The 56422-nt window shown below is 70.1% G+C and carries 49 protein-coding genes and 1 pseudogene (2 of these 50 only partly in view); 26 read left to right on the top strand and 24 right to left on the bottom strand.

From position 1 onward, the window contains the following. Positions 1–691 carry the 5' portion of a DUF3348 domain-containing protein gene (locus EX20_RS23380; RefSeq protein ID WP_011881421.1) on the bottom strand. It extends 74 nt beyond the left edge of the window, so the window shows 691 of its 765 coding nt (coding positions 1–691); the start codon lies at positions 689–691; its stop codon lies off the left edge, out of view. Positions 692–1024: 333 nt separating this feature from the next. Next, the gene (locus EX20_RS23375; RefSeq protein ID WP_014724505.1) at positions 1025–1663 is read right to left on the bottom strand and encodes a LysE family translocator; all 639 of its coding nucleotides are present in this window, start codon (positions 1661–1663) and stop codon (positions 1025–1027) included. A 226-nt stretch (positions 1664–1889) separates the two neighbouring features. Here EX20_RS23375 and EX20_RS23370 point away from each other — a divergent pair, with 226 nt between their 5' ends. Next, a complete protein-coding gene (locus tag EX20_RS23370) occupies positions 1890–3266 on the top strand; it encodes an FAD-containing oxidoreductase (RefSeq protein WP_011881419.1) in 1377 nt (458 codons plus the stop codon). Positions 3267–3518: 252 nt separating this feature from the next. Here the strand turns inward: EX20_RS23370 and EX20_RS23365 are convergent, their stop codons facing one another. Beyond that, positions 3519–4412, bottom strand: coding sequence for an SDR family oxidoreductase (locus tag EX20_RS23365; protein WP_034194915.1), 894 nt, complete (start codon positions 4410–4412; stop codon positions 3519–3521). Between the two features lie 95 nt (positions 4413–4507). Here EX20_RS23365 and EX20_RS23360 point away from each other — a divergent pair, with 95 nt between their 5' ends. After that, positions 4508–5365 (top strand): helix-turn-helix transcriptional regulator, encoded by an 858-nt coding sequence (locus EX20_RS23360; protein WP_011881417.1) that lies wholly within the window; start codon positions 4508–4510, stop codon positions 5363–5365. 159 nt (positions 5366–5524) lie between these two features. Next, positions 5525–6781 (top strand): cyanate transporter, encoded by a 1257-nt coding sequence (locus tag EX20_RS23355; protein ID WP_034194914.1) that lies wholly within the window; start codon positions 5525–5527, stop codon positions 6779–6781. A gap of 99 nt (positions 6782–6880) precedes the next feature. On the opposite strand, the gene EX20_RS23350 is transcribed toward EX20_RS23355, so the two are convergent. Both EX20_RS23350 and EX20_RS23345 read right to left on the bottom strand, forming a co-directional pair. Next, on the bottom strand, positions 6881–7168 hold the full coding sequence (locus EX20_RS23350) for a PAAR domain-containing protein (RefSeq protein ID WP_014724501.1): 288 nt from the start codon (positions 7166–7168) through the stop codon (positions 6881–6883). A 48-nt stretch (positions 7169–7216) separates the two neighbouring features. Then, positions 7217–8035, bottom strand: a pseudogene (locus tag EX20_RS23345) (DUF6396 domain-containing protein); the annotation flags it as partial. A 508-nt stretch (positions 8036–8543) separates the two neighbouring features. Here EX20_RS23345 and EX20_RS23340 point away from each other — a divergent pair. Then, positions 8544–10106 (top strand): methyl-accepting chemotaxis protein, encoded by a 1563-nt coding sequence (locus EX20_RS23340; protein WP_034194913.1) that lies wholly within the window; start codon positions 8544–8546, stop codon positions 10104–10106. 105 nt (positions 10107–10211) lie between these two features. On the opposite strand, the gene EX20_RS23335 is transcribed toward EX20_RS23340, so the two are convergent. Beyond that, entirely contained in the window at positions 10212–11087 is an 876-nt protein-coding gene (locus tag EX20_RS23335; protein ID WP_011881412.1) for an IclR family transcriptional regulator, read from the bottom strand. 294 nt (positions 11088–11381) lie between these two features. Between EX20_RS23335 and EX20_RS23330 the strand changes: the two genes are divergently transcribed. Genes EX20_RS23330 through EX20_RS23300 form a run of 7 tightly spaced genes read left to right on the top strand, consistent with a single transcriptional unit; the run spans position 11382 to position 18200 of the window. Continuing rightward, positions 11382–12464 carry an ABC transporter ATP-binding protein gene (locus EX20_RS23330; protein WP_034194912.1) on the top strand — a complete coding sequence of 361 codons (1083 nt, stop codon included), beginning with the start codon at positions 11382–11384 and terminating at the stop codon, positions 12462–12464. Continuing rightward, the gene (locus EX20_RS23325) at positions 12465–13448 is read left to right on the top strand and encodes an ABC transporter permease (protein WP_034194911.1); all 984 of its coding nucleotides are present in this window, start codon (positions 12465–12467) and stop codon (positions 13446–13448) included. It begins immediately after the preceding gene. After that, the gene (locus EX20_RS23320) at positions 13445–14239 is read left to right on the top strand and encodes an ABC transporter permease (protein ID WP_011881409.1); all 795 of its coding nucleotides are present in this window, start codon (positions 13445–13447) and stop codon (positions 14237–14239) included. Before EX20_RS23325 ends, EX20_RS23320 begins: the two co-directional genes overlap by 4 nt. Further along, entirely contained in the window at positions 14239–14589 is a 351-nt protein-coding gene (locus EX20_RS23315) for a (2Fe-2S)-binding protein (protein ID WP_034194910.1), read from the top strand. The genes EX20_RS23320 and EX20_RS23315 overlap by 1 nt, the downstream gene beginning before the upstream one ends. Beyond that, positions 14586–16013 carry an FAD-dependent oxidoreductase gene (locus tag EX20_RS23310; protein ID WP_034194909.1) on the top strand — a complete coding sequence of 476 codons (1428 nt, stop codon included), beginning with the start codon at positions 14586–14588 and terminating at the stop codon, positions 16011–16013. Before EX20_RS23315 ends, EX20_RS23310 begins: the two co-directional genes overlap by 4 nt. Next, complete coding sequence (locus EX20_RS23305) at positions 16006–17157, top strand: NAD(P)/FAD-dependent oxidoreductase (protein WP_011881406.1); 1152 nt, start codon at positions 16006–16008, stop codon at positions 17155–17157. The genes EX20_RS23310 and EX20_RS23305 overlap by 8 nt, the downstream gene beginning before the upstream one ends. Beyond that, entirely contained in the window at positions 17154–18200 is a 1047-nt protein-coding gene (locus EX20_RS23300; protein ID WP_011881405.1) for an ABC transporter substrate-binding protein, read from the top strand. Before EX20_RS23305 ends, EX20_RS23300 begins: the two co-directional genes overlap by 4 nt. Positions 18201–18282: 82 nt before the next feature. On the opposite strand, the gene EX20_RS23295 is transcribed toward EX20_RS23300, so the two are convergent. Next, the gene (locus EX20_RS23295) at positions 18283–19530 is read right to left on the bottom strand and encodes a YbfB/YjiJ family MFS transporter (RefSeq protein ID WP_034194908.1); all 1248 of its coding nucleotides are present in this window, start codon (positions 19528–19530) and stop codon (positions 18283–18285) included. 513 nt (positions 19531–20043) lie between these two features. On the opposite strand from EX20_RS23295, the gene EX20_RS33200 reads away from it, so the two are divergent. Both EX20_RS33200 and EX20_RS23285 read left to right on the top strand, forming a co-directional pair. Next, positions 20044–20166 (top strand): hypothetical protein, encoded by a 123-nt coding sequence (locus tag EX20_RS33200; protein ID WP_006479692.1) that lies wholly within the window; start codon positions 20044–20046, stop codon positions 20164–20166. Positions 20167–20224: 58 nt separating this feature from the next. Next, on the top strand, positions 20225–21178 hold the full coding sequence (locus EX20_RS23285; protein WP_034194907.1) for a hypothetical protein: 954 nt from the start codon (positions 20225–20227) through the stop codon (positions 21176–21178). Positions 21179–21185: 7 nt separating this feature from the next. Here the strand turns inward: EX20_RS23285 and EX20_RS23280 are convergent, their stop codons facing one another. The 3 genes from EX20_RS23280 to EX20_RS23270 all read right to left on the bottom strand — a co-directional run bounded on the left by EX20_RS23280 (position 21186) and on the right by EX20_RS23270 (position 24307). Further along, a complete protein-coding gene (locus EX20_RS23280) occupies positions 21186–21695 on the bottom strand; it encodes a GNAT family N-acetyltransferase (RefSeq protein WP_034194906.1) in 510 nt (169 codons plus the stop codon). Positions 21696–21739: 44 nt separating this feature from the next. After that, positions 21740–23758: an LssY C-terminal domain-containing protein gene (locus tag EX20_RS23275; RefSeq protein WP_011881400.1), complete on the bottom strand. Its 2019-nt coding sequence runs from the start codon at positions 23756–23758 to the stop codon at positions 21740–21742. 96 nt (positions 23759–23854) lie between these two features. Beyond that, entirely contained in the window at positions 23855–24307 is a 453-nt protein-coding gene (locus tag EX20_RS23270) for a hypothetical protein (protein ID WP_034194905.1), read from the bottom strand. Between the two features lie 290 nt (positions 24308–24597). Between EX20_RS23270 and EX20_RS23265 the strand changes: the two genes are divergently transcribed. Further along, the gene (locus tag EX20_RS23265; RefSeq protein WP_011881398.1) at positions 24598–25245 is read left to right on the top strand and encodes a response regulator; all 648 of its coding nucleotides are present in this window, start codon (positions 24598–24600) and stop codon (positions 25243–25245) included. Continuing rightward, positions 25242–27038 (top strand): sensor histidine kinase, encoded by a 1797-nt coding sequence (locus EX20_RS23260; RefSeq protein WP_034194904.1) that lies wholly within the window; start codon positions 25242–25244, stop codon positions 27036–27038. Before EX20_RS23265 ends, EX20_RS23260 begins: the two co-directional genes overlap by 4 nt. Positions 27039–27075: 37 nt before the next feature. Here the strand turns inward: EX20_RS23260 and EX20_RS23255 are convergent, their stop codons facing one another. Then, positions 27076–28386: an MFS transporter gene (locus tag EX20_RS23255; RefSeq protein ID WP_014724483.1), complete on the bottom strand. Its 1311-nt coding sequence runs from the start codon at positions 28384–28386 to the stop codon at positions 27076–27078. A 107-nt stretch (positions 28387–28493) separates the two neighbouring features. Next, positions 28494–29522 (bottom strand): ABC transporter substrate-binding protein, encoded by a 1029-nt coding sequence (locus EX20_RS23250; protein ID WP_034195044.1) that lies wholly within the window; start codon positions 29520–29522, stop codon positions 28494–28496. 234 nt (positions 29523–29756) lie between these two features. On the opposite strand from EX20_RS23250, the gene EX20_RS23245 reads away from it, so the two are divergent. Both EX20_RS23245 and EX20_RS23240 read left to right on the top strand, forming a co-directional pair. Then, positions 29757–30422 (top strand): response regulator transcription factor, encoded by a 666-nt coding sequence (locus EX20_RS23245; RefSeq protein WP_011881394.1) that lies wholly within the window; start codon positions 29757–29759, stop codon positions 30420–30422. Beyond that, positions 30409–31827 (top strand): sensor histidine kinase, encoded by a 1419-nt coding sequence (locus EX20_RS23240; protein ID WP_011881393.1) that lies wholly within the window; start codon positions 30409–30411, stop codon positions 31825–31827. Before EX20_RS23245 ends, EX20_RS23240 begins: the two co-directional genes overlap by 14 nt. Positions 31828–31848: 21 nt before the next feature. Here the strand turns inward: EX20_RS23240 and EX20_RS23235 are convergent, their stop codons facing one another. From EX20_RS23235 to EX20_RS23220, 4 genes are read right to left on the bottom strand one after another with little or no spacing between them, the layout of a single operon-like run. Beyond that, positions 31849–32580 (bottom strand): ABC transporter ATP-binding protein, encoded by a 732-nt coding sequence (locus tag EX20_RS23235; protein ID WP_011881392.1) that lies wholly within the window; start codon positions 32578–32580, stop codon positions 31849–31851. 29 nt (positions 32581–32609) lie between these two features. Beyond that, positions 32610–33449, bottom strand: a complete 840-nt coding sequence (locus EX20_RS23230) for an ABC transporter ATP-binding protein (RefSeq protein ID WP_014724480.1) — start codon at positions 33447–33449, stop codon at positions 32610–32612. Between the two features lie 11 nt (positions 33450–33460). Next, a complete protein-coding gene (locus tag EX20_RS23225) occupies positions 33461–35272 on the bottom strand; it encodes an ABC transporter permease (RefSeq protein WP_034194902.1) in 1812 nt (603 codons plus the stop codon). Positions 35273–35317: 45 nt separating this feature from the next. Beyond that, positions 35318–36511, bottom strand: a complete 1194-nt coding sequence (locus EX20_RS23220) for an ABC transporter substrate-binding protein (protein ID WP_011881389.1) — start codon at positions 36509–36511, stop codon at positions 35318–35320. Between the two features lie 356 nt (positions 36512–36867). Between EX20_RS23220 and EX20_RS23215 the strand changes: the two genes are divergently transcribed. The 4 genes from EX20_RS23215 to EX20_RS23200 are packed head-to-tail and all read left to right on the top strand — an operon-like array spanning position 36868 to position 40505. After that, positions 36868–37908, top strand: coding sequence for a LysR family transcriptional regulator (locus EX20_RS23215; protein ID WP_034194901.1), 1041 nt, complete (start codon positions 36868–36870; stop codon positions 37906–37908). Continuing rightward, positions 37905–39389, top strand: a complete 1485-nt coding sequence (locus EX20_RS23210; RefSeq protein ID WP_034195043.1) for an NAD(P)-binding domain-containing protein — start codon at positions 37905–37907, stop codon at positions 39387–39389. The genes EX20_RS23215 and EX20_RS23210 overlap by 4 nt, the downstream gene beginning before the upstream one ends. Then, a complete protein-coding gene (locus EX20_RS23205; protein WP_011881386.1) occupies positions 39382–39912 on the top strand; it encodes a CMD domain-containing protein in 531 nt (176 codons plus the stop codon). Before EX20_RS23210 ends, EX20_RS23205 begins: the two co-directional genes overlap by 8 nt. Then, entirely contained in the window at positions 39909–40505 is a 597-nt protein-coding gene (locus tag EX20_RS23200) for a peroxidase-related enzyme (RefSeq protein WP_034194900.1), read from the top strand. The genes EX20_RS23205 and EX20_RS23200 overlap by 4 nt, the downstream gene beginning before the upstream one ends. Positions 40506–40559: 54 nt before the next feature. Here the strand turns inward: EX20_RS23200 and EX20_RS23195 are convergent, their stop codons facing one another. From EX20_RS23195 to EX20_RS23180, 4 genes are all read right to left on the bottom strand, one after another. After that, complete coding sequence (locus EX20_RS23195; RefSeq protein WP_034194899.1) at positions 40560–43298, bottom strand: Hsp70 family protein; 2739 nt, start codon at positions 43296–43298, stop codon at positions 40560–40562. 5 nt (positions 43299–43303) lie between these two features. Continuing rightward, positions 43304–45145, bottom strand: coding sequence for an Hsp70 family protein (locus EX20_RS23190; protein ID WP_034194898.1), 1842 nt, complete (start codon positions 45143–45145; stop codon positions 43304–43306). Then, a complete protein-coding gene (locus tag EX20_RS23185) occupies positions 45142–45744 on the bottom strand; it encodes a DUF2760 domain-containing protein (protein WP_034194897.1) in 603 nt (200 codons plus the stop codon). The genes EX20_RS23190 and EX20_RS23185 overlap by 4 nt, the downstream gene beginning before the upstream one ends. A 789-nt stretch (positions 45745–46533) precedes the next feature. Continuing rightward, complete coding sequence (locus tag EX20_RS23180; protein ID WP_011881381.1) at positions 46534–46881, bottom strand: DUF4148 domain-containing protein; 348 nt, start codon at positions 46879–46881, stop codon at positions 46534–46536. 226 nt (positions 46882–47107) lie between these two features. Here EX20_RS23180 and EX20_RS23175 point away from each other — a divergent pair, with 226 nt between their 5' ends. The 3 genes from EX20_RS23175 to EX20_RS23165 all read left to right on the top strand — a co-directional run bounded on the left by EX20_RS23175 (position 47108) and on the right by EX20_RS23165 (position 50359). Beyond that, on the top strand, positions 47108–48052 hold the full coding sequence (locus tag EX20_RS23175; protein WP_014724475.1) for a LysR family transcriptional regulator: 945 nt from the start codon (positions 47108–47110) through the stop codon (positions 48050–48052). Positions 48053–48145: 93 nt separating this feature from the next. Continuing rightward, positions 48146–49276, top strand: coding sequence for a DSD1 family PLP-dependent enzyme (locus EX20_RS23170; protein ID WP_011881379.1), 1131 nt, complete (start codon positions 48146–48148; stop codon positions 49274–49276). 111 nt (positions 49277–49387) lie between these two features. Then, on the top strand, positions 49388–50359 hold the full coding sequence (locus EX20_RS23165; RefSeq protein ID WP_034194896.1) for an ornithine cyclodeaminase family protein: 972 nt from the start codon (positions 49388–49390) through the stop codon (positions 50357–50359). Between the two features lie 307 nt (positions 50360–50666). Here EX20_RS23165 and EX20_RS23160 read toward each other — a convergent pair whose 3' ends face one another. Both EX20_RS23160 and EX20_RS23155 read right to left on the bottom strand, forming a co-directional pair. Continuing rightward, positions 50667–51284 (bottom strand): glutathione S-transferase family protein, encoded by a 618-nt coding sequence (locus EX20_RS23160; RefSeq protein ID WP_034194895.1) that lies wholly within the window; start codon positions 51282–51284, stop codon positions 50667–50669. 94 nt (positions 51285–51378) lie between these two features. Continuing rightward, the gene (locus EX20_RS23155; protein ID WP_014724471.1) at positions 51379–51747 is read right to left on the bottom strand and encodes a YciI family protein; all 369 of its coding nucleotides are present in this window, start codon (positions 51745–51747) and stop codon (positions 51379–51381) included. A gap of 82 nt (positions 51748–51829) precedes the next feature. On the opposite strand from EX20_RS23155, the gene EX20_RS23150 reads away from it, so the two are divergent. After that, entirely contained in the window at positions 51830–52297 is a 468-nt protein-coding gene (locus EX20_RS23150) for a MarR family winged helix-turn-helix transcriptional regulator (protein ID WP_011881375.1), read from the top strand. 82 nt (positions 52298–52379) lie between these two features. Here the strand turns inward: EX20_RS23150 and EX20_RS23145 are convergent, their stop codons facing one another. After that, the gene (locus EX20_RS23145) at positions 52380–53591 is read right to left on the bottom strand and encodes an MFS transporter (protein ID WP_034194894.1); all 1212 of its coding nucleotides are present in this window, start codon (positions 53589–53591) and stop codon (positions 52380–52382) included. A 70-nt stretch (positions 53592–53661) separates the two neighbouring features. On the opposite strand from EX20_RS23145, the gene EX20_RS23140 reads away from it, so the two are divergent. Further along, entirely contained in the window at positions 53662–54696 is a 1035-nt protein-coding gene (locus tag EX20_RS23140) for an AraC family transcriptional regulator (RefSeq protein WP_014724468.1), read from the top strand. 89 nt (positions 54697–54785) lie between these two features. Here EX20_RS23140 and EX20_RS23135 read toward each other — a convergent pair whose 3' ends face one another. Continuing rightward, a protein-coding gene (locus EX20_RS23135; protein ID WP_034195041.1) for a DUF3857 domain-containing transglutaminase family protein crosses the window boundary here: on the bottom strand, positions 54786–56422 show its 3' portion. It continues 277 nt past the right edge of the window; the window shows 1637 of its 1914 coding nt (coding positions 278–1914); its start codon lies beyond the right edge, outside the window — the gene reads right to left on this strand; its stop codon occupies positions 54786–54788.

The raw sequence follows: 56422 nt of genomic DNA, 5'->3' as shown, positions 1-56422 counted from the left end.
TTTGCATCTCGTCGCGGAACGTGTCGAGCCACGTACCCGGCACGACCGGCGTGACCGGCGCGGGGCTCGGCGCGTCGGGCGCGGCATCGGCATCGGCATCGGCCGCTGCTTGCGCGTCGGCGAGCGCCTGCCGCTCCGCGTCGCGCAGCCGCTCGAAGCGCGTGCCGAGCAACGCGGGCACGGCGCCCAGCAGGCTGCGCTCACGCGCGCCGAGCACGCGCTCCATGATCGCGTCGAGCGTCGCGAGCCGCGCCAGCGCGGACGAACGCGCGGCGAGCGCGACGCGCAGGCGCGCGCGCAACTGGCCGATCGCCGTCTCCATCTCCTGCTGCAGGGACAGACACTGCTGGCGGAAGTCCGCGAAATCGGCCGTGTCGGCGGGCGGCGGCGGCATCTCGCCGGCGCGCCGCCGCGTGCGCGGCCGAAGGGCGCCCGTGATCGCCTGCGCGAGGTCGTGGCGCACGCGCGCGCTGTCGCGCTCGGCGTCGTAGCCGCGCACGCCGGCCGCGACAGCGGGCGGGTTCGCATTCAGCGCGGACGACAGCGTGATCGCGTCGGTCCAGCCGAGCCATTGGCTCAGGCGGTCCGACAGCGTCTGCCGGGATTCCGCGACGTCGGCATCGGTCAGGCGCGCGAGCAGCCGGACGAGCGTCGGGCCGCTCAGCGCCGGGCGCGGAGGTGCTTGCACCATGCTGCAAACCGTCAAAAAAGGCAGCAGTTTACACGTCGTCGCGCGGTCGCCCGCCAGAATCGGGAAAGCGATGCGGCACCGCACCGCGTGCGGCCGGCGGGAACGCCCGCCGCACAAGGCTCGCGAGCCGATCGCGGGCGCGCCGGCCGGGACGGCGCCGCACCGCGCGGCGGCTGCGGGCCGCCGGCGAGCAAGCCGGCCGGGCTCGCAACGACGGTCGAACGGGTTCCATGAGCCTTACTCGTGCCGAACGCGATCGCTCGCAGCCGGACCATCGGCCGGCCGTGGTGACGGGGAGTCAGTGCATCGCAGACGCGCCAAGCGCGCGTCGCATCAGATCCCGGCCTTCGGCGCGTTCAGGATCAGCCGCAGCCCGAGCAGCGCGATCGCACCGGCCGCGATGCGGTCGACCCACTTCCTCGCCCGGAGATACAGCTCGCGCGGCCGGCGGGTGGAGAAGCACAGCGCGACGATCGTGTACCAGCCGAACTCGACCGCGAACACGAGCGGCGGCAGCGCCAGGTAGCACCACAGCGGCGGATGTTGCGGCAGCAGCGCCGCGAAGATGCTGCCGTACCAGATCGCAGTCTTCGGGTTGCTCAGCTGGGTCGTGAGGCCGGTCAGGAACGACTTGCGCGCGCTGCCCGCCGCGCCGCCCCGCGGATCGTCCATCGCGATCGGCCGGTCCGCGCCGCGCCAGATCTTCGACGCCATGTAGATCAGATACGCGCCGCCCGCCAGCTTGAGCGCGACATACAGCCACTCGACCGCCTGCAGCAGCGTATAGAGCCCGGCGAGCGCGACGCCGCCGAACGCGATGCCGCCCACGCCCATGCCGAGCGCGGTCGCGAGCCCGTCGCGGCGCGACAGCCCGATCGAATTGCGGGCGACCAGCACGAAGCTGGGGCCCGGAATCATCGCGCCGAGCCAGAGCGCAGCCAGAATGGCGAGTACGGCAGCCGATGCAGTCATCGAAGTCTCCTTTGCCTTGCGACGCCGCGACGCCGGCGCCTGCGCGTCCGTCCCGGACCGGGAAGCCACCGATTCTGGCACGCTTCGCGGGCCGCCGAAAGCGCGGCCGCACGTGCGGGGCGGCGCCAACCGGTCTACCATGGGCGCTCGCCGCCGTTCGCGCGCGCCGGCCCGGCATGCGGCTTGCGCGCTCCGTTCCCACGTTGAACCAGCGCAGGAGGACGTCATGACGCAACACTTCGACGCGATCGTCATCGGCACCGGGCAAGCCGGGCCGCCACTCGCCGCGCGCCTCGCGGGCGCCGGCATGAAAGTCGCGATCGTCGAGCGCGGCCGGTTCGGCGGCACCTGCGTGAACACCGGCTGCATTCCGACCAAGACGCTGATCGCCAGCGCCTACGCGGCGCACCTCGCGCGGCGCGCGCACGAATACGGCGTGTCGGCCGGCCCGGTCAGCGTCGACATGAAGGCCGTGAAGGCGCGCAAGGACGCGATCGCCGGCCGCTCGAACCACGGCGTCGAGCAATGGGTGCGCGGGCTCGACCATACGACCGTGTTGCAGGGTCATGCCCGCTTCGAGCAGGCCGACACGGTGCGCGTCGGCGACGCGTTGCTCCAGGCCGAGCGGATCTTCATCAACGTCGGCGGCCGCGCGCAGATTCCGCCGATACCGGGCCTCGACACGGTGCCGTACCTGACCAACTCGACGATGATGGACGTCGATTTCGTGCCCGAGCATCTGGTGATCGTCGGCGGCAGCTACATCGGGCTCGAGTTCGGTCAGATGTACCGCCGCTTCGGCGCGCGGGTCACCATCGTCGAGAAAGGGCCGCGCCTGATCCAGCGCGAGGACGACGACGTCTCGCAGGCCGTGCAGGAGATCCTCGCCGGCGAAGGCATCGACGTGCAGCTCGGCGCGAACTGCCTGCGCGCGCGGCGCGACGGCGAGCGCGTCGTGGTCGGCCTCGATTGCGACGGCGGCGGCCGCGAAGTGGCCGGCTCGCATCTGCTGCTGGCGGTGGGCCGCGTGCCGAACACCGACGATCTCGGCCTCGAACGGGCCGGCGTCGCGACGGACTCGCGCGGCTACATCGCCGTCGACGAGCAATTGCGCACCAACGTCCCGGGCATCTGGGCGCTCGGCGACTGCAACGGACGCGGCGCGTTCACGCACACCGCGTACAACGACTACGAGATCGTCGCGGCGAACCTGCTCGACGACGATCCGCGCAAAGTGTCCGACCGCATTCCAGCCTATGCGCTGTACATCGATCCGCCGCTCGGCCGCGTCGGGATGACGCTCGCGCAGGCGAGGCAGACCGGCCGCCGGCTGCTGGTCGGCACGCGGCCGATGACGCGCGTCGGCCGCGCGGTCGAAAAAGGTGAGAGCCTCGGCTTCATGAAGGTGATCGTCGATGCGGACGACCACGCGCTGCTGGGCGCGTCGATCCTCGGCGTGACCGGCGACGAAGTCGTGCACGGGCTGCTCGACGTGATGGCCGCGCGCGCGCCTTATACGACCATCAGCCGCGCGATGCATATCCATCCGACCGTGTCCGAACTCGTGCCGACGCTGCTGCAGGATCTGCATCCGGTGGAATGAGAGGCGCCGACGTCGGTGTCGCTTGAACGCGCGTTTTCGGCTCGACGGCTCGACGGCTTGGCCGCAGCCGGTCGGTGCAGGGAGTGCCTTACGGCGGGTGGTGGGTTCGGCGGTTCGGCACGGGCGTCTGACAGTCCGAACATCCGGGTGCCCGACTACCCGTGCGCCCGAATGTCCGGGGATCGAAGCGTCATCGCAGCGATGCAGCGATGCGCCGCGACACGCGCGCCGCATGCGCTGCTCGCGCGTGCGTCAGCTCGCGAAGTACTGCGGCCGGTCGATGTCGGCCAACAGCCCCGGCTGCGTCGGCGCCCAGCCGAGCGCCGCGCGCGTGCGCTCGCTGGTTGCGGGCGCATCCATTCCGACGAACATAGCGAACCAGCCGAAGTGCTCGCGCGCCTGCTCGGCCGAGATCGACGCAACGGGCAGATCGAGCCGCTGGCCGATCACGGTCGCGATCTCGCGAAACGGCACGCCCGTGTCGTCGACCGCGTGGTAGCGTGCGCCGCGCGCACCGCGCTCGACCGCGAGCCGGTACACGCGCGCCGCGTCCAGCCGATGCACGGCCGGCCAGCGGTTCTCGCCCTCGCCGACGTACGCGGACACCTGTCGCTCGCGTGCGAACGCGATCAGGCGCGGCACGAACGCGTGGTCGCCGTCGCCGTGCACCGACGGCGGCAAGCGCACGACCGACGCGTGCACGCCGCGCGCTTCGAGCGCGTGCGCCGTCGCTTCCGACGCACGCGGATAGGCCGCCGACACCGGCACGTGCGGATCGTCCTCCGTCGCCGCGCGGCCCGGTGCGACCAGCGCGAGCCCCGACGTGACGACGAGCGGCCGCGCCGACCCTTCCAGCACCGCGCCGATCGTCTCGATCGCGCGGCGGTCGAGTTCGCAGTTTTCAGCGAAGCGCGAGAAGTCGTGATTGAATCCCGTATGGATGACCGCGTCGGCGGACTCGGCGCCGCGCGTCAGGCTGTCGGCATCCTCGAGCGACCCGCGATGCACCTGCGCGCCGGCGGCCGCGATCGCTGCTGCGGCGGCGTCGGAACGCGCGAGGCCGAGCACCGCATGCCCGGCGGCCACGAGTTCGGCAACGACCGCGGAGCCGACGAAGCCCGACGCTCCTGTAACGAAGACACGCATGTTCAACACCTCCGGATGAAATGGAGGCTTACTATCTGCCGGCCGCCGCGCGCGGTGAAGACGTGACGGTTTACCGGTAAACGAACTAACAGGCTATGGCTGACGCCCCCGACAACCTGCTCGGCGCGTACCTTCGGGACCGCCGCGAGAAACTCGACCCCGCCGCGCTCGGGCTGCCGTCGACGCGGCGCCGCACGCCGGGCCTGCGGCGCGAGGAAGTCGCGCAGCGCGCGCATGTGAGCACCGCGTGGTACACGTGGCTCGAACAGGGGCGCGGCGGCGCGCCGTCGGCCGACGTGCTCGATCGGCTCGCCCGTGCCTTGCTGCTCGACGACGCCGAACGCGAGCATCTGTTCCTGCTCGGCGTCGGCCATCCGCCCGAAGTGCGTTATCACGCGAGCGGCGGCGTGACGCCGCGCCTGCAGCACGTGCTCGATGCGCTCGACGCGAGCCCCGCGATCGTGCGCACGGCGACCTGGGACGTGGTCGCATGGAACGCCGCGGCCGCCGCGACGCTGACCGACTATGCGACGCTGCCGCCGGCCGCGCGCAACATCCTGCGGCTGATCTTCGTCGATCCGCGCGTGCGCGACGCGCAACCGAACTGGGACCGCGTCGCGCGGTTCGCGGTGGGCGCGTTCCGCGCCGACATCGCGCGCGGCGGCGCGACCCAGGCCGTCCAGGCCTTCATCGACGAAATGCGCGCGACGAGCGCCGAATTCGACGCGCTGTGGCGCGACCACGATATCCGCTCGCACGACGAAGGAACGAAGGAGATCCGCCATCCGCACGCGGGGCGGATCACGCTCGAATACTCGGCGTTCGCCGTGATCGGCCGTGCGGACTTGAGCCTCGTGATCTTCACGCCGACGACGGCGGCCGATCGCGCAAGCATCCGTTCGCTCGTCGCTGCGCGCGAGCAGGCTCGTGCAGCGCAGGCGCCGGCCATGTAGCGGTGCGGCGTCGCCCATGCGCGCTGTCGTGCGGCGTGGACGCGCCATCGGATTCCCCACTGACAGGCAGTCGAATATTTAATTTTCAAGCGGCGCAGCGCAGCTTTACCCTTTCGGCATCGCATCGTGGGGCCGCAGGCCCCGTCCTGGAGCAATTCGATGACCGACCGCTGCACCGCGCAAGCCGCCTGCCGTCCGCACGCCGCTTCAATGTCGTATGGCGCGCTCGCGCTGCTGGTGCTGGCCGGCATCAACCTGCGTCCGTTCCTCACTGCATTCGGCCCCGTCCTCGACCTCGTGCGCAGCGACACCGGCCTCGGCTTTCGCGCGGCTGCGCTGCTGACTACCCTGCCGTTCGTGCTGATGGGCATCGTCGCCGGGGTCGGCGTGGGACTCGCGCGGCGCGTCGGCGAACGACGCGCGCTGACGGTCGCGCTGGTGCTGATCGCCGCCGGCTGCACCGCGCGGTTGTGGGCGGGCAGCGGCAGCGGGCTGGTGGTCACCGCGATCGTCGCGGGCGCAGGGGTCGCGGTGATCCAGGCGCTCACGCCGGGCCTCGCGAAGCGCTGGTTCGTCGATCGGCTGCCGCTCGCGATGGGCGTCTATTCGGCCGCGCTCGTCGGCGGCGGGGCGTTCGGCGCGATGACGAGCCCGTGGCTCGCCGCGCACGGCGGCTGGCGTCTGTCGCTGGCCGTCTGGGCCGTACCTGCGCTCGTCACGCTCGCGTTGTGGCGAACGCATGCGCCGCGTGACGCAGCGCACGGAGCGCATGCAGTGCATGCAGCGCACGCGGCCACGGTGCCGGCGTCGGTCGCCGCGTTCGCGCGGGTGCCGCGCGCATGGCAGCTGGCGCTGTTCTTCGGTCTCTGCAACAGCGGCTATGCGAGCGTCGTCGCGTGGCTGCCGGCGTTCTATCGCAGCGCTGGCATGAGCGCGCAGGCGAGCGGCAACCTGCTTGCATGGATGGCGCTGTTCCAGGCCGCCGGCGCACTGGCGATGCCGCTGCTCGCGAAACGGGCGCACGATCGGCGTGCGGTGCTGTGGGCGACGCTGGCGTTGCAGGCGGCCGGCTTCGCCGGGTTCGCGGCAATGCCCGCGCTTGCGCCATGGCTGTGGGTCGCCAGCGTCGGCATCGGGCTCGGCGGTTTCTTCTCGATGAGCCTGATCGTCACGCTCGACCATCTTCCCGACGCACGACTCGCCGGTGCGCTTGCCGCGTTCGTGCAGAGTGTCGGGTTCCTGATCGTGGCCGCGAGCCCGTGGCTGATCGGCTGGCTGCGCGACGCGGGCGGCGGCTTCGCGATCGCGTGGTGGGCGCATGCCGGCGTGGTCGCGGCGATGGCCGCGTTGAACGCCGCGTTCGCGCCCGCCGGTTATCGGCGCAGCATGGTGCGCATTACCGGCGCGGCGTGCTGAGCGGGCGAGTTTGACGATATGGCGCGTGGGCCGCTGCGGCGCGCATGGGTGGCGACGTGAACGTATCGACCACCACGCGGTTTGCGGCCTTGCGTCCCGTCACGCGTCGACCGACATCATTTGCTGAGACGGGACGAGCTTCGGCGGCGGGGCGCACTTGCAGATACAAAGATCATCGCTCAATGCAACAGGCCGCCCGTCCGGCCCCGTCATCGGCTGTCGCGGGCCGACACATTGAATCTTGCCGACGGTTTTGCACGCGGGACAGATCACGTCGTCGCCTTCATGAGCGATGTGTCTGCCGCCAAGCTCGAACGGCGTTGCCGTTGCGCGGACGGTTCCGGCCACGGTCGTGTGATCGCCGTCGAGGATCATGTATCGCGTCATTTGTCGTTGCCTCGTTCAGGTATTCAATGTCTTGCCGGTTTTCTCTTACAGCGGGAAACCGGTTTTCGGATCCAGATTGTAGGCCTTCGCCATCGCATCGACCGTCGCTTCCGACGGCTTCGGTGGCGAGGCGGCGGCGTCCTGCTCCTTCTGCCATTCGAATGTGCCGTCCCACCGGGGGAGCTTTGCGGGCGGAAGGGGCACGATTTTGTCGATGTCGGGGAGTTTGGGGTTGCGGCCGTCGTTCGAGCGCAGGAATTCCAGAATCGCGCGGTATCTCCGCGAGCCCTGGTCCGTAGCACACTGGCGCATCTGTCTGGCAATCTCCGGAGCCTTATCAAGCGGCGCCAGTAATTGCGCCACATACGCCTGCGCCTCCGGGTTTCCAAGATCGGCCGCCTTTCGGAAATACCGCAGTGCCGTCTCGGCATCCTGTCCCAGTCCATATCCGGTTTCGAGATAGTGACCGATGTCGTAGTAGCCCGATGGGATGCCTTGTTGGATCAGTCGCACGGCAAGCGCGACCGTTTCCTTCGGTGCATCGGGTGAACCGGCCAAACCGTCGGAAATCAGCGACTGGAGATTCTGATTGGCCTTGTAGTGCCCATGCGCAGCGGCGATCCGGTAATAGCGCGCCACCTCGTTGAAATCTTTCGTGCCGTCCTGCTTCTCCAAAAACCGCGCGTAGCGAAACAGGCCGTCCGCCTGTGGATCAAGCGGCGGCAGGTGATCCGCCTGATGCGTGCAGCTGAAAGCGAGATTCGTGCGCACGGCGCTCATGTCGGGCAAAGCGGTCCCCGGCATTTCCTTTTTCGAGCAGGCGCAGGCGACCAGGGCAAGCCCAATGATGATGGCGTATCGATTCATGAATCAGTCGGAACGGGCGATCGTGTTCGAAGCTCGCATGAAGGCCACGAGCGACGCGTATGGCTGTTGGGCCACCATTTTGTCGCATCTATTTCACACCTACCACCGCCGCCGCGAATGCGGCATCGCCAACACACCGCCTGGCGCATCTCAATCAAATCCATCCATCGTCGTTCCACGCCCACGTGCTGAATCCACTCACTGCCACGAAGCGATTCACCACCGTCCGATTCAGCGGAATCGCCTGCCGAGATTCGAACGACTTTCCAGCCCGCAGCACGATCGGCCATACCAACAACCCCGCCCCACCCTCAACCGAACGCAGGCGCCCCACCTGTCGCATCCATCCATATCCACGTCGCATACGGATAAAACCTCCGCGCCCCGCCCGCCGTTAACGCGTTCGTAACCCCGGCGCCCCGAGCTTCGACGCGGCGCCCGTCGTCGTTCGTGATCCGCCATCCACATCGCCCGTCGGCCGCCGTTCGACCGCCGGCAAGGGAACGTCATGCGCAAACTCAGCATCCGCGGCGGCCTCGTCGCGACCATCGCCGGCTACACCGTGCTGCTCCTGCTGGTGGTCGGCGCCTGCATCGCCGCGCTCTACGCGGGCAACCATTCGCTCGAGGCGATGTACCGTGACGACACCGCGTCGCTGCTGCATCTGAAAACCAGCTCCGAGCGGATGCTCGTGCTGCGCGAACGCGTGAGCGACGTCGCGCAGATCATCAGCGCCGGCCAGCCGGCCAACGCCGAAATCGCGCAGCTCCATACGCTGCTCCAGCAAAGCAACGACGAGCTCGACGCGTACACGCGACTGCACGCCCGCGACGCCGACGAGCAGGCGCTGTTCGACACGCTGCAATCACGTCGCCGCACGCTGCTCGATCAGGTGTTCCTCAAGGCGATGTCGCAGCTCGACCACGACAACGCCTTCGACTTCCTCGAAACGCACCGCACCGCGCCGCCCGGCCTGTTCACCGCCTATCAGCAGGCGATCGACGCGCTCGAATCGTTCCAGGTCACGCGCCAGAAGGCGCGCTACGACGCAGCCGGCGCGCGCTTTCACCGGATCGTCTGGGCGATGGCGAGCGTCGCCGCGTTCGCGCTGCTGGTCGGCTTCGTCGCGCAGCGCGTGCTCGCGAAGGCGATCATCGAGCCCATCCATCTGGCCGTCGATCAGTTCGACCGGATCTCCAAAGGCGATCTGACCGGCGCGGTCGCGATCCGCGGCGAAAACGAAATGGCCTATCTGCTGAAGGCGTTGAAGCGCATGCAGGCCGGCCTCGTCGACACCGTGACCCAGGTACGCACGAGCACGGAGACGATCGTCGGCGACGTGCGCACGATCGCGAGCGGCAACGTCGATCTGTCCGCGCGCACCGAACAGCAGGCCGTCTCGCTGCAACAAGCCGCCGCAAGCGTGGAGCAACTGACCGCGACGGTGCGCCAGAACGCGGACAACGCGCGCGATGCCCGCACCTACGCGCAGGGCGCGGCCGGCATCGCGGCGCGCGGCGGCGACGCGATGCGGCGCGTCGTCGAAACGATGTCGGCGATCTCCACCAGCTCCGCGCGGATCTCCGGCATCGTCGGCGTGATCGAAAGCATCGCGTTCCAGACCAACATCCTCGCGCTGAACGCCGCCGTCGAAGCCGCGCGGGCAGGCGAACAGGGCCGCGGCTTCGCGGTCGTCGCGACCGAGGTGCGCGGGCTCGCGCAGCGCTGCGCGTCGGCGGCGAAGGAAATCCGCGAACTGATCGGCAACTCCGCGCAGCGTGTCGAGGACGGCAGCGCGCTCGTCGCGCTCGCCGGTTCGGCGATGACCGAACTCGTCACCGCGGTCGAGCGCGTCAACGCGATCATGAGCGAGACCAGCACCGCGTTCGACGAGCAGACCGCCGGCATCGAGCAGGTGAACGCGGCCGTGATCCAGATGGAGCAGACGATGCAGCGCAACGCCGCGCTCGTCGAAGAAGCGGCGGCGGCCGCGCTGTCGCTCGACGATCAGGGCGCGCGGCTGAGCGATGCCGTCGCGCAGTTTCGTCTGCACGGCGCGGCGACGGCCTGATGGCACGCTGATGGCACGCTGATGGCGCGCGAGCGGTGAGCCGTGACCGACAGGCGACGCCCAACCGCGGAACCGGCCGCGCCACAGCGCCGCCGCGCACCGCCTCTAGCCGCCGTTCCCCGACAGCCCGTGCATCGGCCGCCGCAGCGCGGCATCGAACGGATTCGTGCGCGGGCCGATCGCGTCGGCCTGGCGCCTGAGCAGTTCGACGACCATCGGCATCCGGTCGTCGCCGAGCCGCGACGCCAGCGTGCCGACGCTCAGCGCGCCGACCGGATAGCCGGTGCGATCGAGGATGGGCACCGCGACGCCGGCCATGCCGTCGAGCACGCCGCTGTTGCGACCCGCGTAGCCGAGCTCGCGCACGCGCTCGATCTCGGTGCGCAGATACACCTCGTCGAGCACGCCGTAGCCGCGGATACGCGGCACGTTGAAGCGGATCACCTCCTCGCGCTCGGCTTCCGGCAGGAACGCGAGGATCGCGAGGCTGCCCTGCCCGACGCCGAGTGCGATGCGCCCGCCGATGTCGCCGGTAAACGACCGGATCGGAAACGGCCCTTCGCACAAGTCCAGACACACCGCGTCGAAGCCGCTCTTCACGAGCAGGAAGATCGTCTCGCCGAGGCTCGCGCACAGCCGCAGCAACGCGGGCCGGCACAGCGTGCGCATGCTGCTCGGATTGCCGGCCAGCGCGGCGAGCGCGAAGAAGTCGACGCTCAACCGATACAGCTTCGATTGTTCGTCCTGCTCGACCATGCGCTCGGCGATCAGCGACTGCAGGATGCGATGCGCGGTGCCTTGCGTGAGGCCGACGGCCTTCGCGAGGTGCGTGACGCGCACGCCGTCCTGCTGCATGCCCGCCAGCGCGCGCAGGATCGCGAACGCACGCTGCAGCATGCCGACGCCCGCTGCGCCGCTGGCGTCGTCCGGCTGCCGCACGGGCGCTTCCGCCGACGTTCCGCGCGAATCGGGTTCCTGCATACCGGCGCTCCTCGATGATTTCATTGAATGGAATAGGGTGAGCCGCCATTGTGGTCCCGCCGAAAAACCGCGGGCATCCGGGTGTGCACGGGATTGACGTGCGTTTTTCGCGGCACGGCCGCCCTTCATCCAACGGAACGAATCGCACCCGCTTCGTCGATTCATTCCGTTCACCGGAATTTTTCCGAAATTCCTCTCGTTGAGCAGAATTCGAAATTGACGCGCCGAAATATGGCTGGCTAGAGTCCGCGTCAATGACGCACCGGCGCTCCGGTGTGCGAACCGGAGCCTCCCATGTCGTTTCTCACGCTTACGGATCTGACGAAAACGTACGGCGAGCTCACCGCCGTCGCGGACGTCAACCTGTCGGTCGAGCAAGGCGAGTTCGTGTCGCTGCTCGGGCCGTCGGGCTGCGGCAAAACCACGACGCTGCAGATGATCGCCGGTTTCGTCGACGTGACGCGCGGGCGCATCGCGCTCGACGGGCAGGACATCACGCACATGAAGCCGAATCGCCGCGGCCTCGGCATCGTGTTCCAGAGCTATGCGCTGTTTCCGCACATGAGCGTCGAGCAGAACGTGGGCTTCGGCCTCGACATGCGCGGCGTCGACAAGGCCGAGCGCGCGGAGCGCATCCGCGCGGCGCTGTCGCTGGTGCGACTCGATGCGCTCGCGCAGCGTTTTCCGCGCGAGCTGTCCGGCGGGCAGCGGCAGCGCGTCGCGATCGCGCGCGCGGTGGTGATCGAGCCGCCGGTGCTGCTGCTCGACGAGCCGATGTCGAACCTCGACGCGAAGCTGCGCGAGGACATGCAGTTCGAACTGCGCGCGATCCAGCGCAAGATCGGCACGACGACGATCATGGTCACGCACGATCAGTCCGAGGCGCTGTCGATCAGCGACCGCGTGGTCGTGATGGAAGCCGGCCGCATCACGCAGACCGACACGCCGTACCGCGCGTACGAACGCCCGGAGAACCGCTTCGTGTCGCAGTTCATCGGCAAGGCGAACCTGTTGCCCGGCACGGTCGTCGCGCACGACGGCGATGCGATTCGCATCGACCTCGGCCACGATCTCGCCGAGACGGGCCGCACCGCGCATCTGCCGATGCACGAGCGCGACGTGCGCGTCGGCGACGCCGTGTCGGTATGCATCCGCCCCGAGAAGCTGCGGCTGTGCGCGCCGGGCGCGGGCCGCTTCGCCGCGACCGTCACGAGCCGCTTCTTCCTCGGCAGCCAGTGGCTGTACCGCGTGGACAGCGCACTCGGCGAAGTGCTCGTGTGCTGCCAGAACGAAGGCGCGGAGCCGCTCGAGGAAGGCGCGCCGGTCGGCGTCGACTGGCACAGCGACGCGGTGCGCGTGATGCGCGGGGAGGCCTGAATGGCACGGCCTGCCCGACCGCTGCCGGCCGATCCCGCGCAACGCGGCACGAGCACGAGCACCAATACGAGCACCGCTACGCCGCCGGCACGCGCGGCCGCCCCGCGTCCGCCGCGCGCGACGTGGCGCGCCCATGCGCCGCTGTGGCTGATGTGTGCGCCGGCGTTCGCGCTGTTCGCGGCGCTCGTGCTCGCGCCGCTCGCGATGACCTTCGCGCTCACGTTCTACCGCTTCGATCCGGCCACCGGCCCGAGCGCCGCGTTCCAGTTCGGTCACTACGCGGAGGTGCTCGGCTCGTCGTACTTCCACGCGATCTTCGCGCGCACCTTCGGCATCGCCGCGCTGACCACCGCGATCTGCGTCGCGATCGGCACGCCGGAAGCGTACGTGCTGTCGAAGATGCGCGACCCGTGGCGTTCGCTGTTCCTGCTCGTCATCCTCGCGCCGCTGCTCGTCTCGGTGGTCGTGCGCGCATTCGGCTGGAGCATGCTGCTCAACACGGGCGGCCTCGCGAACCAGGCGCTCGCGCTCGTCGGGCTCGGGCCGTACAAGCTCGAGTACACGACGTTCGCGATCGTGATCGCGCTCGTCCACGTGATGCTGCCGTTCATGGTGATTCCCGTGTGGACGGCCCTGCAACGGCTCGATCCGCAAACCGAGCACGCGGCGCTGTCGCTCGGCGCATCGCCGTTCACGACGCTGCGGCGCATCGTGGTGCCGCAGCTGATGCCCGGCGTGCTGTCGGGCAGCCTGATGGTGTTCGGGCTGTCGGCGAGCGCGTTCGCGATTCCCGGCCTGCTCGGCGGACGCCGGCTGAAGGTTGCGGCCACCGCCGTCTACGACGAATTCCTCGGCTCGCTGAACTGGCCGCTCGGCGCGACCATCGCCGTGCTGCTGCTGGTCGCGAATCTCGTCGTGATGCTCACCTACTACCGCGTGCTCGAACGCCGCTACGCGCGCAGCCTCGGAGGCGCTTCCCGATGAGAAACAACGGCCCTGTCGCGCTGGCGTTCCACACGCTCGTGATCCTGTTCGTGCTCGCGCCGCTCGCGATCGTCGTGCTGGTCGCGTTCACGCCCGACGAAACGCTGACGCTGCCGACGCACGGACTGTCGCTGCGCTGGTTCCGCGCGATCCTCGACTATCCGGACTTCATCACGGCGTTCGCCAACAGCGTGAAGCTCGCGTTCGCGTCGGCGACGCTGTCGCTCGCGCTCGGCCTGCCGGCCGGCCTCGCGATCGGGCGCGCGACGTTCCCCGGCCGCGCGTTCGTGAACGGCCTGCTGCTGTCGCCGCTGGTGATTCCTGGCCTCGTGCTCGGCATCGCGCTGCTGCGCCTGTTCGCGCTGATCGGCGCAACCGGCTCGTTCGCGTGGCTCGTGCTCGCGCACACGATCGTCATCACGCCGTTCGTGATGCGGCTCGTGCTCGCGTCGGTCGCGGGGCTCGACCGCAGCATCGAACAGGCCGCGTGCTCGCTCGGCGCCGACCCGTGGACGATCTTCCGCCGCATCACGCTGCCGATGATCGTGCCGGGCATCACCGGCGGCTGGCTGCTCGCTTTCATCAACAGCTTCGACGAGCTGACGATGTCGATCTTCGTCACGTCGCCGCAGACGGTCACGCTGCCGGTGCGCATGTACATGTACGCGACCGAATCGATCGACCCGATGATGGCGTCGGTGTCGGCGCTCGTCATTTTCATCACCGCCGGCGCGATGCTGCTGCTCGATCGCGTGTACGGCCTGAACCGCATCCTGATCGGCCAACATTGATGACGACTTCCGCTTCCCGCTCCACCGATATCGCCGACGACGGCGCGCAGTTCGTGCGCGTCGCCGAACACGGACGCACGGCGGTCAGGTTCACGCTCGACGGCCGCGCCGCGCAGGCGCTCGCCGGCGATACCGTGCTCACCGCCATCCTCGTCGCGCAGCGTCGCGTGCGCGTGAGCGAATTCAGCGGCCAGCCGCGTGCCGGCTTCTGCCTGATCGGCGCGTGCCAGGACTGCTGGGTGCGCACCGAGGCCGGCGCACGGCTGCGCGCGTGCTCCACGCCGATCGCCGAAGGCATGCGCCTCGTGACGACGGCCGCGCAGCCGGCCGCGACCGGAGCCGCGTCGTGACGGCCGCGCTGCAGCCGGTGATCGTCGGCGCGGGGCCGGCGGGCGTGCGCGCGGCCGAGGCGCTGGTCGACGCGGGGCTGCGCCCCGTCGTGATCGACGAGAACGCACGCTGGGGCGGGCAGATCTATCGGCAGCCGCCGGCCGGGCACGCGTTCACGCGCGGCAAGCGCACGCTGTACGGCTTCGACGCCGCGAAGGCCGACGCCGTGCACCGCACCATGGCCGCGCTGCTGCCGCACGTCGACTACCGGCCGAACACGCTCGCGTGGGCGTGCGGCACGGGCCGTATCGACACGCTGCAGGACGGCCGCGAAACGACCGTGCCGTTTTCGCGCCTGATCGTTGCGAGCGGCGCGACCGACCGCATGCTGCCAGTGCCCGGATGGACGCTCGCGGGCGTCTACACGCTCGGCGGCGCGCAGGTCGCGCTGAAGGCGCAGGGCTGCGCGATCGGCCGCCGCGTCGTGTTCGCCGGCACCGGGCCGTTGCTGTATCTGGTCGCCTATCAATATGCGAAAGCCGGCGCGCAGGTCACGGCCGTGCTCGATACGAGCCCGCTGCGTCAGCAGACGGCGGCAGCCGCCGCGCTGTTGCGGATGCCGACGACCTTCGCGAAGGGGCTGTATTACATCGGCTGGCTGCGCGCGCACGGCGTTGCGGTGGAAACCGGCGTGACGCTCGAGCGCGTGCTCGGCGACCAGCACGTGCGCGGGCTCGCGTGGCGTGCGGCCGACGGCGACGCGCACATGCTCGACTGCGATGCGCTCGGCCTCGGCTTCGGGCTTCGCCCCGAAACGCAGCTCGCCGATCTCGCCGGATGCCGGTTCCGCTTCGATCCGCTGAGCGGCGCGTGGCTGCCGGAGCGCGACGCGGCCGGCCGCACGTCGATGCGCGGCGTCTACGTCGCCGGCGACGGCGCGGGCATCGCGGGCGCCGACGCGGCCGAAGCATCGGGCCGGCGCGCGGCGCTCGCACTGCTCGACGATGCCGGCTTCGCGTCGGGCTCGCCCTCCGGCAAGCCCGGCGCGGCCGCGCTCGAGCGCACGCTGGCGCGGCTCGGTGCGTTCCGCGCGGGCCTCGAGGCGGCGTTCGCGCCGCCGCCCGAGCTCGCCGCACGCTGCCCCGACGACACGATCGTGTGCCGCTGCGAGGAGATCGATGCGGGCACGCTGCGCCGCTGTGTTCGCGACGGCGCAGCAACCGAACTGAACCGGCTGAAGGCGCTGACGCGTGCCGGGATGGGCCGCTGCCAGGGCCGCATGTGCGCGGACGCGGCCGCGCGCGTGCTCGCCGCCGAAACCGGCCGCCCGCTGGCGGAGGTCGGACGGTTGCGCGCGCAACCGCCGGTGAAGCCGTTTCCGATCGCGGCCGCACTCGCAAGCGACGACGTCGCGACGATTCCCGACGAGGCGCGCGATGAATGAGCGCAGCCGTTACGATGTCGCGATCGTCGGCGGCGGGCTGGTGGGCGCGTCGGCGGCGCTCGCGCTGACGCGGCGCGGGCTGCGCGTCGCGCTGTTCGAGCGCCGCGATTGCGGCGCGCAGGCGAGCGGCGTCAACTACGGCGGCGTGCGCTGCCAGGGCCGCCCGGCCGAACAGCTGCCGCTCGCGCTGCGCGCGCGGCGCATCTGGGATCGGCTGCCCGAGCTGATCGGCAGCGACGGCGAGTTCGTCGTGTCCGGCCACTTGCGGCTCGCGCGCAGCGACGCCGATCTCGACGCGCTCGATGCATACGCGACGCTCGCCGGCGAGCACGGCCTGCCGCTGCAAGTGATGCGCGGCGCGGCGTTCCGCCGCCGCTACCCGTGGCTCGGCAGCGCGGCGCTCGGCGGCTCGCTGTGCGCGACCGACGGGCACGCGAACCCGCGCATCGTGTCGCCCGCGTTTGCGCGCGCGGCGCGCGCGGCCGGCGCCGACGTGTTCGAACACGCGCCCGTCGACGACGTGCGACACGACGGCACGCAGTTTCACATCCATGCGGGCGCGCGCACATGCGTCGCGACGTGGCTGATCAACTCGGCCGGCGCGTGGGCGAACACGATCGCCGAACGCTTCGGCGAGGCGGTGCCGATGGAGCCGATCTACCCGAACATGTGGGTGACCGAGCCGCTGCCGCCGTTCATCACGCACAACCTGGGCGTGTACGGCGGCGGCGTATACGCGCGGCAGGTCGCGCGCGGCAACTGCGTGATCGGCGGCGGACGCGGCCGCGGCGACGGCGAGTTCGGCCAGCCGTCGGTCGACACGACGCGCGCGGTGATGCGCGACGCGTGCGCGCTGCTGCCCGCGCTGCGCGACGCGCTGCTGATCCGCACGTGGAGCGGCGTCGAAGGCTGCACGCCGGACCACAACCCCGTCATCGGCGCGAGCCGTACGACACCGAAGCTGCTGCATGCGTTCGGCTTTTCCGGCGGGGGCTTCCTGCTCGCGCCGGGCGTCGGCGAAGTGCTCGCCGACCTCGTCACGGCCGGCGAAACCGCCACGCCGCTCAGTGCATTCTCGATCGGCCGCTTCTTCCGCGAAGCCGCGCCGAGCGCCCCTATCCGTCAACAGGAGACCCAACGATGAAACTGCCCGCAACGATCGCGGCGGCGGCCGCCCTCTGCATCGCGTGCGCCGTCGCGCCCGCGTCCGCGCAAACCAGGACGATCTACGTCGGCATGAACGGCGGCCCGATGGAGAAGGCCTATACGAGCCAGGTGCTGCCCGAGTTCGAGAAGGCGAACAACGTGAAGGTCGTCGTCGTGCCCGGCACGTCGTCGGACGTGCTCGCGAAGCTGCTTGCGAATCGCAACAAGCCGCAGATCCACGTCGCGTTCCTCGACGACGGCGTGATGGCGCGCGCGGTGAGCCTGGGGGTGTGCCAGAAGCTCGACGATTCGCCGGTGCTCAAGGAGCTGTATCCGTTCGCGCGGATGAAGGACGACGTCGGCGCGGGCGTGCAGCTCGGCATGACGGGCATCGCGTACAACCGGAAACTGTTCGCGGAAAAGGGCTGGGCGCCGCCGACGTCGTGGCTCGATTTCGCCGATCCGAAATACAAGGGCAAGGTCGTGTTCCAGTCCGCATCGAGCAGCACCTTCGGGCTGCACGGATTCCTCGCGATCAACCGGCTGCTCGGCGGCAGCGAGCAGAACGTCGAGCCGGGCTTCAGCAAGTGGGCGAGCACGGTCGGGCCGAACGTCGTCGAGTACATTCCGAACTCGGCGAAGATCTCCGAGATGGTGCAGACCGGCGAAGCCGGCCTGTTCCCGCTGACCCCGACCGGTGTCGGCGATCTCCAGGACAAGGGCATTCCGGTCGCCTATGCGAACCCGAAGGAAGGGCCGGTGCTGCTGCTGGTCGACCTGTGCGTGGTGGCGAACAACCCGGACCCGCAACTCGCGCAGAAGCTCGCGCAGTTCCTGCTGTCGGCCCCCGCGCAGACGAAGGCGGCCGAGGCCGGCAGGCAGATCCCGACCAACCGGCTCGCGAAGATGCCCGCCGCGATGCAGCAGAGCCTCGGCAACGTCGACGATCTGCTGCACAAGGTGACGGTGGTCGACTGGACCGCGATCAACGCGCATCGCACGCAGTGGGATACGCGCTGGAATCGGCAGATCGAGCGGTGAGTGTCGAGGGTTGGGGGTGCGCCATCGCCGGCGCCGCGGCCATCCTCCGCGGACGCGGTGCGCGCCGGCCGCGCGCCGGCGATCAGCGGCGCGGCAACGCCCGCTGCGCCGCCGCCAGCCCAGCCCCCGCGAACAGCGTCAGCGCCGAATAGACGAGCCCGCGCGCGAGCCCCGCGCTGTCCGACACCCAGCCGATCGCGACCGGCCCCGCGATCTGTCCGAACGCGAAGACCGTCGTGAACGCGCTGATGCCCTTCGCCCAGCCTTGCGGCGGCAGGTTGTGACGCACGAACGCGGTCGTCGACGCGACCGCCGACAGAAACGTCGCGCCGAACAACACGCCCGACGCGAACGCCGCTGCCGGATGAACGAACAGCGCGGGCATCAGCGTCGCCACGCCGAGCAACGCATTGAGCACCGCGAGCGCCTGGCCGCCGCGCATCCGGTCGAGCAGCGTCGACCATAGCCGTGCCGACACGACGGTCGCCACGCCGAGCATCACGTAGAACGCGGCCACCACCGTCCCGCTCATCCCGGCGCCGCGCAGCAGCGCGACGATGAACGTCATGTAGCCGATGTAGCCGACGCCGAACAGCCCGTAGCCCGCGAGCGCGAACGCGAAGCGCGCGGGGCCGGCGATCGCGGCCGGCGCGGCGGCGTCGCGCCGCACGGCCGCTGCCGCGTGCGCGTGCTCGATGCGGCGCGCGGCCGACACGGCCGCCGCCGAGAACAGCACGCACGCGACTGCGAGCGCGAACCAGGCCGGTTGCCAGCCGTGCGCGCGATGCACGAGCGTCGCGGGCACCAGCAGCGACGACGCGACGATCCCCCAGCCGGTGCCGCCGTAGTACAGGCCGAGCAGCAGCCCCGCGTCGCGTGGCGACGCGGACGCGAGCCGCGCGGCCAGCACGCCGCCGCTGATGAAGATCAGCGCGCTGCCGATGCCCGTCGCGACGCGCGCGGCGAGCAGCGCGTCGGTGCCCGACACCAGCCCGCAAGCGGCCATCAGCGATACGGTGAGCACGCAGCCGGCGGTGAGCAGCGTGCCCGCGCGCCAGCGCCGCGACAGCAACGGGAAGACGAGCGCGCCGAGCAGATAGCCGGCCGCGTTGGCCGTATTGAGCGCGCCGGCCTCGGCGAACGACCAGCCGAGATCGGCCTTCATCGGCGGCAGCAGCAGTGCATACGAAAAGCGCGCGAGCCCCAGCGCGATCGCGCTGCCGAGCGACAGCCGGACCGCGAGCCGCCAAGCGGCCATCCGGTCGGCTTCGGCCGTGCCGGCGCCCGCCCGTGCGCGGGCGGCATGCTGCGGTGGCGGCGCTGCGCGCATCGCGGTGTCTCCATGATGGTTCGAATCGTCCAGCCTGACCGGCCGTGCGCGCGGCCGTGGCCGCGCGTGAGGAAGCCGTCAGATGGTGCCAGAAAACCGGCCGCGCCGCGCGTGCCCGGTGCGGCATCGGCAACCGCCGGCGCGCGAGCGCGGCCGGTCGTGCGTGCGCATGTTGCGCATGACCGAATGCAAAAAAAGAAGCCGCCATACGCCGATTGAAATTATAAAAAATACAATTCCCCGCTGAATTGCTCCCATCGCCGATATTCCAAAAAAAATCGCCGCGCGCGTTTGAATCGATTCGGCTTCATCCGGCCCCGGATCACGCCGACAGGCGCGAATTCCGCGTGTTTATCAACGAACGACTAAAAACGCAGCAATGCATTGCATTCGATAAATCCTCAGACTAATATCGACGCCACTCGCCCGGCATTCAGGAAATACCGGGTGGGCGGCGGTAATACCCTTACCGTGCTTTCATGTTGAATCGCTGTTCACCACAGGAGAATTGACATGCAGGAAACCCAGCAGATCGAATTGCTTGACTGGATGCAGGAAGACACGCACCCCGAGGCCGTCGACATGATGGTCGAGGATGCGGTGGTGCCGTTCGGCACCGCGCTCTGGCCGGTCTGAGCGGCCCGTCCGTTCCCGCGGAAGGGCTGCGGCCCTTCCGCCGCTTCCGGAGACACGCATGCTGAACCTGCATCGCGCGCTGGGTTTTCATCCGGCGCTGCGCGACAAGCTCGCACGCGGCGAGACGGGCAAACTGCTGGTCGGCTACGACACCCGCAATCGCGACACCGCGTTGCGCGCGTTTTCCGCCCTGCCCGCCTCGCTCGACGCGACCACTCTCAGCCTCGAAAACACCGCACCCGACGACATCGCCGCCGCGCTCACGCAGGCCGATCTGTTCGTGCTGCTGTACGACTCCTCATGCCTGCCCACGCCGTCGCCGAGCGGCCCGCCGTTTCTTGCGGCGATCCGTCCCGCGATCGTCGAGCACTGGAACAAGTCGGTGCTGTTCAAGGATTACGGCCCGCATCTCGACGAGGCGTTCGCCGAATCGCTCGACGACATCGCCGCGCGCAACGCGCGGCTGATCGAAGCGGCCGCGCACGCATCGCAGATCCATTTCATCGACGAGGCCGGCAACCGGCTCAGCGGTTCGCTCGCCGCGGCCCAGAAATGGACGAGCGTCGACGGCATGGGCAACCTCGACGTCGTGCCCGGCGAGATCGCGACGCACGTCACCGACCTCAACGGCTCGATCGTGTTCAGCGGCACCTTCCTCGGCACCGTGCCGTTCGCGATCAAATACCGCGTGGCCGAGCGGCTCGCGACGCTGCACGTGCGCGACAGCCTGATCGACGGTTTCGACAGCGACGATGCGGGCTTCCGGCGCGACTTCGCCGCCTATCTCGAGCGCCACGACAATCACCGGCGCATCGAGGAGTTCGGGATCGGCACGAACCTCGGCATCCGCGCGCTGTACGGCCGCAACGCCGGCTTCGAGGAACGCCACCCGGGCCTGCATCTCGGTCTGGGCGGCGGCGCGAACGGCAGTCATCATCTCGACCTGATCTTCGCGCGCGGCACGCTCGCGTTCGACGAGCGGATCGTGTTCGACGGCGCGTTCGCCGTCTGAGCGCGCGTCAGGCTTCGGCGGCGGCTGCGTCGCCGAGCCACTTGAACATCACGAAGCAGTCGACGAAGCCGAGCCGCGCATGCCGATACGCGCGCGGCAGGCGCCCGACGATCTCGAAGCCGAGCTTCTGCCACAACGCGACGGCCACGTCGTTCGTCGCGACCACCGAATTGAACTGCATCGCGAGAAAGCCGCGCTGGCGCGCCACCTGCTGCGAGTGCTCGCACATCGCGCGCGCGAGCCCGCGGCCCCGCGCGGCCTCGCTGACCATGTAGCCGCAGTTGCACACGTGGCTGCCGGGGCCGGCCGCGTTCGCCTTCAGGAAGTACGAGCCGAGCAGCTCGCCGTCCTGTTCGGCCACCCAGGTGCAGAGCGGCGCATCGAGCCACAGCGTGCGCGCGGCTTCGAGCGTCGGCGCGGGATCGAGCGCGTAGGTTTCCTGCGCGGCGACGACCGCGCGGTAGGTGGGCCAGAAACGCGCGAAGTCGTCTTCGGTCATCGGGCGAAGCGTGATCATTGGGGTCCTTGCGGTTGAAGGATGGGAGCGGAGTGGCGCGCGCATCAAGGCTGCACCATCCACACGAGCACCACCGTCGCCGGCGCCGCGTGCATGTCCGCCGGCGGGCGTTCGAGCCTCGGCTCGACGTCGAGTGCCTGCGCAATCGCGGCCGCATCGTCGACCGTCGTCGTGCGCACGATCGTCATCAGCCGCGCGGGCCGATGCAGCGTCTCGCGATACAGCGCGCCGTACCACAGCGGCCGCGTGCCGAGCGCGTCCTGCAACACGTACGGATAACGCCACAGCCGCAGCACGAGACGGCTGTCCGGCCGCGCGGGATCGACGCGCACGAACTCGCGCCGCGTGCTCTCGCCGTGCGTGTAGCGCGGCAGCACCGGCAACGCGTCGGCCTGCGCCTGCGGCAGCAGCCAGCGCAGTGCGCTCGCGGGCGACCACGGCGTCGCGCGTTGCCAGCCGGCCAGCGACAGATGGCGATCGAGCGTATCCGACGTCGCGCACCATTGCAGCGGCAGATACTCCTCGCGATCGCCGCCGATCTCGGTGCGTCGCACCGGCACGCGCTGCCAGCCGCCGCGCAGCCACTGGTCGACCGTCATCGCGACGACGTCGCCCACATGCGGACGCGCCGCGCGATCGAGCGCCCACTGCGCGGGCACGGTCCACACGCCGGCCGTCGCCGTGACGACCACCAGCGCGACCAGCGCGCCGCGCGGCTGCACGTGCTCGCGCACCCGCCAGTACGCATAGGTGGCGGCCAGCACCGCGAACCAGGCGAGCCCGAGGCTCCAGCCGCCGATCAGCCCCGACAGCCAGGTGTCGCCCACATAGAGCCGCGCGAAGCCGCCCAGTACGATCCACAGCACGACGGCCGTGACGACCGGCACGCGCCACAGCGCGGGCCGGTCGCGCGCGAGCAGCCAGCCGATGCCGCTGCTCGCGACGATCGCGAACGCCGCGTCGGCGTCGGGCAGCGGCACGTGCAAGGTGCCGGGCGGCAGGCTCGCGGGCGTCGTGCCGAGCGCGCCGGCGCCGAACGCCGGCGCGAGCACGACCGCGACGCCGACCGTCGCGGCCCACCACGCCGACGTCAGCCAGCAGCGGTGGATCATCAGCCAGACGAGAAACGCAGCGGCGACGATCAGCCCCGTATCGCGTCCATGCAGCACGGCCAGCGCGCGCATCGCCGCATCGACGGGCGGCGTGCGCAGGTTCTGCAGAAATGAGTACAGCGCAATGTCGGCATGCGTGAGCGGATCGTTCGCGACGACGTCGCGCACGACGTCGCCGAACAGCCACACGCAGCCGACGAACAGCAGCGCGAGCACCGGCACGGCGCCCGGCAGCCGCCGAAGCGCTTCGATCGCCGCGTGCAGCCGCGTGCCGAAGCGCGGCCAGCGCCGCGCGCACGCGTGCATGCCCGCGGCGGCTATGCGGCGCAGCAACGGCCAGCCGCGCCGCAGCGTGAGGCGCACGCCGATCCATACGAGCGCGACGAGCGCGGCCACCACCAGCAGAATCGCCGCGACCCGCACGCTGATCGCGGCGGCCAGCGCGGCCGACGCACCGAACAGAATGCCGGGCGCGACGTGCACGGGCGCCCAGATCAGCGCCGAGACGATGTTGACCGGATAGAACGCGCGTCGCGGCAGCGTCGCGCATCCGACCACGACCGGCACGACCGCGCGCACCGGCGCGAGGAAGCGCGCGAGGACGATGCTCTTCATGCCGTGGCGCAACACGAACTGCTCGCCGCGCGCATAGGCGTTCGCGTAGCCGAAGCGCACCCAGCCGTTGCGAATCGCGCCGCGATAGCGGCGGCCGAGCTCGTAGCTGACGCCGTCGCCGACGATCGCGCCGACCGCCGCGACGCCGAGCGTCGTCCAGGCGTCGAGCGCGCCCGCGCCGATCAGCGTGCCGGCCGCGAACATCACGGCGCCGGCCGGCACGATCGTGCCGATCAGCGCGATCGATTCGGCACAGGCGACGACGAACACGACCGCCAGCACGAGCAGCGGATGCGCGCCGATCGCGGCCAGCCAGCCGTGGATCGCGTCGCTCATCGCGGGCCGCCGGGCATCACTGCGCGTCGCGCCGGCAGCGGGCGCATCGCCGCGGCGTGCGGCTTCGTCGATGCGCGTGCGCGCCCGTGGGCAGCGTCAGTCGAACTCGTGCTGCCGCGCGTCCGCCTCGAGCGGCGCGTCGTGGTAACCGACGGTCGCGATTTCATGCAGATAGCGCGCGAGAAACGCGCCGATCGACCCGGCTTCCTCGTACTGATGGACATGACGAAACTCATGGGTGAGCAAACGCCGCGTGTCGTGGCCGCGCAGCACGAAGACCGCGTGGCCGAGCGTGAGGCCGATCGTCTCCGGCGCGAGCAGCCCGGAGTCGCGGGCGATCGCGCCCAGCGTCGGCGTATCGGGAAACGGCAACCGATCCGCGATCACGACGCGGATGAGCTCCGGCTGCGCGACGCCGACGGCGCGCGCATCGGCGTGCTGCGCGCGCGTCAGCGGCGCGCCGTGCGCAAGCCCCTGCGCGGCCTGCGCACCGGCCCACGCGACGGCGTCGGGCAGCACGGACGGCAGGATGTGGACGAGATCGACCATCGTCGGGATTCCTTCGGCGGGACGCATTCCAATCGCTCACCAGTTTATCTCTTAAACAGGCCGTCCCGCGATCCGCGGCGCCGGCCGGCGGCCGACGACCACGCGGAAACGCCCGCCCCGTCTGGCGCTGCCGCCTGCACCTGTACGCGGCGATCGTTTCGCTGCAATATGCATTCCCCGCTCAAGTGTCTCAAAAAGATACATCGGGCACACCGTTTGCCGCTGCGGCGGAATATATTGTTGGACGAACAGCCGCGGCCACGCGGCGCCATCCGGGAGAGAACCGCTCGATGATCAGGGTAATTCTGGCTGACGATCATGCAGTGATGCGCGACGGGCTGCGTCACATCCTGGAGACGGCCGGCGGCTTCGACATCGTCGGCGAGGCGAGCGACGGCGACGCCACGCTGGCGCTCGCCGAACGGCACGCCGCCGACGTGCTGCTGCTCGATCTGTCGATGCCGGGACCGACCGGCATCGACCTGATCCGGCTGCTGAAGAAACGCGCGCCGTCGCTGCGGCTGCTGGTGCTGACGATGCACGCGGAGACGCAATACGCCGCCCGCGCGTTCAAGGCCGGCGCGACCGGCTACCTGACCAAGGACAGCGCGAGCACCGCGCTGGTGGAAGCCGTCGGCAAGGTCGCGGCGGGCGGCGTGTACGTCAGCCCGTCGGCCGCCGAGAGCCTCGCGCGCACGCTGCGTACGCCGGCCGACCTGCTGCCGCACGAACGGCTGTCCGCTCGCGAGCTCGACGTGATGCGTCGCATCGTAGCCGGTCAGACGGTCACGCGGATCGCCTCGGAGCTGGCGCTGAGCGCGAAGACGGTCAGCACCTACAAGACCCGCATCCTGGAGAAGATGGATCTGCCGCACGAGGCCGCGCTGGTGCGCTACGCAGTGCGCCACGAGCTCGATCTCGGCGTGGGCGACGCATGATGGCCGCGTTCCGCATGCGCGAGCCGGCCGCCGCCGACGACGACGCGCCGCAGCCGTCACACATGTTCATGTCGTCGCTGCCGCCGGGCCGGCGCGAGCGGCGGCTCGCGCTCGCGACGGTGCTCGTGTCGGTCGCGATCTTCGTCGCGCTCGCGCCGTTCGCGCGCATGCAGCTGCCGCGGGTATGGGGCTTCATTCCGGTGTACCAGTCGGCGATCGTCGTCAGCGACATCGTGACGGCCGGGCTGCTGCTCGGCCAGTTCGCGATCCTGCGCGAGAAATCGCTGCTCGCGCTCGCCGGCGGCTACCTGTTCACGGGCTTCATGGCCGGCACGCACATGCTGACCTTTCCGGGGCTGTTCACGCCGACCGGCCTGCTCGGCGCCGGCGAGCAGACCACCGCATGGCTGTATCTGTTCTGGCACGGCGGCTTTCCGTTGGCGCTCGGCGTATACGCGCTGCTGCGCGCGGCCTCGCGTACGCGCAGCCCATCGCTGCAGCGGCGCCGCGCGGCGGTTCCCGTGCTGCTGTGCATCGCGCTGACCGCCGGCGCGACCGCCGCGCTCGCGTTGCTCGCGACCGCCGGCCACGATTTGCTGCCGCGCATCATGGACGGCAACCGGATGACCGCGACGATGACGAACGCGATCGCGGTCGTCTGGGGGTTGAACCTCGCGGCGCTCGTGCTGCTGTGGCGGCAGCGGCGCCGTCACTCGGTGCTCGATCTGTGGCTGATGATCGTGCTGGTCGCGTGGCTGTTCGACATCGCGTTGTCGTCGATGCTGAACCACGGGCGCTTCGACCTCGGCTTCTACGCGGGGCGCACCTACGGCCTCGTCGCGTCGGCCGTCGTGCTGTTCGCGCTGCTGTTCGAGAACGGCCGGCTTCATGCGCAGACGGTGCACGCGCTCGCCGGCGCGCGCTATCAGCACCTGCTGGTCGTGCAGAAGAGCGCGCAGCTCAACGACGCGAACGAACGGCTCGAGCAGCGTGTCGCGGCGCGCACCGCGCAGTTGAGCGCGTCGAACCGCGACCTGCGGCGCGAGGTCGAGGAGCGCGTGCGCGCGGAGCGGGCGCTGCAGGCGTCGCGCGAGGAGTTGCGGGAAATCGCGGCGATGAGTGCGAGCGCGCGCGAGGCCGAACAGCGCCGCATCGCGCGCGAGCTGCACGACGAACTCGCGCAGACGCTCGCGACGCTGAAGAACGACCTCGAATGGCTGCTCGATCACGTGCCGCAGGAAGACGCGACCCTGGCCCGCAAGATCGGCGCGATGCACGCGCTCGCGCGCGGCGCGGTCACCGCGACGCGCCGCATCGCGTCCGACCTGCGCCCGCTGATGCTCGACGACCTCGGGTTCGCGGCCGCGATGCAATGGCTCGTCGAAGATTTCCAGCGCCGTCATGGGGTCGCTTGCACGCTGCGCGTCGAGCCCGGCGAATTGCAGCTCGACGAGCCGTATGCGACCGCCGTGTTCCGCATCGCGCAGGAAGCGCTCGCGAACGTCGCGCGGCATGCGGCCGCGTCGAGCGCGAGCGTGGCGCTCGCGTATCGCGACGAGACGCTCGTGCTGACGATTCGCGACGACGGCGCCGGCTTCGATCCGGGCGCGCCGCGCAAGTCCGCCTCGTTCGGGCTGGTGGGCCTGCGCGAGCGCGCCTACCTCGTCGGCGGCACGCTGCGCATCGACACGACGCTCGGCGAAGGCACGACGGTCGAGGTGGAGGTTCCGGTGGCGGCCGCGCATGTCGCGATCGCGTACGACGCACGCCACGCCGCGCGCACACAGGAATGACCGGCGAGGAGCACGCCGGCGCGCGCGGCGTGGCGCATCACGCCTGCGCGGCGACCATCGTGCGCTCGGAGCGCGCCCACGCGATCAGCGCGCCGATCCCGAGCAAGGCGAGGCACACGATCGGCACGATCATCGGCCCGAACGCGGTGCCCGTGACCTTGCCCGCGAACGGCATCAGGTTCTGGCTGAAGAAGCCGCCGAGGTTGCCGATCGAGTTGATCGCCGCGACGCTCGCCGCTGCGCGCGCGCCGGTGAAGTAGCGCGGCGGCATCGACCAGAAGCACGGATACAGCAGCGGAATGCACGCACCGCCGAGCACGAGCGCGATGAAGCGCAACGGTGTGGACGGCAGCACGAGGCTCATCAGGAAGCCGAGTGCGCCGAGCGCGGCGACGATCGCGATGGTGCGCAGGATGCTCTTCGCGCGGCGCAGCTTCGACGGCAGCCACACCAGCAGCACGACCGCGAGCGCCCACGGCAGCATGCTCAGCAGACCGTTCGTGCTGCTCGACACGCCGAACGATTTCACCAGCGTCGGCAGCCAGTACGTGACGCCGTACAGCGACGTCGACATCAGCATGTAGGTGGCCGCGAACAGCATCACGCGCGGATCGAGCAGCGCAGCCCACGGCTTCGCATGGACGGCCTGCGCCGGCTTCTCGCGTTCGAGCGCGGCGGCGACGATCTGCTTCTCGCGTTCGTCGAGGAACGGCGCCTCGCGGAACGATGCGGGCAGCACGCGGAACACGACGATCGCGACGAGCACGGCCGGCACGCCGGTCGCCACGAACACCCACTGCCAGCCCGCGAGCCCCCACACGCCGTTCAGGCCGAGCAGCACGCCGCCGACCAGCGAGCCCAGCATGTTCGCGAGTGCGCTGCCGAGCGTGAAGATGCCGAGCACCTTCGCGCGATAGCTCTGCGGAAACCACAGCGTCAGGTAGTAGATGACGCCCGGATAGAAGCCGGCCTCGGCGATGCCGAGCAGGAAGCGCAGCGAGCAGAACGCCGGCATCGACGTGGTGAAGCCCATCAGCACGGTGATGAGCCCCCACGTCAGCATGATCCGCGCGAGCCATACGCGCGCGCCGTAGCGATGCAGCGCGAGCGTGCTCGGCACTTCGAACAGCAGGTAGCCGATGAAGAACAGCGACGACGCGAGGCCGAACGCGGCTTCGGTCATCCCGAGGCTGTGCACCATCTGCAGCTTCGCGAAGCCGACGTTCTGCCGGTCGATGAATGCGATCAGGAACATCACGACGAGGATCGGCAGCAGGCGCCGCGCGATCTTCGACATGATGCGCTGTTCTTCGGCGGACGCGGGGTCCAGGGTATCGGTGGCATTCACTACGGGCTCCTCCGTGAATCGGTTGCTGATCGGTTGAACCGGCGCGACGCGCGCGCCCGGCTATTCAGTGGAATCGGTGATATCGGTGGTATCGGTTGAATCGGTGCTCAGCTCGGCCGGTATGCGTCGAGCATCGGCGCGAACATCTCGTGCCACGCGCGGGGCTTCGCCTTGATCGTGCCGGCGAGGTACAGGAAGTCGACGTAGTCCATCAGCTGGTTCGGCCGCACCGAGAAACGCGTGTCGGGCGCGGCCAGCATCTGCAGCACGTCGTCGTGCGACACGCCGACGCCCGACGACGCCGCATACAGCGCGGCCGCCGCGCGCGGGTCCTGCGCGATCAGCCGGTTCGCTTCGTCGAGCGCGCCGAGAAACGCCATCGCCAGCGCGGGCTCCGTATCGACGAGCCGCTTCGGCGCGAACACGACGTCGAGCGTCAGCGGCCCGAGCACGTCGACCGAATTCACGACGCGATGAATGCCCGGCTGCCGCAGCTCGAGCGTCGAGAACGGCGGCGACGTGAAGTGCGCGGTGATGCCGCCGTCGCGGCTGATCAGCGCCTGCATCGCCTGCGGGTGCGGCAGGTTCACGGTGATCGAATCGAGCTGCGCGAAATGGCGCGCGCCGAGCTGCCGGCTCGCGACCATCTGCAGCACCACCGCCGACAGCGACGTGCGAATGCCGGGCACCGCGATCCGGTCGGACGGCGTGAAGTCGCGCAGTGCGACGAGGCCCGGCCGGTTCGCATTCAGCGACAGCGACGTCGTCGACAGGCCGCTGATGCCGATCACCTCGACGTTCGGAATCCCGCGTGCGCGCGCCCACAGCTCGATGAAGCCCGGCGCGCCGGCCGCCGCGAAATCGAGCGTGCCGGCCATCATCGCGTCGTTCACGGAGTTGCCGCCGTCGAGCAGCACCCAGTCGAGGACGACGTCGCGCAGCCCATGCCGCGCCGCGTGACGCTCGAACAGCCGCTGCTTCTCCATCACGAGCAGCGGCAGATACAGCACGCCATATCCTTTCGAGATCCGTACCGTACGCGGCTTCGCACGCGCGAGCGGCGGTGCGGCCAGCAGGCCGAGCGCGAGGCCCGCGCCTGCGGCGACGAGCGCACGTCGGCGCGGCGACGTCGTCACGCGCAGCTCCGCGTGCAACGGAGATCGCACGCGGACCGGCCGGCGTGCGCTGCGCTGCGTCGCGCATGGGGCCGCGCGCTCGCGGTGCGCGTCAGATGCTGCATGTTGCCGTCTCCTCTGGTATTAATGCCGTCTTCGCTCGTTTCGGCTGAACACAGGTTATCGGGCGAGTCTGAGAAAATGCTGAGATCCCGCCCCCGGGGAAACCCGTAACCCTTCATTGCGAACGGCACCATGCGCATTCTCGTCGTCGAGGACGATGCCGAAATCGGCGCGGCGATCCGCGCGCGGCTCACGCGGCTCGGCCATGCGGTCGACCACGAAACCGACGGCGCGACCGCCAACAGCCTGCTGCGCGTCGAGCGCTTCGATCTCGTCGTGCTCGATGCGAACCTTCCCGGCCTCGACGGCTTCGCCGTGCTGCGCAACCTGCGTGCGGCGGGCAGCACGACGCCGGTGCTGCTCGTCACCGCGCGCTCGGCGATCGACGACCGCGTGAGCGGCCTCGGCCTCGGCGCCGACGACTACCTCGTGAAGCCGTTCGACTACCGCGAGCTCGATGCGCGCGTGCAGGCGCTGCTGCGCCGCAACAGCGGTCATGCGAACGACGTGCTGACGCTCGGCGGCCTCGTGATCGACCGCAGCAGCCGGCTCGCGGAGCTCGACGGCCAGCCGCTGTCGCTGTCGCGCCAGGAGTTCGCGCTGCTCGAGATTCTCGCGAGCCGCCCGCAGCGAATCTTCTCGAAGGACGAGCTGCTGAACCAGCTGTTCAGTTTCGGCAACGAGCCGAGCGCGAATGCGGTCGAGCAGTACGTGACGCGCGTGCGCAGGAAGCTGCACGGCAGCTCGGTCGAGATCCGCACCGCGCGCGGGATGGGGTATCAGATTGCCGCGCACTGACTGGTTCCCGAAGACGCTGTTCGGCCGCACGCTGCTGCTGATCGCGCTCGTCGTCGCGACCGGCGCGCTCGCGCTCGCCGCGATCGCGCGCTACTACGCGGGCGTCGCGGCGGAGCGCGCGTACGACCAGCTGCTTGCAGGCGCGTCGATCCAGGTCGCGGAAAACCTCTACGTGCAAGGCGGCGTGCTCGCGCTGAACCCGCCGGTCGCCGCGCTGTCGACGCTGTCGCGCTACGACCTCGTCTACTACAAGGTCGTCGATTCGCGCGGCGTCGTCGTGGCCGGCTACGGCGATCTCGCGAGCCCCGCGACGGCGGCCGCCGCGAAGCAGGGGCCGGCGTTCGCGGACGCCGTGTACCAGGGGCATCGCGTGCGCACCGCGACCATCGCGCGCTACATGCCCGAGGAGAGCACGCCGGGCTGGGCGATCGTCACCGTTGCGCAGACAACGAACGCGCGGCAGCAGCTGACCAACGACATGAGCATCAAGGTGTGGACGCTGATCGTGTTGATGAGCGTGCTCGCGATCGGCGCAAGCGGGCTCGCGATCCGGCGCGGCCTGCGCCCGCTCGCGCAGATCGGCGCGATCATCGCCGCGCGCGACCCGGCCGACCTGCGGCCGGTGGCCGTCGACACGCCGAGCGAGATCGACGCGATCATCGGCTCGATCAACGGGCTGATGCGAAGGCTGGCCGAGCGGATCAACGCGATGCAGCGCTTCATCGCCGATGCAGCGCACCAGATGCGCACGCCGCTCGCGCGGCTCGACGCGCAGATCGAGCTGCTCGACGGCGAACACGATCCGGCCCGGCATGCGGCGCGGCTCGATGCGTTGCGCGCGACCTGCGCCGATGTCGGACGTCTCACCGGGCAGTTGCTCAATCACGCGATGGTGATCCACCGCACCGAGGCGGTGCCGCTGCAACCGGTCGAGCTCGTCGCGCTCGCGAAGGACGTGCTCGGCCGCGCGATTCCGCTCGCCGGCGCGCGCGACGTGGCCGTTGCGTTCGCGAGCGATGCACCGCAAGCGTGGATCGACGGCGATGCGATCAGCCTGCAGGAGGCGTTGTCGAACGTGCTGCACAACGCGCTGCTGCACGGACATGCGGACGATATCGTCGTGTCGGTCGCGACGGCGGGCAATGCGGAGGATGGCGTCACGCTCACCGTCACCGACAACGGCCGCGGAATCGCGCGCGAGCATTGGGACGCGGCGTTGCAGCCGTTCGTGCGGATCGCGGCGGACGGCAGCGAGCGCCGCACGGGCTCGGGGCTCGGGCTCGCGATCGTGCAGGAGGTGATGAAGGCGCACGGCGGGCGCGTCGGATTCGCGTTTCCCGATGCGGGCGGGTTTGCGGTCGTGTTGACGTTTCCACGGGCGGTGGGGAGTGGGCGGGGAGCGTGAGCACGCAGCATACTGCCGCCGTCAGGCCGTCACGGCATCCCCGCCGAGATACGCATCGCGCACGCGTTCGTCGTCGAGCAGCGCCCTCGCCGGCCCTTCGAGCGCGACGCGCCCCGTCTGCAACACGTATCCGTAGTGCGCGATCTCCAGCGCGAGGCTCGCGTTCTGCTCGACCATGAACACCGTCACGCCCTGCCGGTTGATCGCATCGATGAGTTCGAGCACCTTGTCGACGTAGAGCGGCGACAAGCCCATCGTCGGCTCGTCCATGCAGATCAGTTTCGGCCGCGCCATCAGCGCACGCGCCATCGCGAGCATCTGCTGCTCGCCGCCCGACAGCGTGCCCGCACGCTGCGCGAGCCGCTCCTTCACGCGCGGAAACAGGTCGAGCACGCGCGCGTAATCGTCGGCGACCGCCGCGCGGTCGCCACGCGTGTACGCGCCCATCAACAGGTTCTCGCGCACGCTCATGTCGCCGAACAGCCGCCGCGCCTCGGGCACCGCCGCGATCCCGCGCCGGACGCGCTGCGGCGTCGCGAGCGACGTCACGTCGTCGCCGTCGAAGCGCACGACGCCGCGCCGCGGCCGCATCAGCCCGAGAATCAGCTTCATCGTCGTCGACTTGCCGCTCGCGTTGCCGCCGAGCAGGCTGACGATCTGCCCGCGGCCGACCTCGAAGCTCACGTCGAAATGCACCTGCACCGGTCCGTAGAACGTGTCGAGGTGCTCCAGTTTCAGCAGCGTGTCGGTCATCGCGAGGTCAGCTCCAGAAAATGGTGGGCTCATGCCGCCGCGCGCGCGGCGTCCGCATGGCGGCGCCCGAGATAGGCCTCGATCACGCGCGGATCGTGCCGCACGTCGCGCGGCGCGCCTTCGGCGATCTTCACGCCGTTGTCGAGCACCATCACGCGATCGGATACGCGCATCACGAGCTCGAGCTTGTGTTCGATCAGCAGGATCGTCAGGCCGCCCGCCTTCAGCGACTGGATCAGTTGCAGCATCTCGGCGGTCTCGGTCTCGTTCATCCCGGCGGTCGGCTCGTCGAGCAGCAGCAAGCGCGGGTGCAGCGCGAGCGCGCGGCCGATCTCGACGCGTCGGCGGTTCGCATACGACAGGCTATGCGCCGGGTGATCGATGCGCGGCGCGAGCCGCTCGCCGAATCGCGCGACGATGTCGCGCGCTTCGGCGCGCAACGCGGCTTCCTCGCGCCGCACCGACGCGGGCCGCACCAGCGCGCGCCATACCTCGGCCGCCGCGCCGAGCACCGGCCAGCCGCGTCGCGCCGCCCGCAGCCGCGCATGGGCGCCGATCAATACGTTGTCGAGCACGCTCAGGTTGCCGAACACGCGGCCGTGCTGAAACGTGCGCGCGATGCCGAGCGCCGCGAGCCGCTCCGGTGCGACGCCGGTGATGTCGCTCCCGTCGAACGTCACGCAGCCGGCGTCGGGACGGTCCGCGCCCGCGATCAGGTTGAACAGCGTCGACTTGCCCGCGCCGTTCGGGCCGATCACGCTCAGCAATTCGCCGTCGGCGAGCGTCAGGCTCGCGGCGTCGAGCGCGGTCACGCCGTCGAAGCGGCGTGTCAATCCGCGCACGTCGAGCAACGGTCGACGAGTGGTCATCGCATTTCTCCTTACACGGTGCCGAGCAGGCCCTGCGGCCGGAACCGGACGAGCAGCACCAGCACGACGCCGTAGATCAGCATCCGATAGTCGGCCGCCCAGCGGAACAGCTCGGGCAGCCCGATCAGCGCAACCGCGCCGACGATACCGCCAAGCACGTTGCCGAGCCCGCCGAGGATCACCATCGTCAACGCAAGGATCGAGACCTGCGAATCGAAGGTCTGGTGATTGATGTAGCTGTACAGATGCGCGGCGATTCCGCCGCTCACGCCGGCCGCCACGCCGCCGACCGCGAATGCGATCGCCTTGTAGCGATTCGGCGCGATGCCGTGCGCGCGTGCGGCGACGTCGTCCTCGCGCACCGCGCGCAGCGTACGGCCGAGATGCGAGCGCAGCAGCCGCACCTGCAGCAGCGCCAGCACGACGAGCACCGCGAGTGCGAACCAGTACGCGGCGCGCGCGGTGCTCGCCCACGGCAGCGGCGCGATGCCGGTGATGCCGAGCGGGCCGCGCGTGAGACCGTCCCAGTTCAGGATCACGAGGCTCACCACTTCGCCGATGCCGAGCGTCGCGATCGACACGTAGTGGCCGCGCAAGCGGAATGCCGGATAGACGAGCAGCGTGCCGAGCGCCGCGGTGATCGCGCCCGCACACGGGATCGTCACAGCCGGCGACCAGCCGAGATCCGACGACAGCAGCGCCGATGCATACGCGCCGATCACGAGCAGCGCCGCATGGCCGAGCGAGATCTGCCCGACCGTGCCGGCCACCAGCGTGAGGCTCAGTGCGAGCAGCCCATACAGCCACGCGTTGGTCAGTGTCTGCAGCACATACGGCGACGCGCCGAGCCACGGCAGCGCGGCAGCCAGCACGATCAGCGCCGCGACGGCCGGGCGCGGCACGCGTACGTGCCTCGCAGCGGCGAGGAAGGTGCCGGTCATCGGCTCGGGCGGCAGCGCGCGCTTCGCGCTGAACAGCCCGTTCGGCCGCCATACCAGGAACACGATCAGCAGCCCGAACGCGAACAGGTCGCGATAGCTCGTCCCGAACAGCGCGACGCCGTAGCTTTCGACGAGACCGAGCAGCAGGCTGCCCGCAATCGCGCCCGGCACGTTGCCGAGCCCGCCGATCAGCAGCGCGACCACGCCCTTGAGCGTCGCCTGGAAGCCCATCGCAGGATCGATGCTGTTGTAGTACATGCCGACCAGCAGCCCGCTGACGCCGCCGAGCGCGCATGCGATTGCGAACACGGCCTGGTTCACGCGATCGACGTCGACGCCCATTTGCAGCGCCGCGTCGCGGTCCTGCGCAGTGGCGCGCACGGCCCAGCCGAGCCGCGTGAAGCGCAGGAATCCGTACAGCAGTGCGGCCGCCGCGATGCCGATGCCCGCGATCAGCAGGTCGAGCGCGCCGAGCGTCGCGCCCGCGATCCGCACGTGCCAGTCGGGCAACGGCGTCGGCACGGCGCGCGGATCGGCGCCGAACACGAGCCGCACGAGCTGATCGAGGATGAAACTGATGCCGATCGTCGCGAGCAGCGGCGCGATCCGCGCCGCGTGGCGCAACGGCCGCAGCCCGATGCGCTCGATCGCGATGCCGAGCGCCGCGCAGCCCGCGACCACCGCCGCGAGCGCGACGGGCAGCGGCAGGCCGAAGCGCGTCAGGCACAGCCAGCCGACGAACGCGCCCACCATGTAGACCGAGCCGTGCGCGAAGTTGATCAGATGCGACACGCCGAAGATCAACGCGAGCCCGACCGCGAGCAACGCGTAGATGTTGCCGACGATGAGACCGTTGAGCGTGTAGTCGAGCCAGGAAGCCATCACGATACGTCCGTCGAAAGCATGCGGGTCAGGGCGCGCGCTGGATCAGCGCGCGGCGAGCTGCGGCTTCGCGCCGTCCCACAGCGCCCACTGCCCCTGCTTCACCACGAGATAGACGGTGCGGGCGCCCGCGACACGGCGCGTCTGCGGGTCGAAGCGCACCTTGCCGAAGATCACGCTCGGCACGTCGCTCACCTTCGCGAAGCCGTCGTGCGCGGCCGCACGCGTGGTCCCGTAGCGGCGCAGCACGTCGGCCGACAGGATCAGCGCGTCGTACGCGCGCGCCACGAACGAATCGGGATCCGCATGATATTTCGCGCGATAGCGCTGCACGAACGCCTGCACTTCCGGACGCGGTTCGGCCGGGAAAAAGTTCGACTCGGTATAGACGCCTTCCACGGCCGTGCCGCCCAGTTCGAGGAATTTCGGCGAATACACGGAGCCGACCGCCGCGATCGGCAACGCGAGGCCCGCGCTACGCGCCTGACGCACGATCTGCGCGCCGTCGGCGTAATACGAGATCAGCACGATCGAATCGGGCTTCGACGCACCGATGCGCACGAGCGTCGAGCGGAAGTCCTTCTCCGCCGGCTGGTAGCCTTCGGCCGCGACGACCTGCGCGCCGAGCCCCGCCGCCGCCTTCGCGAAGATGTCCTTGCTCGTGCGGCCCCAGTCGGTGTTCAGGTACAGCACCGCAATCCGCTTGAAGCCGAGCTCCTTCACCGCGTAACGCGCCAGCAGCGGCTGCTCCTCGGCCTGACTGAGCGCGGTGCTCCACAGGTAGTCGCCGCCCTTCGTGAAATCGGGATGCGAATTCGTGAAGCCGAACTGAATCAGCTGCCCGCGCTGGTAGATCGGCGACGCGGCCATCGACGTCGCGCTGGAGAAGTCGCCGAGCTCGATCACGATGCGCGGATCGGCGACGAACTTCTGCGCGATCGCGACCGCTTGGCGCGGGTCGCTGCGGCTGTCCTGGAAATCCACCGCGAGCGGGCGGCCATGGATGCCGCCGCTGCCGTTGATCTCGTCGAGCGCGAGATCGAAGCCGCGCTTCCATTGCTCGCCGTATTGCGCGTCCTGCCCGGTGAGCGGTCCGCTCACGCCGATCACCAGCGGCTCGCCCGATACGCCCGCGGCGAGCGCGCCGCCCGTCGACAAACCCCATGCGGCAGCCAGCGCCGCAACCGTGCCCAGTGCGCGCCGCCATGCGCCGCGTGTGTCGATGCCCGATACCTTCATACGCCCCCCCAGCCGTCCGCCAATCGAAAAGAGTGACGGCATGTAACCATCTGCCTCAGGGCGTTCCAACGAAGTTTTGCGCATATCGATATCGCACGCGGCGCGAAGCCGAACGCGTGCGTCGATGCATCGGCGTGCGGCGCACATGCACGGCGCGTGCGTACACGGCGCAGCGCTTTGATTCGATTGAGGTTCGACATGCGCGGCCGTGCGGGACCGGCACGCATGCACGTAATCGAACTCCGCGCGGTGCGCCCGCGCTTCGCACTTTTCGCGCTGTCGATAGCAAAAATCATTATATGAATCACGCATGCTGGCGCTCCTACAATGCGCACATTGCATCATCGGAACGCGCCATGGAGTTGCATCAACTCGAAGCATTTTCGGCGGTCATGTCGGCCGGCAGCGTCACCGGCGCGGGCGAACTGCTCGGCCGTTCGCAGCCGGCCGTCACGCGGCAGATCCAGGAGCTCGAAGCCGATCTCGGCTATGCGCTGTTCGACCGGCACGGCCCCCGCGTCACGCCGACGCGCCGCGCGTTCCTGCTCTACGACGAAGTCGAGCGTTCGCTCGTCGGCCTGCGCGCGATCGAAGCGCGGGCGCGCGCACTCGGCGACGAAACGGCCGAGCCCGTGCGCATCGCGGCCACGCCTTCGCTCGCGGCCGCGCTCGTGCCGGCCGCGCTCGCCGCGCTGCCCGACGGCGCGCACGCGCCGCATTACCAGCTGCGCAGCGAATCGGCCGAACACGTCGTGCACGAAGTGCTGGCAGGCACCGCCGATATCGGCGTCGTCACGTTGCCGATCGCGCATGCCGGGCTCGACGTGCACTGGATCGCGCAAGCCCGTTGCGTCGCCGTGCTGGCCGCGGCCGATCCGCTCGCGACCAAGCCGCGTATCGCACTGCGCGATCTCGCGCGGCGCCGCATCGTGACGGTCGCGAACCGGCACCGGCTGCGCCAGCGCATCGATGCGGCGTTGGCCGCAGCACGTGTCGACGTCCGTGTATTCGTCGAGACCAACGCATCGCTGAATGCCGTGATGGCCGCGCGCGCCGCGCTCGGGATCGCGATCGTCGATCCGGCAACGGGCGTCGCACTGCCGGTCGAAGGCGTCGTCGTACGCCCGCTCGATGCGGACATACCGTTTGCGTTCGGCGTCGCGACGCCGGCCGGCAAGCCGCGCACGGCCTCCGTCGACGCGCTGCTCGACGCGCTGCAGCGCACGACGCGCACACTCCTCGACGGCGTGATCTTTCACGATGCATCTGTGCACGACGCGTGGATGCGCGGCGACCGGCCGCGCACCGACGGCGACGCGCGCCCGGCTCGCGCGACGCGCCCTACCCGATCGACCCGCACCGCGCACGCGCGCGGCGCCCGCAAGGAGGCCGCATGACGGCGACGCCCGACACACTCGCGGCACTGGAAGCACGTGTCGAGCAGGACCTGCGCTGGCTCGACCTGCCCCCGCCGTCGTGGGTGCCGCCGCGCGAGGTCGACGGTGCGCGCGTACTCGACGTCGCGATCGTCGGCGGCGGCATGGCAGGGCTCGCGGCGTCGGCCGAGCTGCGTCTGCTCGGCATCGACAACCAATGCGTGATCGACCGCGCGCCGGCCGGCTACGAAGGCCCGTGGGTCACCTTCGCGCGGATGGAGACGTTGCGCTCGCCAAAGCAGCTCGCCGGCCCCGCGCTCGGGCTCCCCGCACTGACCTTTCGCGCGTGGTTCGAAGCCTGCCACGGCCGCGACGCATGGGATGCGCTCTACAAGATCCCGCGCACGCAGTGGATGGACTATCTGCGCTGGTACCGCCGCGTGCTCGACCTGTCGGTGCACAACGACACCACGCTCGTCGCACTGCGCCCGCGTGACGACGGCCTGCTTGCGCTCGACTTGCAAGCGAGCGGCGCAACGCGGACGGTGCTCGCGCGTCACGTCGTACTGGCGACCGGCCGCGACGGACTCGGCGGCCCGTACGTTCCGCCCGTCGCGCAACGCGTGCCGCGCACGCGCTGGGCGCATTCGTCCGAGCCGATCGATTTCGCGGCGCTCGCCGGCAAGCGCGTCGGCGTGGTGGGCGCGGGCGCGTCCGCGTTCGACAATGCCGGTACCGCACTCGAGGCAGGCGCCGCTCGCGTCGACCTGCTGTTCCGTCGCGCGGACATTCCGCGCATCAACAAGCTGACCGGCATCGGCAGCCCGGGCCTCGTGCATGGCTTCGCCGCGCTCGACGACGCGACGAAGTGGCGCTTCATGCACTATGCGCTGACGTCGCAGACACCGCCGCCGCGCGAGAGCGTGCTGCGCGTGTCGCGGCACCCGCACGCGTACTTCCATGCGGCCAGCCCGATCGAAACGCTGGTCGACGCTCATGACGGGCTGCAGGTCGTCACGCCGCGCGGTCGCTACACGGTCGATTTCCTGATCTTCGCGACGGGCTTCCATTCCGATTGGACCACGCGCACGGAATTCGCATCGTTCGGGCCGCATGTGCGGCGCTGGAAGGATCGCTACCAACCGCCGCCCGGCACCTGGCTCGACGAACTCGCCGAGTCGCCCGATCTCGGTCCCGCGTTCGCGTTCCAGGAACGCGAGCGCGGCGCATGCCCAGCCGTCACGCGCATCCACTGCTTCAACAATGCGGCGAGTCTGAGCCACGGCAAGCTGTCCGGCGACATCCCCGCGATCAGCGCGGGCGCGGGACGGCTCGCGCGCGGCATCGCGAGCCGGCTGTTCGACGACGATCGCGACCGCCACTACGACGCGCTCGTCGCGTTCGCCAACGCGGAGCTGCATGGCGACGAATGGCGCGACGCCGACGCGTGGACGGCGCCTTCCACGACACCCGTGACCACCGGAACCCACCACGATGATTGATACCCAACCGCCGGCCGCCGCGCCGGATACGATCGACGCGGTCGCCGGGCTGCGCGACGACAGTCCGGTCGCCGCACTGCGCCGCGCGCGCGAGAAGGTGCTGCGCCATACGCAGTTGAGCGAAGCCGCGCTGTTCGATGCCGCGCTGCCCGATCTTTCGCTCATCGAGCGTCTGCATGCGGCGCGCTACGTCGCGCAGCGATCGAGTGCGCACGCACTCGCCGCGACCTACCACGCGCGGCTGATCGAGGCGGGCGGCACGCCGGACGACATCGCGCGCGCCGACGCCGACGCATTCGATGCGCTGCCGCGCCGTCTGGGTGCGCTGCTCGCGCATGCGCGGCGCCTGACGCTGTCGCCCGTCGACGCACACGCGTCCGATCTCGCCGCACTGAAGTCGGCGGGATTCACGACGGCGGCAATCGTTGCGTTGTCGCAGCTCGTCGCGTTCGTCGCGTATCAGCTGCGCGTCGCGGCGGCGGCCAGCGCGTTGCACACGCGCGTCGCGCGGGAGGCCGCATGACCACGGTCACCTCCCACGGCTTCACGTCCGACACGCTCGGCTGGCGTGCGTGGCTCGATACGGTGCCGCTCGAACGCGCCACCGCGGAGCAGCTCGACGTGCTCGAGGCGAGCCATCCGCACGCAAAGACGTCCGACTATTACCTGCTGCTCGTGCATCAGCCCGAGATCCTGCGGCAACGCTCGGCCGTGTTCAACGCGATCATGTACGGCCCCGGCGGACTGTCGCGCGCGGAGCGGGAACTGGCGAGCACGGTGGTGTCGCGTGTGAATGGCTGCGTGTACTGCGCATCGGTCCATGCGCAACGCTTCACGCAGCTCGCGAAACGCAGCGATTCGATCGAGCAGGTATTTGAAGACCCATCGACGGCGGGGACGAACGCGCGCGAACGCGCGATCGTCCGCTATGCGATCGCGCTGACCGAGCGGCCCGACACGGTGGACGACAGCGACATCGCCGCGCTCGAGGCCGCGGGACTCGCTCATGACGAAATACTCGACCTGTCGCATGCGATCGCGATCTTCGCGTGGGCGAACCGCTTGATGCTGACGCTCGGCGAACCGGTGTTTCCGCAGGCCACGACGAACACTTGACGGTGGCGCTGCTCGCCGGCCGGCGAGCCGTCGATGCGGCGCCCGGCCGTTCGCTCAACCCTCCAGCAGCTTCAACCCCGCCGGCAACGTCTCCCCGAACACGCGCGCCGTGTCCGCTTCATCGAACGCGATCGCTTCGCGCACCATGTCGATCCAGGCGGCCGACGCGTTCGCCGCCGACAGCCGCTTGATCACCGCCGCACGCGTGTCGTCCGGCAGATCGCGTTCGCGATCGCCGGTCATCCGTGCGATCTGCGCGACCGCGAACGCCGCCGGTTCGACCTGCTTCCAGTCGAGCGCGAACAGCGCATCGAGCCAGCGCTGCGCGACGTCGGCCGGCACGACGCTGTGCGCGCTGCCGTAGAACGGCCGCCGCGCGCCGATGCGCCCGAGCGCCCACGCGCACAGCGTGCGCTCGGCCGGCTTCTGCAACTGCGCGATCAACCGCTCGCCCAGCTCCACCTTGCGCTCGACCGGCAATCGCTCGAGCGACGCGGACAAGCGCGTCATGTCGGCCGGCCCGACCTTGGCCGGGTCGAACGGCAGCTTGCGGCGCTTGTCGTCGGACGGTTCGAGGAACGCGATCGCGTCGCGCACCTGCGCCTGCGCATCGTCGTCGAGACCGCCGGCCGCGCGCCGCCACAGCGTCCACCATTCGGACCACACCTGCGCGTCGTTCACGTACTGGATCCCGTCGTCGAACAGCGGCCACAGCTGCTCGATGCGCCACGCGTCGAGCGGATGGCCGAAGCCCGGACGCACGCAATAGCCGGCGAGGTTCAGCCACGCGCGTTCGTGATCGGCCGAACGGCGGCGGCGACGCGCACGCGCGAGCAACGCGTCGAACAGCTCGCGCGCGAGCGCGACGTCCCACTCGTCGCGCGGGCCGAGCACCTGCTCCAGTTGCGCGCGCAACCGCCGCGTGTCCTTCGGCTCGACGTTCGCCGCCTTGCCACCGAACGAGCGGTCGATCAACTCGATCGCCTGGGCGAGCCGCGGATGGCGCGCGGGCCCGTCAGCATCGCCGGGGCTGGGCGCATCGCCGCGCAGCTGGAATTCGAGCCGCCAGCGCCGCGACGCATCGTCGGTCGCGATGCAGTGCATTTCGAGCGTGCCGACCTCGGTCAGCGACGCGGTGAGCTTCACCGGTGTTTCGCGTGCGCCGCCGCCCGCCTGCCGGTCGATGACCGTCGCGATCGGCGGCAGCCGCACGAAGTCGCCGCCGGCGAGTTCGACGAGATCGCCGGGCCGATAGGCCGTGTCGGCGACCGTCGACACCAGATGGAACCGCACCGGCTGTCCGAGCTGCAGCGCGAACGTGCGCGCATCGAGCGGGAGCTCGCGGCCTTCGTCGGTGCCGCGCGGCAACAGACACACGCCGCGCGGCGCGGCGGCGGCATCGCCGCCGTCGTCCAGCACGAGGAAATAGCTGCGCGCGGAGCCGCCGCCGATGCGCGGTGCATGCCCGCCGCGCGCGAGCCCATAGGCCACCGCGCCGCGTGCGACCGCCACGTCCGGATGCGCGTTGTGCAGCACGTCGAGCGGCGCGCCGCGCCATGCGCCGAGCGTCTGCGCGAGGCGGCCGGCGAGCGCGTCCGCGCGGAACACGCCGCCGTTGAGCAGCAGCGTGTCGGGCAGCGGCCCCTGCGCGTGACGATTCAGGAACGCGGCGACGTGGCGCGTGACGGCCGGATCGCTCGCGTACGGCAAGCCGAACTCGACGATCGCGGCGCGCGTGCGGCGCGGCATGTCGTTCGCGTCGACCTGCGGAAAGAAACCGTCGACGACGATCTGCTCGACCTCCGCGCGCGTCAGCTCGGTCGAACGCGCGCCGCCGACGAGCCGGCTGCCCGCGCCGAGCAGCGTCACGGTGACGGACGCCGGCGCAGCGGCGCCGAGCAGCCGCTCCTTGGCCGCGCGGCAACGTTCGACGAGCTGCGACAGGCTCGCGGCCGACAGCCGCGTGCCGGGCTCGGTCAGGCGCGGCTCGACCAGGCGCGCGAGCGCGAGGTCCATGTTGTCGCCGCCGAGCATCAGGTGATTGCCGACACCCACGCGCGTGAAGGTCGGTTCGCCGTCGTCGCCCGGCGCGACGTCGACGAGCGTCAGATCGGTCGTGCCGCCGCCGACGTCGCAGATCAGCACGCGCCGCGGCGCGGCGAAGGTAGCGCGCAGCGTCGCGCGCTGACCGTACAGCCAGTCGTAGAATGCGGCCTGCGGCTCCTCCAGCAAGCGCAACGCCGGCAGTTGCGCGCGCCGCGCGGCTTCGACCGTCAACGCACGCGCGCCGTCGTCGAACGACGCGGGCACGGTCAGAATGACGTCCTGCTGCGCGAGCGGCGCATCGGGGAAGTGCGCGTCCCAGGCCGCACGCACGTGCGCGAGGTAGCTCGCGCTCGCATCGACCGGCGACACCTTGGCGACGCCGTCGGCGCCGCCCCACGGCAGGATCGCCGCGAGCCGGTCCACCGCTGCGTTCGACAGCCAGCTCTTCGCGCTGCTGACGAGCCGGCCCGGCACCTGTGCGCCGAGCGTGCGCGCGTAGCGGCCGATCACGGCCGGCACGGCGTCGGCCGCATTGCCGGCCGTCCACGGCAGCGCGATCGCGTCGGCCGGCAGTTCGCCGGCCGCCGGGTGATAGCGCACCGACGGCAGCAGCGGCTGCGCAGCCACCGCGCCGGGGCCGACCAGCTGCTCGACGTCGAACACGCGGATCGCGTCGGAGCCGGCCTCGACGTACGCGACGACGGTGTTGCTGGTGCCGAGGTCGATACCGACCGTATAGCGCTTCATCGCGCTCAGGCGGCGCCGCGCACGTCGAACTCGACCTTCCAGCGCTCGCTCGTGCCGCTCGGGATCGCCTCGAGCTCGAGCGTGCCGGCTTCGGTCACGCGCGCATGCAGCTTGACCGGCACGATCTCGCCGACGGTGCGTCCGTCGGCGGGCAGCGTCGCCTGGATTTCCTCGAGCTCCTGCAATTCATCCGGCGACCAGTAGTCGAGCAGCGTGCCGACCTGATCCTGGCGGCGCACCGACGACCCGAAGAAGCGGAACTGCACCGGCTCGCCGACGACGAGGCCGAACTCCTGCGGCGGCAGCGCCGCATCGGTGCCCTCCTCCATCCCGAACGGCGCGACGCACAGCGCCAGCACCGGCGGCTCGAGCCCCGGCACCGCGGGCATCGCCGATTCGATCGCGACGTAGTACGCACGCGCCGTGCCACCGCGAATGCGCACGCCGCGGCCGCGCTTCACGTAGCCGTAGTAGGCCGCGCCGCGCGCGACGGCGAGATCGAGGTCCGCGCCTTCGAGCAGGCGGGCGGCCGGCGCGCCTTCCGCGGCGAGCCAGCCGTTCAGCGTATCGAGCACGCGCTGCGTGAGCAGCGCCGACTTGAACACGCCGCCGTTGAACAGCACCGCGGTCGGATGCAGGAACGTCGCGCCCGCCGGCAGCGTGCGCGCCACGCCGTCGAGCGCGTCGAGCGCCGCGACCTGACGGCCGAGGAACGCCGCCAGATGGCGCGTGATGCCCGCGTCCTGCGCATACGGCAAGCCGAGCTGCGTGAGGCCGACGCGCGCGCGGCTCACCGGCCGCGCCGCCGCATCGACCTGCGGGAAGAAGCCTTCGAGGATCGTCTGCGTGAGTTCCGCGCGCGTCAGTTCGGTGCGGATCGAGCCGCCGATCAGCTTCGAGCCGCGGCTCGGCACGACGAGCGGCACCGCATCCGTCGTCGGGTCGGACAGCAGCGTTTCCTTCGCCGAGCGGCACGCGTAGGTCAGCGCGCGCAGCTGCCACGGATCGGCCTGCGTGCCGTTCTGCGCGAGCTTGCGCGCGACCACGTGCGCGAGCGCGAGGTCCATGTTGTCGCCGCCGAGCAGGATGTGCTCGCCCACCGCGACGCGATGCAGTTCGAGATTGCCGTCGCGTTCGACCACCGCGATCAGCGACAGGTCGGTCGTGCCGCCGCCGACGTCCACGCACAGGATCAGATCGCCGACCTGCACCTGCTTGCGCCAGCCGCCTTCGCTCTTCTGGATCCAGCTGTAGAGCGCCGCCTGCGGCTCCTCGAGCAGCGTCATCCGCGCGTAGCCGGCCGCGCGCGCGGCCTCGGCCGTCAGCTCGCGCGCGGCCGGGTCGAACGACGCGGGGATCGTGACCGTCACGTCCTGATCGGCGAACGGCGCGTCCGGATGCGCGTGGTCCCACGCTTCGCGCAGATGCGTGAGGTAGCGCGTCGAGCTTTCCAGCGGCGACACGCGCGCGACTTCGGGCGGCGCATCGCTCGGCAGGATCGCCGCGCGGCGATCGACGCCGGGGTGGCACAGCCAGCTCTTCGCGCTCGACACGAGCCGAATCGGCGTGCCGGCGCCGCGCGTGCGCGCCATCTCGCCGACCGCGAAATTGCGCGACGCCGTCCACGGCAGCGTCAGGTCGCCCTGCGTGAGCTCGCTCTCGTGCGGCAGATACAGAAACGACGGCAGCAGGTCGCGCGACTCCAGTGCGCCGGGCGCGGTCAGCTGGGCGATCGGCAGCACCTGCTGCACGATCTTCTCGCCGTCGCTCGCGGCGCTGTCGACGTAGGACAGCGCGCAGTGCGTCGTGCCGAGATCGATACCGATCGAATAGCGCGGATCGCTCACAGTTCCACCTCCGCCGGTGCGATCACCGATGCGTCGTGGCTGCCCGTCAGCTTCGGCAGGCGCACGTCGGCCACGCGCCAGCCGCGATGGCTGACGGTGCCCGTGAACGGCGCGGCGCCGACCACGTTGCCAGTCACGCGCACGGCCGTCGCGTCGAAGCCGGCCGGCAGCGTCACGCGCGTGCCTTCGGCTTCGTCGCGTACCGGCACGATCGTGAAGTGTTCGCGCAGCGCGGCGCGGCAACCGTCGTGCACGAGGCGCGCGGCTGCGCCGATGTCGGCGTCCGCATAGCCGGCGATGTCTTCCTCGACGAAATCGATGAAACGCGCATCGCGCTGCAGCAGGCCGAGCAGTTGAAGCGCGGCTTGCGGGCTCGCTTCGCGCAGTTCGGGCGCGGGCGCCTTGGCCGGTGCGGGAGCAGGTGCGGGTGCGGGCGCCGCGGCCGGTGCCGGCGCAACCGGTGCCGGTGCGATCGGTGCCGCGGCGCCGTCGCGCACGCGCAGCACGCCGGCCGCGAACTCGCGGTTGCCGAGCACGGAGAAGAACGTGCCGACGGCCAGCGACAGCCGGCCGAAGAAGGACAGGTTGGATTCGGGCATGGGGTGTGGACTCCTGTGGGCTCGCGACGCGGCGAGCAGCTTGCCTGAGCGCCCGGCAGCGGCATGCGCGGAACGCACGCCGCCCGGCCCGGCGCGTAGTTCGGGCGCGCCCTCTCGGGTGCGGAAAACCCGTATTTTGCCCTGTGGCGGGCGAATCGGGCAGAAGTCTGGGGGACGGAACACCGGCGCGATGGCTTTCGCGGCGTGTAGGCATGCACGCGCGAGTGCGTGTGATGGCGCAGACGCGGCATTGCGGCGACGGCGTCGGTCGTCGTCGAAACCGACGCCGTCGCGGCCGGTCATTCGCGTGAGATCGGCAGCAGAAGATACGCGGGCCGTCGTCGTGCGTATTGCCGACTGGCTACCCATCCGTCGATGCGACGCGCGGGCGCAACCGCGATCGTTGCAGGCCGGCCGCGATTGCGCATCGTTCGAACGCGCTTGCGCCGAGCGTTCGTCGGCTCGATGACTCTACGGCGATGGCGATGGCGATGGCGATACCGAAGCCAAAGCCGACGCGAGCCGCAAGAGAAACGCGAACGACATGCCGCATCGCCTCGCGTCGGGCCCAGCCGACCATGAGCGCGAACCGGCAACCGCGACGGCTCGACAAAACCCGCGTGATTCAATGCGCCGAGCGCGACCATCGATCCCGGCCGCGCAGCGCACCCACGCCCGCCCAACCGATACAAAAACAGCCCGCGATTGCGCTGATCGCAATCGCGGGCCGTCCGGTTCGACGCGGGAGCGCTACGGCCTCCCGCTCGAACCTCGCGTCACTCGTGCTGCTTAGTGACCGCGGTACAGCGACTTCATCTCGTCATTCGCGCGCGGCGCGACGACCTTCGCCGGCTTGCCGGCCGCTGCGGCGCCTTGTGCGTTGTTGCCCACACCGCTGTTGTCGACACCTTGTGCGCGAGCCAGCGCATGTTGCTGATCGACGCGGGCTTGTGCGGCCTGGATGTCGTCCGGATAGTGCGGGTCTTCGCCGACCGCCGGGTTATAACCGGCCTTCTCCAGTTCGATCAGCTCGGCACGCACTTGCGCACGGGTGAGCGGTGCGGTGTTCTGAGCGAAAACGGCGACCGGAGCGGCAAGGGCAGCAGCAACGACAACGGCTTGAATAAGGTTCTTCATGATACGTACCTCCGACTGTGTCTGGTTGTGTGGCTTCGAACACCTCGTTCGTTGCCAATGACTAAAGTTTAGGCACGTGCGCCCTCGAGAGTTATCGGGCTGCGTGGAAGTGATTGTTGCTGGCCGCGGATGGAATCCGGCGTCACAACCGCTGCGCAGCGATGGATTCCGCGCGCCAAGTGCGGTTTAATCGATGCCCGGCCACGCCAGCATCAACGGACATTTCATGCTCGACCTCGAAGATCTTCGGCTCGTTCGCGCGATCGGCGCGTCACGCTCGCTGGCGTCTGCCGCGCGCCTGCTCGACCTCACGCCGCCCGCGGTCACGCTGCGCCTGCAGCGGATGGAAGCGCGGCTCGAGGTCCGGCTCGCGGTGCGGCAGTCGAAAGGCATCGCGCTGACCGACGAAGGGCAGCGGCTGTACCAGGAAGCCGTCGCGATTCTCGAGCGCGTCGAAGCGTTGCCGCTCAGCCTCTCCGGCGATCACGGCGACGTGCAAGGCACGCTGCGCGTCGTCGCGCCGTTCGGCTTCGGGCGCAAGTACGTCGCGCGGATCGTGCGCGACGTGCAGCGTGCGCATCCGAAGCTCGAGATCTCGCTGCATCTGTCGGAGAGCCCGTTGACGAGCGCGTCGGGCGCCGATGTGGTGATCCACGTCGGCAGCCTGAAATCGTCGTCGTGGATCGGCTATCCGCTCGCGCCCAACGAACGCTTCCTGTGCGCGAGCCCCGGTTACGCACGCCGCATCGGCGCACTGAGCCATCCGTCCGACCTCGCCCGCTACGACTGCCTGTGCCTGCGCGAGAACGACGAAGACATCGTCCGCTGGCGCTTCTCGCAAGCCGGCGACGGCGAAGGCGACGCCAGGCGCTCGGCCGTGATCCGCGTGACGGGCGCGCTGTCGTCGAACGACGGCACCGTGATCACCGACTGGGCGCTCGCGGGGCTCGGCATCGTCGAACGCTCCGAATGGGACGTCGCGCCGCTGCTGGCGAGCGGCAAGCTGGTCAGGCTGCTGCCCGACTGGCATCTGCCGCCCGCGCCGGTGACCGCGCTGCTGCCGTCGCGCACGGGCCGTTCCGCGCGACAACGGGTGTTCCTCGAAGCGGCCACGCAATTTCTCGCGCCGCCGCCGTGGCGCGCGAAGGTGCCGCCGCCCGCCCCTCATTAAATTGGTGTTAATGACCGATTTCCGCCGCGTTAAACCCGCGGCGAGTCGAACGCCGTAGAGTGTGTGCGTCGCCAACCATCGAGGCAACGCATCATGGGCATCCCCACCGTCACCACCCCCGCCGCACTGATCGACGTCGATCGGATGCACGCCAACATCGCGCGCCTGCACGCGCATCTGGACGCATTCGGCGTCGCGTTCCGGCCGCACGTGAAGACGACCAAGTGCCAACAGGTCGTGGACGCGCAGATCGCGGCCGGCGCGCGCGGCATCACGGTGTCGACGCTGAAGGAGGCCGAGCAGTTCTTCGCGAGCGGCGTGCGCGACATCGTCTATGCGGTCGGGATGATTCCCGCCCGGCTCCCGCAGGCGCTCGCGCTGCGCCGGCGCGGCTGCGACCTGAAGATCGTCGCCGATAGCCTGCACACCGCGCAGGCGATCGCGGCATTCGGCCGCGAGCATGGCGAGCGCTTCGAAGTCTGGATCGAGATCGACGTCGACGGTCACCGTTCGGGGATCCGCCCCGACGACGACTTGCTGATCGACGTGGGGCGCACGCTCGCCGCTGGCGGCATGACGCTCGGCGGCGTCCTGGCTCACGCCGGCTCGAGCTACGAATACGACACGCACGACGCGCTGGTCGCGATCGCCGAACAGGAGCGCGCGCGCACCGTGCATGCCGCGCAGCGCCTGCGGGCGGCCGGCTTGCCGTGCGACGTCGTCAGCATCGGCTCGACGCCGACCGCGCTGTCCGCGGCGAACCTCGACGGCGTGACGGAAGTCCGCGCGGGCGTGTACGTGATGTTCGACCTCGTGATGCACAACATCGGCGTGTGCGCGCTGTCCGACATCGCGCTGTCGGTGCTGACCACCGTCATCGGCCACCAGGAAGAGAAAGGTTGGGCGATCGTCGACGCGGGCTGGATGGCGATGAGCCGCGATCGCGGCACGCAGCGGCAGGCGCGGGACTTCGGCTACGGTCAGGTGTGCACCGAAGCCGGCGACGCGCTCGACGGCTATCTGATGAGCTCGGCGAATCAGGAGCATGGGATCGTGTCGCGCAGCGGCACGCCGGATCCGGATATCGCGAAGCGGTTTCCGATCGGCACCCGCTTGCGGATTCTGCCGAATCACGCGTGCGCGACCGGTGCGCAACATCCGGAATACCGTGCGCTGACGCGCGACGGCGCGACGCAGACTTGGCCGCGTTTCTACGGGTGGTAAAAGCGCCGGCCGTTGCGGCCGTTGCGATTCAACGTCGAGGCAACCGTTTGTTCAACGACAGTCGCCTCATCGAATTCCACTGTGCATCATCTTTCCACAGGCTCGCCCGCCATGCCGTCAGACGCCCAGCTCCTGCTTCTCGATCGTGATGCCGTCGGGCCCGCGCTTCAGGCCGAACAGGTGACGGCGGCCGTGCGCGACGCTTTCCTGCTGCACAGTCGGCGCGCCGGGCGCGTCTTCCCGGTGGTGCGCGAAAAGCTCCATACCGGCGGCATATTCGGCATCAAGTCGGGCGACGTCGCACAGCAGGAACTGCTCGGCTTCAAGGCGGCCGGCTTCTGGCCCGGCAACCGAAGCCACGGCGGCGAGCCGCACCAGGCGACGATCGCGCTGTTCGATCCGGCCACCGGCCGCCCGCTGTGCATCATGGACGGCAATGCGATCACCACCGCGCGCACCGCGGCGGCCGGGGCGCTCGGGCTGCAGACGCTGGCGCGTCCCGACAGCTCGCGCGTCTGCGTATTCGGCACCGGCGTGCAGGCGCGCGCCCAGCTCGACCGGACGCTCGCGCTGCTGCCGCAGCGATGCGCGGTGCAATACGTGAGCGCCGGCGGCGCCCCGGACCCGGCGTTCGAGTCGGCATTCAGCGCATGCTGCGACATCCGGGCCGCGCGCGACCGCAACGATGCGGTGGCCGGCAGCGACGTGGTGATCACGGCGACGCCCGGCCGCGGGCCGCTGTTCGACGCCGCCGCGGTGCGGCCGGGCACGCATCTGACCTGCGTCGGCGCCGACACCGCCGGCAAGCGCGAGCTTCCCGAACACCTGTTGGCGCGCGCGCGAATCTTCGTCGACGATCACGAGCAGGCGCGCAGCATCGGCGAATGCCAATGGGCGCCCGCGCTGCCGCGCATCGAGATCGGCGACGCGCTCGCGGGCGTCGTCACGGTCGATCGTGCGGCGCACGACATCACCGTGTTCGACATGACGGGCCTCGCGCTACAGGATCTGACCGTCGCGCGCGTCGTCTATCGACAGGCCGTCGAGAACGGCGCAGGCCACCGCGTTCCGTGGCCGTGGTGAGCGCCGTCGCGCGCGGCAGGTTGCGTCGCCATGCGGTCATCTCGCGTATGCGCAAGCACGTTTGACTTCGACGATGCGTTGCGGTGCGCGCATGCGGCTCGACACGCGCGCACGAGCCCAACGGATACGACCTTCAGCGCACACGAGGCAAATTGCTTCGACGACGCACCGCCGATCGACATCGCCCGCTCCGTTCGCAATCCGTCGATCCCGAGTCGCGCCTTCGGCAGCCCCGCCGAAGTGCCATGACAGCGCGCGCACCGGACGACGCAACCGCTGCGGTCCGTAGCCATCGGCGCGCGCCCCGTCACGCCGCCTGACGCGCCTGCGCGATCCGTTGCGGCGCCTTCGGGCGCGCATAGAGCCGTTTGAGATACGCCTGCAATTGCGGGAACGTATCGAGCAACTGGCATTCGCCGGCCCAGTCGATCAGATAAGCGGTCACGCAATCGGCCACCGACAGCGCATCGCCGACGATGAACTCGCGGCCTTCGAGATGCCGCTCTAGAATCGCGGCCATCGTCACGAAGTCCTCGCGTGCGAGGGCGATGTCGGCCGGCAGACGCTTTTCCGGCGGATAGAGGAACGTGTGGCGCGCGATGCGCCACAGCGGCTGCTCGAGCTCCGTCACCGCGAACATCACCCATCGGTAAGCGTGCGCACGCAGCGCCGGATCCGTGGGCAGCAGCGCCTTCTGCGGATACTTGTCCGCGAGATACAGCACGATCGCGGCCGACTCGGGAATCACCAGATCGCCGTCCACCAGCACCGGCACCTTGCCGGCCGGATTGAGGCGCAGGAATTCGGGATGCTTGTGCTCGCCCGCCGGCAGGTTGACCGACACGAATTCGAAATCCGCGTCGAGTTCCTTGAGCCCCCAGAGCGCGCGCTGCGAACGCGTGCCGGCAAATCCGTAAAGCTTCATCGCAATGTCTCCGTCCAGATTGTGTGTCATGTCGCGCGGGCCGCGTCGTGCCCGACCACGGCCGGCGTCGGCCGCGCGCAGCGCGTACCGCCGCTCACATGCCGGGCACCGGCAGAATCGGCATCACCTCGACCGCCTCGCCGGGAAACAGCGTGAAATGCGGATGACCTTCGAACAGCGCGGCCGCTGCGTCGTGCGACGCGGCGCGCACGATAGTGAACGCGCCGAGCGCATTGGCCGTATCGGCAACGCCGCGCGTGTCGATCCTCTTGGTCTTGCCGAGCGGGCCGCCGAGTTCGACGATCGCATCGCGATGCCGGTCGACCCACGCATGCCACGCGGCCATTCCGTCCCGCTCGCGTGCGCGCCGCTCGTCCTCCGACAGCGCGAGCCACGCCTTCATGGGCGCACTGTCCTTGCTGCCGACGAAAACCGCGAGATACAACTGCTGTCGAGCATCCATGCTTCCTCCGTCCGGTGGCGGGCGCGGCAGGCTGCCGCACCTCGCCCTTGACACCATAGGTTGATATCAACACAATTGCAACATGGCCCGCAATAATGACCTTCCCTTCGAAACGACGTTGATGGTGCGCGATTGCTGCTTGTGCCTGCACATGCAGCGCGCGGCGCGCAATCTCGCGCGCATCTTCGACGATGTGCTGCGTCCGCTGGATCTCACCAACGGCCAGTTTTCGCTATTGATGTCGCTGAACCGGCCGCAGCCGGCGACGATGAAATCGGTGGCGTCGCTGCTCGCGATGGATCGCACCACGCTGACTGCCGCGCTGAAGCCGCTGGAGCGGCGCGGGCTGCTCACGATCGCTCAGGATCCGGACGACGGGCGCAGCCGTCTGCTCGAACTCACGCCGGCCGGCCGCCAGCTGCTCGCCGACGCGTTTCCGCTGTGGCAGCAAGCGCATGCCGACATCGAAAAGTCGTTCGCACCGGAGCAAGTCGACGTGCTGCGCGACCAGTTGCGCATGCTGTCGGAAGACCCGGCGACGCGCGGCTGAGGCGCGCGTCATAGCTGGTTGATGCAGCGGGTTGATGCTTGCCGCAGCCGGGCGGCAGCGGGCCGATCGGCCCGCGTGCACGTCACTCGGCGAGCGCCGCCGCGACGCCGGCGCGCTTCGGCACGCCGGCCACGATCGTCGCGACCGCGACGGCCAGCACCGCGGCCGCGCCGACGAACACACCGCCCGCGCCGTTCGCATCGAACACGACGCCGCCGGCCGCCGCGCCCGTTGCGATCGCGAGCTGGATCGCCGCGACGATCAGCCCGCCCGCGCTTTCCGCTTCGTCCGGCACGGTGCGCGTGACCCACGTCGACCACGCGACCGGCACGCCGCCGAACGCCATCCCCCACAACGCGACGAGCACCGCGTCGAGCATCGGCGCGCGGCCGAGCGCGACCAGCGCGATCGCGAGCACGACCATCAACGCCGGCATGCCGATCAGCATCGGCCGCAGCCGGTGTTCGAGCACGCGGCCGGCGAGCGACGTGCCGACGAAGTTGGCGATCCCGTAGCCGAGCAGGATCGCCGACAAGCCGTTCACGCCGACGCCGGCAACCTGTTCGAGAAACGGCCGCAAATACGTGAAGAACGCGAAATGCCCGGTGAATACGAGGATCGTCGCGAACATCCCGAGGCCGACGGTCGGCCGGCGCAGCACGTCGACGAGCGTGCGCAGGCGCGTCGTGCCGCTCGGCGGCATCGACGGCAGCGTGGCGGCCTGCGATACGAACGCGACGCCGCCGAGTGCGGCCGCGATCAGGAAGACGTTGCGCCAGCCGATCAGGTGCCCGAAGTAACTGCCCATCGGCGCCGAAGCGATCGTCGCGACCGCCACGCCGCTGAAGATGATCGACAGCGCGCGCGGCACCATCGCGGTCGGCACGAGCCGCATCGCGGTGGCGGTCGCCATCGTCCAGAAGCCGCCGAGCGCGATGCCGAGCACCACGCGGCCGATCAGCAGCGTCGTCAGGTTCGGCGCGAACGCGACCGCGAGATTCGACGCGACGAGCAGCACCGAGAACACGAGCAGCACGCGGCGCCGGTCGATGGTGCGCGTGAGCGCGGAGATCAGCAGGCTCGTGACCAGCGCGACCGTCGCCGTGGCCGTGACGGCCTGGCCCGCGACGCCCTCGGTCACGCCGAGGCTGTCGGCCATCGGCGTGAGCAGGCTCGCGGGCAGGAATTCCGCGGTCACGAGGCCGAACACGCCGAGCGTCATCGCGAAGACGGCGCCCCATGCGGGTTCGCGGGGAGCCGCCGGGGCGGCGGCAGAGGAGATTCCGGGATTCATGCGTCGTTCCGAGTCGTCTGGGGAAAGTACCGATGTCGACGTATCGTAAGGAACAACGACAGGACGGTCTATGACATACAATCCGTTCTTATTGATCCATCGTCCGGATTTCGCAATGTCCACTCCGTTGCTCCCACCGACGTCCGACCCGCACGACCTCGTCAGCGAACTGCTGCTCGGGATGCGGCTGAGCGGCGTGCAATACCGCCGGATCCAGGTGGCGCGGCCGTTCGGGCTGAGCTTCGGCCATGCGCCGGGGCGCGCGCAGTTCCATTTCGTCGGGCGCGGACCGGTGCTGCTGCGCGACGCGGACGGCACGACGATGCAGCTCGAGGCCGGCGACGCGGTGCTGCTGCCGCACGGCCGCACGCATGCGCTGTTGTCGGACCGCGATGCGCCGTGCCGCGAGATCGGCGGCTTCGAGGCCGCGAAGATCTGCGACACGGTGGCATCGGTCGGCGTCGGGGCGTGCGCGGCGACGGAGCCGGCCGCCGGCGACGCGCTGATCTTCAGCGCGTGCATGGAACTCGATCTGGGCGGCATGCAGCCGCTCGTCGGCACGATGCCGGCGTTCATGCACGTCGGCACGCTGCTCGCCCGCTACCCGGAAATCCGCCCGATGCTCGACGCGATGGAGCGCGAATCCTGCTCGGAACGCGCGGGCTTCGCGGGCATCCTCGCGCGGCTCGCGGACGTGGTCGCCGCGTTCATCGTGCGCGGCTGGGTCGAGTGCGGCTGCGGCGACGCCACCGGATGGGTGCAGGCGCTGCGCGAGCCGAAGCTCGGCCGCGCGATCGTCGCATTGCATCGCGATCCGGGGCGCAACTGGAGCGTCGCGGAACTGGCCGCCGCCGCCGGCGTGTCGCGCTCGGTGTTCGCCGAGCGGTTTCTCGCCGCCACCGGGATGACGCCGGTGCGCTACCTGACCGAGCTGAGGATGCGGCTCGCCGCGCAGTGGATCGCGCGCGACCGCGACACCATCGAGACGGTCGCGTACCGGCTCGGTTACGGATCGCTCGCCGCGTTCAGCCGCGCGTTCAAGCGCGTGGTCGGCCGGCCGCCCGGTGCGGTGCGTGCGGAGGGCGATGCGCGGGCGGAGGTTTAGGGGGAGTGGCTCGGTCGATGCGGCGGGGCTGGGTTTGGTTGCCGCGGCGTTGGTTTCGACCGCGCCTCCCATCACACCGCACTCGACGCTCACCGTTGCCCGACCCGCACGACGATCTGCGCCTGCGTATCGCGTTCGATACGCTCCAGCGAACCGCGCAACGCCGCGAACACTTCAGGTGAACAAACCTGTGTGCCGAACGCCGCCGTCATCCGGCGCGTGACCTGCACGATGCGCGCGACCGGGTCGAACACGTAATGCGACGTGAAGTCGACGAAGCGCCCATGCACGATCGTGTCGGCCGGCAGGTCCGTCAGCGCCGCGCCGGCCGGCAGCGCGATCTGGCCGGTCTCGTCGAACGTGCCGCCGATGCAGGTCCATGGTTGCGTGCGCATCGGTTCGGCGAGCCACCCTTCGATCTGCGTCGCGATGCCGCCCGTGACGCTCGACAACGCCGGCACCGCGGTCGTGCCGTCCGGCCACACGAAATGATCGAGCGTGCCGGCAAACGTCACGTCGAACGGGCCGTCCGTCGCGCGGCGATCGCTCGTCTCGATCTGCGCGCGGCCGCGCAGCCCGGTTTGCCGCAGGCGTTCGTTCGCGAGCTGGCCGATCCGCTCGGCCGGCGCACGGCGAAACAGGTTGCGCTCGAGCTCGGCCGTCCAGCCGTCGTCTTCGACGAATGCGTGGAACGGCGCGGCGCCCGCCTGCGCCGCATCGATCGCGAGCCGCGCGGTGCGGCGCCGCGGCTGCGTGGCCGGCGTGCGCGACAGCACGCCGCTGTCGACCAGCAGCGCCGGCCGGTCCATCACGATCGGCGGCAGGTAGCCGAACGCGATGCCGGCCGTCGTCGTATCGGCGTACAGGCCGAGCTCGGGCAGCCACGTGATCGCATGATTGATCGCGCCGCCGCCGTAACCGGGCACCGACGGCAGCGTGTACACCGCGCCGAGGTTGATCAGCACCGGCTCGCTGCGGATACCGACCGCCGCGAGCAACGCGCCGAATAGCGCGACGTGGTCCTTGCAGTCGCCGTAGCGGTTGCGCAGGATGTCGGTCACGCGATGCGGCGCGGCGGCCGTCTCGCCGAGAAAGATCGCGACGTAACGCACGTTCGCCTGCACCCAGTCGTACAGGATGCGCGCCTTGCCGCGCGCGCCGTCGGCATCGGCGGTGAGCGCGCGCGCCAGTTGCACGACGGCCGGATCGTGCGCGCCCGCATCGACGGCCGCGTTGCGATACCGCGCGGCGAACGCCGCGTAGTCCGGCAGCGTCGACACCACGAGCCGGTCGCCGTAAGTTTGATAACCGACCGAGCCGCTCTCGATCCGCTCGTACGGCCCATGCCGGTAATCGAACGCGTAGCGCGTGCGGCCGTTCGCGGTCACCGGCGGCAACGCGACGTAGCCGCGCGCGTCCGCATGCAGCGGCATGTCGGCCGGCACGTCGAAGATCAGCCGCTGATGCTCCACCGGCTCGCGCGACGGTTCGACGTAGTAGCCGAAGTAGCCCGCGTTGACCGGCTTCGTGCGTGACTTGCGGAATGCGATGCGGGTGCGCGAGCCGGCCTCGACGCCGGGAAACACCACCGTGCGCAGCAGCCCGTCCTGAAACGTCGGCGCGCCGGCCGAGCGCGGCTCCTGCACGTCGCGGATGCCGTCGGCGCCGACCGGATGCGCGACGCCGTCGCGATCGATCGTCTCCGCCGCCACCAGCTCGACCTTCT

Source organism: Burkholderia sp. WP42 (assembly GCF_000745665.1).
Lineage (GTDB): Bacteria > Pseudomonadota > Gammaproteobacteria > Burkholderiales > Burkholderiaceae > Burkholderia > Burkholderia vietnamiensis.
Note: the sequence above shows the minus strand (reverse complement) of the source record. Positions and strands in the feature narration are given on the sequence as shown.

What these genes read in the sequence shown, in the direction of transcription:
- EX20_RS23215 (WP_034194901.1), top strand. Translation starts at nt 36,868, where the DNA reads ATGGAGTTGCATCAACTCGAAGCATTTTCGGCGGTCATGTCGGCCGGC.
- EX20_RS23175 (WP_014724475.1), top strand. Translation starts at nt 47,108, where the DNA reads ATGCTCGACCTCGAAGATCTTCGGCTCGTTCGCGCGATCGGCGCGTCA.
- EX20_RS23365 (WP_034194915.1), bottom strand. Translation starts at nt 4,412, where the DNA reads ATGCGTGTCTTCGTTACAGGAGCGTCGGGCTTCGTCGGCTCCGCGGTC.
- EX20_RS23225 (WP_034194902.1), bottom strand. Translation starts at nt 35,272, where the DNA reads ATGGCTTCCTGGCTCGACTACACGCTCAACGGTCTCATCGTCGGCAAC.
- EX20_RS23360 (WP_011881417.1), top strand. Translation starts at nt 4,508, where the DNA reads ATGGCTGACGCCCCCGACAACCTGCTCGGCGCGTACCTTCGGGACCGC.
- EX20_RS23320 (WP_011881409.1), top strand. Translation starts at nt 13,445, where the DNA reads ATGAGAAACAACGGCCCTGTCGCGCTGGCGTTCCACACGCTCGTGATC.
- EX20_RS23355 (WP_034194914.1), top strand. Translation starts at nt 5,525, where the DNA reads ATGACCGACCGCTGCACCGCGCAAGCCGCCTGCCGTCCGCACGCCGCT.
- EX20_RS23140 (WP_014724468.1), top strand. Translation starts at nt 53,662, where the DNA reads ATGACATACAATCCGTTCTTATTGATCCATCGTCCGGATTTCGCAATG.
- EX20_RS23315 (WP_034194910.1), top strand. Translation starts at nt 14,239, where the DNA reads ATGACGACTTCCGCTTCCCGCTCCACCGATATCGCCGACGACGGCGCG.
- EX20_RS23275 (WP_011881400.1), bottom strand. Translation starts at nt 23,758, where the DNA reads ATGAGCGACGCGATCCACGGCTGGCTGGCCGCGATCGGCGCGCATCCG.
- EX20_RS23325 (WP_034194911.1), top strand. Translation starts at nt 12,465, where the DNA reads ATGGCACGGCCTGCCCGACCGCTGCCGGCCGATCCCGCGCAACGCGGC.
- EX20_RS23230 (WP_014724480.1), bottom strand. Translation starts at nt 33,449, where the DNA reads ATGACCACTCGTCGACCGTTGCTCGACGTGCGCGGATTGACACGCCGC.
- EX20_RS23305 (WP_011881406.1), top strand. Translation starts at nt 16,006, where the DNA reads ATGAATGAGCGCAGCCGTTACGATGTCGCGATCGTCGGCGGCGGGCTG.
- EX20_RS23210 (WP_034195043.1), top strand. Translation starts at nt 37,905, where the DNA reads ATGACGGCGACGCCCGACACACTCGCGGCACTGGAAGCACGTGTCGAG.
- EX20_RS23295 (WP_034194908.1), bottom strand. Translation starts at nt 19,530, where the DNA reads ATGCGCGCAGCGCCGCCACCGCAGCATGCCGCCCGCGCACGGGCGGGC.
- EX20_RS23265 (WP_011881398.1), top strand. Translation starts at nt 24,598, where the DNA reads ATGATCAGGGTAATTCTGGCTGACGATCATGCAGTGATGCGCGACGGG.
- EX20_RS23285 (WP_034194907.1), top strand. Translation starts at nt 20,225, where the DNA reads ATGCTGAACCTGCATCGCGCGCTGGGTTTTCATCCGGCGCTGCGCGAC.
- EX20_RS23350 (WP_014724501.1), bottom strand. Translation starts at nt 7,168, where the DNA reads ATGACGCGATACATGATCCTCGACGGCGATCACACGACCGTGGCCGGA.
- EX20_RS23375 (WP_014724505.1), bottom strand. Translation starts at nt 1,663, where the DNA reads ATGACTGCATCGGCTGCCGTACTCGCCATTCTGGCTGCGCTCTGGCTC.
- EX20_RS23330 (WP_034194912.1), top strand. Translation starts at nt 11,382, where the DNA reads ATGTCGTTTCTCACGCTTACGGATCTGACGAAAACGTACGGCGAGCTC.
- EX20_RS23185 (WP_034194897.1), bottom strand. Translation starts at nt 45,744, where the DNA reads ATGCCCGAATCCAACCTGTCCTTCTTCGGCCGGCTGTCGCTGGCCGTC.
- EX20_RS23155 (WP_014724471.1), bottom strand. Translation starts at nt 51,747, where the DNA reads ATGGATGCTCGACAGCAGTTGTATCTCGCGGTTTTCGTCGGCAGCAAG.
- EX20_RS23220 (WP_011881389.1), bottom strand. Translation starts at nt 36,511, where the DNA reads ATGAAGGTATCGGGCATCGACACACGCGGCGCATGGCGGCGCGCACTG.
- EX20_RS23280 (WP_034194906.1), bottom strand. Translation starts at nt 21,695, where the DNA reads ATGATCACGCTTCGCCCGATGACCGAAGACGACTTCGCGCGTTTCTGG.
- EX20_RS23300 (WP_011881405.1), top strand. Translation starts at nt 17,154, where the DNA reads ATGAAACTGCCCGCAACGATCGCGGCGGCGGCCGCCCTCTGCATCGCG.
- EX20_RS23145 (WP_034194894.1), bottom strand. Translation starts at nt 53,591, where the DNA reads ATGAATCCCGGAATCTCCTCTGCCGCCGCCCCGGCGGCTCCCCGCGAA.
- EX20_RS23170 (WP_011881379.1), top strand. Translation starts at nt 48,146, where the DNA reads ATGGGCATCCCCACCGTCACCACCCCCGCCGCACTGATCGACGTCGAT.
- EX20_RS33200 (WP_006479692.1), top strand. Translation starts at nt 20,044, where the DNA reads ATGCAGGAAACCCAGCAGATCGAATTGCTTGACTGGATGCAGGAAGAC.
- EX20_RS23235 (WP_011881392.1), bottom strand. Translation starts at nt 32,580, where the DNA reads ATGACCGACACGCTGCTGAAACTGGAGCACCTCGACACGTTCTACGGA.
- EX20_RS23165 (WP_034194896.1), top strand. Translation starts at nt 49,388, where the DNA reads ATGCCGTCAGACGCCCAGCTCCTGCTTCTCGATCGTGATGCCGTCGGG.
- EX20_RS23205 (WP_011881386.1), top strand. Translation starts at nt 39,382, where the DNA reads ATGATTGATACCCAACCGCCGGCCGCCGCGCCGGATACGATCGACGCG.
- EX20_RS23270 (WP_034194905.1), bottom strand. Translation starts at nt 24,307, where the DNA reads ATGGTCGATCTCGTCCACATCCTGCCGTCCGTGCTGCCCGACGCCGTC.
- EX20_RS23245 (WP_011881394.1), top strand. Translation starts at nt 29,757, where the DNA reads ATGCGCATTCTCGTCGTCGAGGACGATGCCGAAATCGGCGCGGCGATC.
- EX20_RS23160 (WP_034194895.1), bottom strand. Translation starts at nt 51,284, where the DNA reads ATGAAGCTTTACGGATTTGCCGGCACGCGTTCGCAGCGCGCGCTCTGG.
- EX20_RS23195 (WP_034194899.1), bottom strand. Translation starts at nt 43,298, where the DNA reads ATGAAGCGCTATACGGTCGGTATCGACCTCGGCACCAGCAACACCGTC.
- EX20_RS23200 (WP_034194900.1), top strand. Translation starts at nt 39,909, where the DNA reads ATGACCACGGTCACCTCCCACGGCTTCACGTCCGACACGCTCGGCTGG.
- EX20_RS23150 (WP_011881375.1), top strand. Translation starts at nt 51,830, where the DNA reads ATGGCCCGCAATAATGACCTTCCCTTCGAAACGACGTTGATGGTGCGC.
- EX20_RS23370 (WP_011881419.1), top strand. Translation starts at nt 1,890, where the DNA reads ATGACGCAACACTTCGACGCGATCGTCATCGGCACCGGGCAAGCCGGG.
- EX20_RS23335 (WP_011881412.1), bottom strand. Translation starts at nt 11,087, where the DNA reads ATGCAGGAACCCGATTCGCGCGGAACGTCGGCGGAAGCGCCCGTGCGG.
- EX20_RS23260 (WP_034194904.1), top strand. Translation starts at nt 25,242, where the DNA reads ATGATGGCCGCGTTCCGCATGCGCGAGCCGGCCGCCGCCGACGACGAC.
- EX20_RS23340 (WP_034194913.1), top strand. Translation starts at nt 8,544, where the DNA reads ATGCGCAAACTCAGCATCCGCGGCGGCCTCGTCGCGACCATCGCCGGC.
- EX20_RS23180 (WP_011881381.1), bottom strand. Translation starts at nt 46,881, where the DNA reads ATGAAGAACCTTATTCAAGCCGTTGTCGTTGCTGCTGCCCTTGCCGCT.